Raw genomic sequence first — 57,671 nt, 5'->3', positions numbered from 1 at the left:
AAAGCCAACCCACACACCTATTATATTTCTAAAAAGATTTTCTTTAAAAATTGCTCTTAGTAAATTATCTGAACTTCCTAAAAACGAAAATAAAAAAATAATAACTTCATTACTTTGGATTTTTAAAGTAACTGATACTGAAAGAAGAAACACGGAATGTAAAAATGGTTGTGGACATTTTTGGCATGAACTTCAATAAAAACATGATTATACTTCAGGAGTTTTACTATTGAATACTTACAAAAGTATTTCTAACAAAAAATTAGAAAGTCAAAATATCTCATGATAAACGGAGTCTTCTTTTAAATAAAATAAATATTCCGGAAAACTATATTTACTTCATTATCTAAGCTAAACAAAAAAGTTCTATTTTTTATTTAATAACCAATCTTCATTTTTAGTTTTAATGATTTGATTTCTCTAAAAACAAGGCTTAAAAATAATATAAAATACTTATTATCAATACATTATACTTACCAAATCAATTTAACAAGAAAAAATATATCTACTGTCGAATCGTATCTTTTTTTTATTAAATTTGGGATAAGTGTTCATCAGTCTTAAAAAAACAAACTTTTCGTTAACAATTGTTTACTTTTACAACCTGTTAAAGCAGCTAACCCAAAAGCTTATTTACAGAAGACATGTTCAGACAAACACTCTTATCAGACACAGAAAATTATTAACCTACAAATCTAAAGTTATGTCTAAGAGTTCGTTTTTTAGAAACATACGTTTCCCGAATGTTTTCATTCTATTGCTTATTGTATTTGCTTCTTGTGCGTTGCTAATTTGTATTAATTTTTTTACTATAAAGATATTATCTGCTAACAGAGCATATGTTAACGGAGAATCACATTACTCGAAAGGACAAAAAGACGCCTCCAGACATCTCATTACCTATCTCTATACCAAAGATCCCAATCAATGGAAACAATATCTGGAAGAATTAAAAGTTCCTCAGGGTGATGGTATTGCCAGAAAAACACTTTTAAAAGCAGGTGATAATAAGATCGCACGTGAAGGTTTTTTAATTGGTCGAAATCATAGAGATGATTTAGATGATCTTGTTTGGCTATTTGTAAATTTTCAGCAAGTTTCTTTCTTGGCAAAAGCGATTAATGAATGGGGACAAGGCGACGAACTCATTTTTAAATTATTCATTGTTGGACAACAAGTTAATGCCGAAATTAGTCACGGAATTCTAACTCCGGCAAGTCAGCAAATTTTTTTAAAGCAAATTATTTCTATCAGCGATAAACTCACCGTAAATGAGCGTAATTTCTCGAATACGCTGGGAGAAGGAACCCGTAAAATCAAGAATCTTTTAATTATTACAAATATTGTATTCATTTTAATAATTGTACTGAGTGTATGTTCTTATTATTCGATAATGGTAAAACGATTACTTGTTTCTAAAAAAGAAATTGAGATAAAAAATGAGAATCTGGTTATTGTTAATCGCGAATTAGATCGATTTGTTTATAGTGCATCACATGATTTGAGATCACCAATAACATCCTTAAAGGGCTTAATAGAAATTACTCAATTAGAAGATAATATTGACCAAATTAAAACTTATCTAGATCTGATGCACAAAAGCCTGACTAAACAAGATCAATTTATAATTGATATCATTGATTATTCAAAAAACAAACGAAAACAAGTCGTGATGGAACCTGTAAGTCTGGAGGAATTATTTGATGAAGCAATCTCACAATTAATGCATATTGAAAATGCCAGCCGCATTACTTTTACAAAAGAATTATTAGTAGATGAAATTCAAAGTGATGGGTTACGCCTAAAAATCATTATCTCTAACTTACTCTCAAATGCAATAAAATATGCAGATATCAATAAACAAGAAATGTTTATTAGCGTAAAAACGTACTTCGTTGACGGTTGTAATAAAATAGAGGTACTGGATAACGGAATTGGAATCAAAGAGGAATTTAAGGACAATATTTTTGAAATGTACTTTGGCACAAACAAAAACAAAGGTTCAGGATTAGGACTCTACATTGTAAAAGAAGCTGTAGAAAATATAAAAGGAAATATTTCAGTATTCTCTGAAAGCACCATTGGAAGCAGATTCATTGTAACAATACCTAACTAATATGCAAACTAAACCTGTATTTCTGATAATTGAGGACAATTTAATTGATCAGCTTGTAATTACTCAATTATTAAAAAAGGTACTGGAAATTGATCAAATTATTATCGTTAATAATGGCAAGGAAGGAATTGATTGGCTTGAAACTCAAAAAAAGACTCTATCACTAATTATTTTATTAGACATACAGATGCCATTAATGAATGGTTTTGAATTTCTGGATGAGTTTCATAAATTAAATAAAGAGATTAAAAAAGAAACTCAGATTTATGTTTTATCATCAACTTTAGATTATGATGAGCTTGAGCACATTCATAAGAATGATTATGTGACTGGATTTTTAAACAAACCTTTTCCGATTGAAGAATTTAAAAGAAAATTCAAATTTGCTTAACTACTTGATTATTATTGCAGGATTCGATTTACCTGCGAAAAAGTCCTTTGATAGTAAGGTTCTTTTGTAGAAGAAATCATTACTCCTCCATGAGTTGAAGAATGTACAAATTTAATTTCCCCGTCTGCTACTTCTACTACCATACCTACATGATTGATTTGGCGTCTTCCATTAGTTTTAAAGAAAATCAAATCTCCTTTTTGAGCTTCTTCTGTACCTACTTTCGTTCCAATTCTGGATTGTTCAATAGAACTTCTTGGCAATTTAATATCAAAATTACTAAAGGTACAAATCATTAATCCCGAACAATCAAAACCTGCTTTTGTAGTACCGCCTGACCTGTATCGAGTCCCAATATTCTCAGTTGCATTAACAATCAGTTGATTCACTAAATCTGAATGATTGCTTATTCGGAATACTGTAGTGGTATCTTTTTTAATTTCAGAATTATCAACAACCTGAGACGGTTCTGATAAACCCTCATTAATTTGTGGCGCTATTATACCTGCAGCCGCAGCTTTTTCTTTTGTAGTGCTGATTTTTAACACATAACCAACTGGCAATTTACCTTTGATAATTGGATTTTGTCTTTCAAGTTCTGCAACCGTTATTCCGTATCTCTTTGCAATTGCATATTTAGTTTCTTTTGGCTGTACCTCAACAGCTACTTCTACATTGTTTGAAGAGACAATTTCGGGCTTTACTTCATCGGTTTTTTCCTTATTTTCTAAAGTGCCAATCGCTGTTTCAGCAATCTGAGTTTGAGATGCCACAGAAGTATTGTTGCTTTCCTGATTTGCTTTTTCTTGTGTAGTTCTAATTTTCAGAAGATAACCAACTGGTAATTTTCCTTTAATAGATGGATTTTGTTTTTCCAGTTCTGCAACTGTTATTCCGTATTTTTTAGCAATAAGATATTTTGTTTCTTTAGGTTTTACCTCGACTATAACCTCAACATCTGTTGAAGGAATTAATTCCGGTTTTACTGTGTTCTGATTTTTTGTTACATTCTCGACTGATACAATTGCATTAGACGGAATGTTAAGTTTTTGTCCTATTTTCAAACCTTCACTTTCGAGCGACGGATTTACTTTTTTTAAATCTTCAACAGAGATATTATATTTTTTTGAGATTGCCCACAGGGTTTCTTTTTCGAGAACTTCGTGAAGAGCTGAACCTGAAGTTGCTGTAGTTGTACTTGCAATGGTTTCAGTTTTTTTAGCAGTGACTTTTTTATCTGTATTCGGAATTAAAAGAACCGAATTTAGTTTTAAAACTTTAGGAGCATTAGGATTGGCCTCCTTGATATCTTTGGCTTTTACACCATATTTTTTAGCAATTACAGTAAGGTTCTCTCCTTTTGATATTTTGTGTTTGATAAATTTTTCTTGAGAAGAAACTCCAACACTAAAAAGAAACAATACTATAATTAATCTAAAAACCATATCTTTTAATTTTAATTAATACTTTTTTAGGTTTAAATAATATAAATCTAAACCGAAACAATATAACTTGAGAAAAAGCAAATATATTATGTAAAAAGCGAATTTAACTTTTTAATGTAAAAGATACACGTTTTTTAACAACTAATTTACCTGTAATTAACGTCGTCGTTATAAAAATTATGTCAACCCTTTGAAAACGGGTGTTTTATAAAATATTCTCTTTTTTAACCAAAACTAACTTTAAACAGCTGGATTAAACTCCTAAAAAAAAACGCCCTGTTTTCACAGAGCGTTCTTATTATAATTGAATCTTAAAGATTAAGCTTTTCCGGCAGCAATTAAATTTAATGCTGAACCTGCAACGAACCAGCCAATTTGACCCGCGTTGTAAGTATGGTTTGCCAAAATAATATCTTTTGTACCATCAGCATGAACAAATTCTAATGTTAATGGTTTTCCTGGAGCGAACTCGGTTAAATCAGTAAAATTAATAGTATCGTTCTCCTGGATTTTATCGTAATCTGCTTCGTTTGCGAATGTTAATCCTAAAAGTCCTTGTTTTTTAAGGTTTGTTTCATGAATACGGGCAAAAGATTTTACCAATACAGCTTTAACACCCAAGAAACGTGGCTCCATTGCCGCATGTTCACGTGATGAACCTTCGCCATAATTATGATCTCCCACAACGATAGAAGGAACTCCGGCGGCTTTATAAGCACGTGCAACAGCGGGAACCGCATCGTAAGCACCTGTTAATTGATTTTTAACTGAGTTTGTTTTTTGGTTGAATGCATTTACGGCACCAATCAACATATTATTTGAAATATTATCTAAATGTCCGCGGAAACGCAACCATGGCCCTGCCATAGAAATATGATCTGTTGTACATTTTCCGAATGCTTTAATTAACAATTTAGCACCTGTAATATTTTTACCATCCCAAGCATCAAACGGAGCTAATAATTGTAAACGCTCTGATGCAGGATTTACAGCAACCTGAACTGCTGAACCATCTGCGGCCGGAGCCTGAAAACCAGGATCTTCAGCATCAAATCCTTTTGGAGGCAATTCGTCTCCTGTTGGAGCTTCTAACATTACTTCTTCTCCATCTTCATTGATTAACGTATCTGTTAATGGATTAAAACTTAAATCTCCGGCTATAGCCATTGCGGTTACTAATTCCGGTGAACCTACAAAAGCTAAAGTGTTTGGATTACCATCTGCACGTTTAGAGAAGTTACGGTTAAAAGAGTGCACAATTGTATTTCTTTCTTCTTTCTCAGCTCCATCTCTGTCCCACATACCAATACATGGTCCGCAGGCATTTGCAAAAACAGTAGCTCCAATTTTTTCGAAAGTATCAATAAATCCGTCTCTTTCAATTGTATAACGAACAACTTCTGAACCCGGTGTAATTGTAAATTGAGATTTAGTTTTTAAGTTTTTAGCGCTTACTTGTCTGGCTAAAGAGGCAGCACGTGCAATATCTTCATAAGATGAATTTGTACATGAACCAATTAAACCTACCTGAATTTGTAAAGGCCAGTTATTTTTGATTGCTGCTTCTTTCATTTTAGAAATTGGAGTAGCTAAATCCGGTGTAAATGGCCCGTTTAAGTGTGGCTCTAATTCTGTTAAGTTGATTTCGATAACCTGATCAAAATATTGTTCCGGGTTAGCATAAACTTCAGGATCTCCGGTTAAGTAAGAAGCTACTTTATCTGCAGCATCTGCAACATCGGCTCTGTTTGTAGAACGTAAATAACGACTCATAGAATCATCATAACCAAAAGTTGAAGTTGTAGCCCCAATCTCTGCACCCATATTACAAATAGTACCTTTTCCAGTACAAGACATAGAAGTTGCACCTTCTCCAAAATATTCAACAATAGCACCGGTTCCACCTTTTACAGTAAGAATACCGGCAACTTTAAGGATAACATCTTTAGGAGCAGTCCAACCTGATAATTTACCAGTTAGTTTTACTCCAATTAATTTAGGGAATTTAAGTTCCCAAGCCATGCCGGACATAACATCTACAGCATCTGCTCCACCAACACCGATAGCGACCATTCCTAAACCACCTGCATTTACAGTGTGAGAATCAGTACCAATCATCATTCCGCCAGGGAACGCATAATTTTCAAGTACTACCTGATGGATAATTCCGGCTCCCGGTTTCCAGAAACCTATTCCGTATTTATTAGAAACTGATGATAAAAAGTCAAAAACCTCATTACTTTGTGTTTTGGCTCTTGCCAAATCCGTTACGGCATCTACTTTTGCCTGAATCAAGTGATCACAGTGAACTGTTGTAGGTACAGCAACTTTAGCCTTACCAGCGTGCATAAATTGCAATAATGCCATTTGAGCAGTTGCATCCTGACATGCTACACGATCCGGTGCAAAATCAACATAATCAACTCCTCTTCCAAACGCCTTAGACGGATCTCCATCCCAAAGGTGATTGTATAAAATTTTCTCTGTTAGTGTAAGTGGACGACCAACAATCTCGCGTGCTTTATCAACACGATCCGGCATGTTCTCATACACTTTTTTAATCATTTCAATATCAAAAGCCATAAGTATAATTGTTTTTGTTTTTTTTATTTTGAACATGACAAGTTACGAAAAATAGAGTAGCCAGAAAAGAAAAAGCCTGAGTTTATCGACTCAGGCTTTTTATATATAATGATTATAACTAATCGTAAATTACATTACCAACAGTTTATGAGAAGGTGCAAATCTAGTTAGAGTAATACCATCTACTGCAGCTGTATATTCAGCAAGTGTAGGGGTTCTACCCAAAATTGTAGACAAAACTACTACCGGTGTAGAAGAAAGTAATGACTCTCCTTTTTTACCTTCAGTATCTTCTACTACTCTTCCCTGGAAAAGACGTGTTGAAGTTGCCATTACAGTATCTCCTTTTGCTGCTTTTTCCTGATTACCCATACAAAGGTTACATCCCGGACGCTCTAAATACAACATATTTTCATATTCAGTACGTGCTGCTCCTTTAGGTGCATTATCATTGAATTCGAAACCTGAGTATTTTTGCAGAACTTCCCAATCCCCTTCGGCTTTAAGTTCATCTACGATATTATAGGTAGGCGGCGCTACTACAAGTGGCGCTTTGAACACAACCTCACCGTGTTGATCTTCAATATTTTTAAGCATTTGAGCTAAAATCTTCATATCTCCTTTATGAACCATACAAGAACCAATAAATCCAAGATCTACTTTTTTCTCTCCTCCGTAGAAAGAAAGAGGTCTGATGGTATCGTGTGTATATCTCTTAGAAACATCAACGTTATTTACATCCGGATCAGCAATCATAGGCTCGATAATTTGGTCAAGATCTACAACAACTTCAGCATAATACTTTGCATTTGCATCTGGAGTAAGGGCTGGTTTTTCAGCTGATTTAATTTCTGTGATTCTCTTATCTGCTTTATTGATCAATCCCTGAAGAACTTGTTTTTCATTGTCCATTCCTTTATCGATCATGATCTGGATTCTGCTTTTTGCAATCTCAAGAGATTCAATTAAAGTATCATCTTCAGAAATACAGATAGAAGCTTTTGCTTTCATCTCTGCAGTCCAGTCTGTAAATGTAAAAGCCTGATCAGCAGTAAGAGTTCCAAGATGAACCTCAATAATTCTGCCTTGGAAAACATTTTCACCACCAAATTTCTTAAGCATTTGAGCTTGTGTTGAGTGAACTACATCACGGAAATCCATGTAGCCTTTCATCTCCCCTTTGAACGTTACTTTTACAGATTCAGGAATTGGCATTGAAGCCTCTCCTGTAGCAAGTGCAAGGGCAACTGTTCCTGAGTCAGCACCAAAAGCAACACCTTTTGACATTCTTGTATGAGAGTCACCACCAATAATGATCGCCCACTCGTCAATAGTAATGTCATTAAGCACTTTATGGATTACATCGGTCATTGCGTGGTAAACTCCTTTAGGGTCACGTGCAGTAATTAAACCGAAATCGTTCATGAATTTCATCAACTTTGGAATATTTGCCTGAGCTTTTTTATCCCATACTGATGCTGTGTGACATCCTGATTGGTATGCACCATCAACAATTGGCGAAATTACCGTAGCTGCCATAGATTCTAATTCCTGAGCAGTCATAAGACCAGTCGTATCCTGAGAACCTACAATATTTACTTCTACACGAACATCTGAACCTGCGTGTAAAACTTTACCCGGAGATATACCAACAGCGTTTCTGTTAAAGATTTTTTCTACTGCTGTAAGTCCTTGTCCTTCAACAGAAATTTCTTTTGACGGAGCAAATACAAGAGGAGCTTCGATATCTAAAATTTTAGCTGCTAATGTCTGAAGCTTTTTACCAAATACAATTGCATATGATCCTCCAGCTTTTATAAATTCCATTTTTTGAGGCGTAAATGCCTTAGAAATGTCAATTAATTCTTCGTCGCCATTATAAAGTTTCTTAGTTTTTGTATTAATAGTTAATACAGTACCTGTAGCAACAGAATATGCTTCTTCAAGAATTGGTTCGTTATTTTCATTACGAATGATATTTCCTTCTGCGTCAAGTTTTTTAACCCAGTTTTTAAGGTCTAAACCAATACCACCTGTAACATCAACAGTTGTCAGGAAGATTGGAGAAATTCCGTTTGTTCCCGCAACGATTGGAGCAATATTAATAAACGGAACATATGGACTTGCTTGTTTCCCTGTCCAAAGTGCTACGTTATTTACTCCTGACATTCTGGATGAACCTACACCCATTGTACCTTTTTCAGCAATCAACATAACGCTTGCGTCAGGATGTTTTGCCTGCAATGCTTTGATTTCCTCTTGTGCCTGAGGAGTAATCATACATTTACCATGAAGTTCACGGTCAGAACGTGAGTGCGCCTGGTTACCCGGAGAAAGCAAATCTGTAGAAATGTCTCCTTCACCAGCGATATAAGTAACTACTTTAATTTCTTCAACTACTTCTGGCAGTTTTGTAAAAAACTCTGCCTGAGCGTAACTTTTAATAATTTCTATAGCAATTGGATTACCATTTTTAAATGCTTCTTTTAGACGATCTGTGTCTGCCTCATAAAGGTAAACTTGCGACTTAAGAACCTCTGCAGCTTCTTTTGCAATAGAAGTATGATCTCCAAGTGCCAAATCTAAAAGCACTCGAATCGAAGATCCACCTTTCATGTGCGATAATAACTCAAACGCAAATGCAGGAGTTATTTCTTTTACTTCGTATTCACCGAGAATAATTTCCTTTAAAAATTGAGATTTCACACCAGCGGCACTAGTGGTTCCCGGTACAACATTATAAATAAAAAAGTGAAGAGAATCTTCTCTGTACTCGTTATTCACATCTTTAATTTGTTCAATGATTTCGCTTAATAATTCAGCTCCATCAATTGGTTTCGGGTTAAGCCCTTGACCTTTTCGTTCTTCAATCTCTTGGATGTAATCCTGATAAATATTCATAATAAAAGTCTTTTCTAGGTATTTTATTTTTTTTGTACGCAAATTTAGGTATTAAAGCCGACAATTAAAAAAAATATAATAGAAGTCGCCTTTTCAAAAATTATTATTGCTAAAAAACGATTTTCACTGCTTGTTTTTGTCAAAATATCAATTTTGAATAAAAAAAATAAATAATTGATATTTTAAAATCTATTCTTTAACAAAGTCGGAATTTGCTGTTACAAATGAAGTCAGATTTTACCCCTGTTTTAACGAAGAATGTTTCTAAATAAGCAATTATAACGATATAGTTACGCTTTAAAACCTCTTTTTCTTCTTAATTTTTGAGAAACCAATTCTTCAATATCCATTTTCTTCCAGTTCAAAAAAAATGAAATAAAAAAACTTGTAATTCAAATTCTTTTATAACTTTGCAACTCAAAGTACTTTTAAAAAAATACAACTATGAAACACAAATCAGACATTTTAGAATATTATACTCAAAAACCTGGAGTAGCAATTAGTTTAATCGTAACACTGTTTAGCAGTCTGTTTTTAATTGGCGCTCTTCTTTGTAAAGAATCTGAATTTAATGACTATCAAGGAATCGCTTTCTTTAGTCTCATATTCGAATTTATATACGGAGTCGTTCTTTCTTTTATACTTTTTAGAAACAAAGAAAATTATATTCACCTCATCCCTTTCTTGATTCTGAACTGGTTTATTGGCTGTTTTTCTTTAAATATTTTTATTCCTGTTTTTCATGACCTTCCAATATGGGTCTACTTTGCAACTCTGGCTTTTTGTCTCTCTAATTTTTTCATCTACAGCAATTCAGACGAAAGCAAAAATACTTCTATTGCCTTTTTCATCAACGGTATATCATTTTTACTCATCTTATATTTTGCAATATATCTTATACCAATTATGCCATTCTCTTTCTTCGGAATTTTAGCCTTAGGATTAGGTTTTTATGGCTTAGTTCCGGCAATTGTTGTTATCATTCATACCTGTACAATTCTTCGATATCTTTCCAGGTATAAAAATTATGCTGTCTCTTTTAGCGGAGGTATTTTAGTTGTATTAATTAGCCTAACGGTCTTTACTATAGGATTAAATATTGAAAGCAGAAAAATAACCCAATTTGCCAGAATAAATTCATTTGATCAAAACAATGAACTACCTTATTATATCTCGATTTCACAGAATTTAAAACCCAATTTCTTCAATGAAATTCTGCTAAAAAAAGACATTGTATATATTCCGCTTCACGATATATTTGATTTTAGAGGTTTTGATTCCTTTGGCAGTAAACAATATAATGAGCGCAAAATTCATAACCCATTTATATCTATTGCTTATTTGTTTTGCAAAGACCTTAATTTGTACAATGATGATAAAATAAACATTCTAAAATCAAACTTTGACAAACGATTAGAAACTGAAGAGCAATTGTGGAGTGGCAAAGATTTATTTACCAAAAGCATTAAAGAAGATGTGAAAATTTATCCGGAAGCACGTTTGGCTTACACTGAAATTACAATGAATATTGCTTGCGAAAAAGATTCCTGGAGGGATCGTGAAGCTATTTATTCTTTTCAATTACCGGAAGGTTCCGTTGCAACATCGTTATCCTTATGGGTAAACGGAATTGAACGAAAAGGAGTTTTGACTACAAAAGAAAAAGCTAAAGCTGCGTACAATCAAATTGTTGGTGTAGAAAGTCGCGATCCGTCTCTAATGCAATGGAAAGAAGGAAATAAAGTCGTTGTTAGGGTTTTTCCAATTAATTACAACACGCCACGTACTTTCAAATGCGGTTTTACAACTCCGCTAAAAGTAGAAGACAATCAAATGAAATACCAAAGTCTTTCTATAAAAGGTCCGAACATTTCTAATGCTGAAACGACATCAAGAATTCAAACTGTAGGAAATACAAAAATTGAAACTAGTAAAGATTTTGAATTAAATAAGGGATATTACATCAATCAATCGAAAGGATTAGATGATTGGGAAGCATATATGCCATTAACGAAAGTGTCCAATTTATTTGCATGGAAAAATAAAATTTATGAAGTTAAGGATATTCAGAAAATGACTATTCCGTTTAAGCCTTCAGAAATTATATTAGACTTAAATAGCAGCTGGACTACGAAACAAATAGAATCTTTTGTAGAATTAAACAAGAAGAATTTGTTTGTTATTATAAACGGGAAAAAGAAAGAGATTAACAAAGACAACTTTAAAGCTATCGAATTAGAATTTGAAGATCTCCATTATTCCTTACTACCTCTTTATGAAATAACTCAAAACAGTTTAATTATTACAAAATCCGGAACATTCTCTGCCAATTTTGAAGAACTTGAAGATTCTAATTATTTAAAGAAAATAAGAACGGGAACAAAGGACAGAAATTTAAAAGTAATTAATATCTCTTCTGACATCAATCCGTTTTGGCAAACCATAAAAGAGCAAAAATATGTTGATTACTATCAGACTAGTTTAAAAAATAGTCTGGAACTCATTAATAAAAATCAGTTTGTTGTATTTAAAACAGAGACAAATACGGTAAATATTGAACCTGCAAATATGGCTATTACAGAAAGTCCGCAAACGGATACAGTAAAAAGTAAAGGGCCAAATCATATTTACAGAATGTATGCTTTTGGAAAAGTATTAGACGAACAGGTTAAAATTCAGAATGATTCTTTGGTACAAAACCAATACGTAGATCTCGCAAAAGACGCTAATATTGTAACACCAATATCCTCGCTGATTGTTCTTGAAACTGACGCAGATTATAAAAATAACGGAATAGAGAAAAACGTTGATACTTTAGGAAATGCTTCTATCAATAATGACGGAGCTGTTCCTGAGCCACATGAATGGCTGCTAATTATCCTGGGATCTACGATACTTTTCTTTTATTACAGAAAACATAAAAAGCAAACTATTTAATGAAGCTTATATTTCAATATAAAAATGCAATTGCTATCCTGATTTTGATTTGCTTATTGGTCTTAAACTCCAATATAGTTCTGTCTGGTCTTGATAGCAATCTTTTCGGGATTGTCTTTTCGATCCTTTTGTTTCTTATTGGCGGCAGAAAAACTTCATTTAATATGAACTATCCTCTTTTAGGATTCATATTTCTATTAGAATTTATAAGCTATCGTTTGCATACCAAATCTTTGCATTTTCTAGCTTTAGCGTTATTCGTCTGTTTCTTATATTATAGTATTACTAGAAAATTTTCATTCATTGCCTTTATCTGCATCTTTTTATTTTCTTCGATTTTTAATACATTTTTCGATTATTTGACTGTAGAAATTAAACAAACACTTTGTAATGGTGTCTATTTAACTTTAAAAAACTTTCTTCCAATTACTAAAATTGAAGGTGTGAATTTTTATATCAATAATGCAAAAATTACCATCGACACTGCTTGTATGGGATTATCTATGTTTAAAACCGGATTACTTGTTGGTGCTTTTTTATTAACTATAGAAGAACGTAAACAACAAAAGCTTTTTAGTATTAAACAAATATTCCTGTTTTGCTGTATTATTATTGCGTTAAACATTATTTCGAATTATTTCAGGATCATAACACTGATTCTATTAGATTGTACTCAGGAGAATACGCTTCATTATACGATTGGATTACTCTGCTTTGCATTTTATCAAGTTATGCCCATGCTCTTTTTGATTCGTTTTTTTAAACCAAAAAATGAAGAGAAAGTAAATACAACTTCTCCTAATTTTGTTTTGTTGCCAATTATAGCTGGGAGTTTAATTGTATTCGCTACGAGTTTAGAAATTAAACGAGAAATAAAACATGATTTACTCGAAAACCTAAATCCTACTTACAATATAAAAAAAGGAGTCTGGATTAATAATGAAGTTTTTAAAATCGCTACTCCTGAAAAGCTTACTTACATTAAAACTCCATCTCATAATCCTTTAATTTGCTGGACAGGGACTGGCTATAAAATTATAGAATCAAAAATCATTTCTTCGGACAATGAAAAAATATGGCAGGTAAAAATGGAGAAAAATAATACCCAATATTATTCATATTGGTGGTACGAATGCGAGGGTAAAAAATACACGTCTCTTGTAGAAGTACTTTTAATCAAACTTTTTCAAAACAAATCTGTTCGATTAATAAATGAAACCAGCAGCACAAAATTGATATAAAAAAAGCCTGATACTATTTGTATCAGGCTTTTTTGATTTATTTTATTTACATCAGCTTTTGTATAATAATCTCTTCTGTGATTCCTTCAGCATCTGCTTTATAATTTTTAATAATTCTGTGTCGTAATATTCCGGTTGCAACTGCTTTTACATCTTCAATATCCGGTGAAAATTTACCATTAAAAGCGGCATGCGCTTTTGCAGCCAAAATTAAATTTTGTGATGCTCTTGGTCCTGCTCCCCAATCTAAATAATTCTTTACAAAATCATTCGATAATGTATTATCCGGACGCGTTTTACTTACTAAAGTTACTGCATATTCAATCACATTATCAGCCACGGGAATCCTACGAATCAAATGCTGAAAATCGATAATTTCCTGTGCGGTAAACAACGGATTAATTATAGTTTTAACATCAGATGTAGTACGTTTAACTACCTGAACTTCTTCTTCAAAAGTTGGATATTCCAGTTTTATAGCAAACATAAAACGGTCTAATTGCGCTTCTGGCAACGGGTAAGTTCCTTCTTGCTCAATTGGGTTTTGGGTCGCCAATACAAAATAAGGCAAATCTAATTTATAATTTTGCCCGGCAATAGTAACTGAACGTTCCTGCATCGCTTCAAGTAAAGCTGCCTGCGTTTTTGGCGGTGTTCTGTTTATCTCATCTGCTAAAACAATATTCGAAAAAATTGGACCTTTGATGAATTTAAAATGTCTGTTTTCATCGAGAATTTCACTTCCTAAAATATCAGATGGCATTAAATCCGGTGTAAACTGAATTCTTTTAAAATCTAAACCTAAAGCTTGTGCCAAAGTGTTTATCATTAAGGTTTTTGCCAATCCCGGAACACCAATTAATAAAGCGTGTCCTCCGGAAAATATACAAAGTAAAATTTGATCTACAACTTCGTCCTGGCCTACAATGATTTTTGCTATTTCGGTTTTTAATTCATTTCTTTTTTGAACTAATTTATGAATTTCTGCTACGTCAGACATTTAGATATGTTTTTTAAATTGAAAAGAGTTAGTTCTATGAATTCATAAAACTAACTCTTTTTATTTATTTAATAAAAATTATTTTTTTAACCAATTGTATACAAAATTACAATCTCTATATTCTCCAATAATTTTAATATAAGTATCTTTTATTTTTGTATCAAACCATTTCGAAATTGTTGTAATTTGCTTTTCTTTTAATGCTAATTCTTTAATTTTAGTATAATCTTTAGCATAATCAGCAGTATGTGCATCAATTCTATTGGTAACAGTGATTAATTTATACGTTTTTTTTCCTTTATCATCTGTATTTAAAAGCGGTTGAGAAATTTCATTATCTTTTAAATTAGAAACCTGGCTGTATAAAGTTGGATCCATTTTGGTCAACTCAAAACGTGTATCCTGAGTATTTGGATTTACTAAAGTTCCTCCGTTTGCTCTGGTTTCTTTTTCATCAGATTCTGTTCTTGCAGCTTCAGCAAAGGTAATTTCTTTGTTTTCTATTTTATTTCTGATATTTGTAATTCTGTCTTTTGCATCTTTCAAGGCTGTCTCAGAAACAGTTGGTGCAATCAAAATATGACGCAACTCTACTTCCTGACCTTTTATTTTATCTACCATAATAATATGGTATCCAAATGTCGTTTTAAAAGGTTCTGAAACCTCACCTTCACCCAAACTAAAAGCAACATCTTTAAATTCTTTTACGAAAGGCGTTTTTCTTGTCATTTTATAAAAACCTCCATTTGGCGAAGATCCCGGATCCTGAGAATATAAAACTGCTTTTGTAGCAAAACTAGACCCTTCAAGAACATCTTTTCTAATAGCATTTAATCTGTCAATTACCTTTTGTTCATCTTCCTTTGAAACTTTAGGTTCTACCACAATTTGTGCTACTTCCATTTCTGCTCCAAAAGTTGGTAATTCGTCTTTTGGTATTTTCTTAAAGAAATTACGAACTTCTTCTGGTGTAATCTCTACGGCATCAACAATTTTCTTTGTCATTTCTGACGCCAATTTTTGTTCTTTTAATATATCTGCAAAATACGTTTTAAACTCCTCTACTGAATTCTTTTTATAATATGCAACAACCTTATTGATATCTCCAACTTGTTGAACCATATAATTCAATCTTTCATCCATCATACTTCTTACTTCGGCATCACTAACCACAATACTATCCTGAATTGCCTGATGCGCATAAAGTTTATCTTCTAAAAGTTTACCAAGCATTTGGCATCTTGTAATATCTTTTACAGAACCTCCCTGTGCAGAAATCTCTAAATATCCTTTATCAATGTCTGAATCTAAAACAATATAATCTCCAACGGTGGCAATAATACCATCAATTTTTTGCTTTTGACCAGAAGGAATCGCAACTGGCTTTTGAATCACAGTATCTTTAATAATTTCCTGAGCTGAGATAATTGAGGTGAAAAAAAATAAAAAACACATTGTCAACACTAACTTGAAATCAATTGTTTTTAACTGTAATTTTTTTAATAACATTATTTTAAATTTAATTTGAATGTAAAGATCTTGCTTTAGAGTTTCGTTTAAACTACAATCATTTTAAAAATGCATTTTCAATTCGTTAATATGAAAATACTAAATAATTAAGATCTAGTTCTTTTTAACTTATAACGAACAAAAATAACAATTCAATTACATAATACAACTATCGTCTATACTATTAACAAAAAATTATATGGAACGTAATTGTTTTTGCTATAAGCGCCTTCTTTCACAAGGACAAACATGTACAAAAAAACATATAATATCCTTTTACAAATAGTACAAAAACAGATTTTATATGACTTCTAATATTTGGTATCAGATTACTCTGTATTAGCCAAATAAAAAAAAGTTATTAATACTACAACGTTTTCGTGGTATAAATATTTTCTTATAAAAACGAACGGAATTAAAAATCACATACTTTAGATTAATAATTGATAATTATAGGTCTAAAAATTACGAATTCCTTTTTTTAAAGACTGATAAATATGAATTTAAAAACTTTATTATCTAACCTTAACCAAATTTACATTATGAAAAAACCTATTGTAAAGATTTGTCTTCTGGGAATTACTACATTATTCTTGTATTCTTGCTCACAAAATGAAACAATCGAAACTGACTCAAAAGCTGAAAGCCAGCAATTTGAAATTATTAATGTGACACATCATGACGGAAAACCTTTTAGTACAGGAACTTCGAGTTCTTCAACAGGTAAATATGTTGATAATCCGGGCGGCGGAGTCATGATGCAGGCTTTTTACTGGGATGTTCCTGCCGGTGGAAATTGGTGGAATACCGTAAGCAGCAAATTAACGGCATGGTCAAATGCAGGAATTGGATCAATTTGGCTTCCGCCAGCTTCTAAAGCTCAAAACGGGGCTTTTTCTATGGGATATGATCCTACAGATTATTTTGATTTTGGAGATTACAACCAAAATGGTACCGTTGAAACCCGATTTGGCTCTAAAACCGAATTGGTAAGTTTGATTACAAATGCGCATACAGAAAACATGAAAGTATATGCTGATATTGTGCTTAACCATAACAGTGGCGGACAATCTGAAGCCAATCCGTTTACAGGAACCAATACCTGGACGAATTTTACGGGAGTAGCTTCAGGAAAATTTAAGCGTACTTACAATGATTTTTATAAAAATAGTTATGGTAATAATGATGAAGGAGCTTTTGGCGGGTTTCCGGATTTATGTCATGCTGCTCCTAATGTACAAGATTGGCTATGGCTAAGAGCTGACGGAGTTGGTAAGTATTATAAAAACACGATGAAATTTGATGGCTGGAGATTTGACTATGTAAAAGGTTTTGGTCCGTGGGTTGTTAACGCATGGAATGCTAATGTTGGCGGATTCTCTGTTGGAGAATATTGGGATGCAAATGTAAACACGCTGGAATGGTGGGCTAATAATGCCAATAGTTCTGTTTTTGATTTTGCGTGCTATTATAAAATGAATGATGCTTTTGACGGAAATAATCTTGCGCTTTTAAATGACGACATGATGTGGAAAAGAAATCCATACAAAGCTGTGACTTTTGTCAGCAATCATGATACAGATGAAATTTCGAACAAATTACTGGCGTACTCTTATATTTTAACTCACGAAGGATATCCAACAATATTCTATAGAGATTACGAGGAATGGCTGGACAAAAACAAATTAAATAATCTGATCTGGATTCATAATAATAAAGCTACGGGTACAACTTCAATTTTATATTCTGATAATGATGAATATGTTGCCCGAAGAAATGGATATAACGGAAATCCGGGATTAGTGGTTTATATCAATAATTCTAGCTCCTGGCAAGAAAGATGGATTCAGACGAATTGGGCAAATGCTCAAATCAAAGATTTTACAGGAGCATCGTCTTGGGTTCCAACAACACAAGGTGATAAATGGGTTAAAATTCAATGTCCGCCAAAAGGATATTCTGTTTGGTCGCTTAACCAATAATTAAAAAACAATAATTTTCAGGGCTGTTCTCCTAAAACAGCCCTGTTTTTTGTTTAGAATTTATCTTCAATAAAAACAAAAGACTTCCTAATTTAAGAAGTGAATATTTTTATTAAGCCGTAATTAATAGTACTTTTGCAACCTATTTATACGAAATATGAGCTTTTTAAAAGAAATACAACGCAGAAGAACATTTGGAATTATATCGCATCCCGATGCCGGTAAAACAACTTTAACAGAGAAGTTATTGTTATTTGGGGGCGCAATTCAGGAAGCAGGAGCTGTAAAAAATAATAAAATTAAAAAAGGAGCAACGAGTGATTTCATGGAGATCGAACGCCAAAGAGGTATTTCGGTTTCGACATCTGTACTTGCTTTTAATTATAAAGAAAAAAAAATCAACATTCTTGATACTCCGGGACACAAGGATTTTGCCGAAGATACTTTTAGAACTTTAACAGCTGTTGATAGCGTTATTGTCGTAATTGACGTTGCAAAAGGGGTCGAGGAACAAACAGAAAAATTAGTAGCTGTTTGTAGAATGCGTAACATTCCGATGATTGTTTTCATCAATAAATTAGACCGTGAAGGAAAAGATGCTTTTGACTTAATGGATGAAGTAGAACAAAAATTGGGTCTAACGGTTACTCCTTTAAGTTTCCCGATTGGAATGGGTTATGATTTTCAGGGAATTTACAATTTATGGGAGCAAAACATTAATATTTTTAGTGGAGACAGTCGTAAAAATATTGAAGAAACAATTGCTTTCTCAGACGTTCAAAGTCCAGAATTAGAAAAAATAATTGGTCCAAAACCAGCAGACAGATTACGTGAAGAATTAGAATTAATTGATGAAGTATATCCAAAATTTGATCGTCAGGATTATTTAGACGGAAAATTACAACCTGTATTTTTTGGTTCAGCTTTAAATAATTTTGGAGTTCGCGAATTATTAGATTGTTTTGTTACAATCGCTCCGTCTCCAAGAGCAAAAGATTCTGAAACTCGTTTAGTAGATCCTACCGAAGAAAAAATGACTGGATTTGTGTTTAAAATCCACGCAAATATGGATCCTAAACATAGAGACCGTTTAGCTTTTATCAAGATTGTTTCTGGAACTTTCGAAAGAAACAAACCTTACTACCACGTACGCCAAAAGAAAAATCTAAAATTTTCTAGTCCGAATGCTTTTTTCGCTGAGAAAAAAGAAATCGTTGATATTTCGTATCCTGGTGATATCGTAGGTTTGCACGATACCGGAAACTTTAAAATTGGTGATACTTTAACCGAAGGTGAAATCATGAGTTTCAAAGGAATCCCGAGTTTCTCTCCGGAGCACTTTAGATACATCAATAATGCTGATCCTATGAAAGCCAAACAATTGGATAAAGGTATTGATCAGTTGATGGATGAAGGTGTTGCTCAGTTATTTACTTTAGAAATGAATAACCGTAAAGTGATTGGAACTGTTGGAGCACTTCAATACGAGGTTATTCAGTATCGTTTAGAGCATGAATATGGTGCAAAATGTACTTATGAAAACTTCCCTGTTCATAAAGCGTGTTGGGTAAAACCTGATGATGCCAAAAATGATGAATTTAAAGAATTCAAACGTATTAAACAGAAATTCTTAGCTCATGATAAATACGGTCAATTAGTATTTTTAGCTGATTCTGATTTTACGATTCAAATGACTCAAAATAAATATCCAAGTGTGAAGTTATTCTTTACTTCAGAATTTGATTAATATTATATTTTCTTTAAAAGAAACACATATAAAAAGGCTGTCTAAAGTAATTTCGACAGCCTTTTTCATTTTCATAAATTTAAAAATACTATTTATAGTTAATTCCTAATCCTCCGGCAATCATAATTTTGGTAAGTTCTCCTCCTGCAATAATTATATCTCTTTGTAATACTTTATTAGTAACTGCTTCGATAGCAAAAGGTATTTCTTTTGAAAGATAATAATCGTCTCCGGTAATAGTAATGATAAGAGTTTTATCGCTTTTGAAAACTTTTACAGGAATAGAAAATTCTCCAGTTTTAGAATTTATTCTAAATGTTTTTTCTGAACCATTAATTGAAAGAGTCAGATTTGGATACATTTTCCGATCAAATGGTTTATGTGTTATGTCTTCTAGCAATTTTCCCTTCACTGTTATCAATAATTCCTGTCTAACAATATTGTTCTGCGCAACTTTCCCCACTAAATAATTACTAGGTTTTGGACAACTTACTTCAGTTTTAATAGGTGTTTTTTCTTGTCCGGAAACATTTGAAGCTAATAAAATTGATGCGGCTACTGCTGCGTATTTCAGGTTATTAATCTTAGACGTTTCATTATGTTCAAACTCCTGTTCTAATTGTGTAACCCTCAAACGTGCACAAATATTGGTATCTTTTGTTTCTGCAATAAATTTAGCTACTTCAGAATTCGTTTTTTTGCTTAAATCGATTACATTTTTAGCACATGAATTACAAAATGAACCTGTTGCATTGGGAATCATTTTATTAAAATTTTCAGAACAAGGACTTGCTATTTCTAAGGTGAATTTCTTTTTCATATTGTACTTTTTTAAGTTAAGCTCTTTTTGCAGATGCTTATTACTTATATAGAGTACATTTTTAATAAAAAGGTTGGGAAGAGAATAAAATTATTTTCTTTTTTTAATTTTAATCATTTAAAAATCAGAAAAATTACGACATAAAAAAAGCGCTATATCTAAATTAGCGCTTTTTTTTAATTTGAATTAACCAACCTTGTAAGTTATTTTATTCCAAAAATCTCTCCTTTATATTAGGAGAAACCAATTTAGAATAATAAACCATAATCAAGAAATATAGTCGATGAAAGTAAACTAAATCAGTTTAAATACATTATTTAAAGATTTAATTCTTTTTAAAAATAAAAAAGTCCCATTTAAAAAATGGGACTTTAATAATTTATGCTTGTCCGGTAGGACCAAAATTAAGCGGTATTGGTGCTTGTTCTGTCTCTTTGATTTCGCCATGAGCGGCTTCAAAACGATGAATATTTTCTCCAATTGCTTTTAATAATCTTTTAGCATGTTGTGGCGTCAAGACAATTCTTGACTTTACTTTGGCTTTAGGAATACCAGGCATAATACTCACAAAATCTAAAACAAATTCTGATGATGAGTGATTGATAATCGCAAGGTTAGAATAAATTCCTTCTGCGATAGTTTCATCTAACTCAATATTAATTTGTTCTTGTTGGTTCGAATTACTCATAGTTTCCTAATTTAATAGATATACTCTTCTTTATTAGCCATCATTTCATTGTAATCGTCTTTAGATCCTACGATAGTGTTATCGTATTCTCTCATACCAGTTCCTGCAGGAATTCTGTGTCCAACAATTACATTTTCTTTCAATCCTTCTAAATCATCTACTTTACCAGCTACAGCAGCTTCGTTAAGTACTTTTGTTGTTTCCTGGAAAGAAGCAGCAGAGATGAATGATTTAGTTTGTAGCGAAGCTCTTGTAATACCTTGTAAAACTGGCGTCGCAGTTGCAGTAATTACGTCTCTAGCTACAACTAGATTTTTATCATTTCGTTTCAACAATGAGTTTTCATCACGTAAATCACGAGGCGAAATAATCTGACCTGGTTTCAATACAGCAGAATCTCCAGCGTCTTCAACTACTTTCATACCGTATAATTTATCATTTTGAACGATAAAGTCTTTAGTGTGAATTAATTGATCTTCTAAGAATAATGTATCTCCTGGATCCTGAACTCTTACTTTACGCATCATTTGACGAATAACTACCTCAAAGTGCTTGTCATTAATTTTTACCCCTTGTAAACGGTATACCTCTTGAATTTCATTTACCAAGTACTGTTGAACAGCAGCTGGTCCTTGAATTCTTAAGATGTCATCTGGTGTAATTGCACCGTCAGACAATGGTACTCCTGCTCTTACGAAGTCATTTTCTTGTACTAAGATTTGGCTGGAAAGTTTAACTAAATACTTTTTAATCTCACCAAATTTAGATTCGATAACAATTTCACGGTTACCTCTTTTGATTTTTCCAAAAGAAACAACACCGTCAATTTCAGAAACAACCGCTGGGTTTGAAGGGTTACGAGCCTCAAGCAACTCAGTAATTCTTGGTAAACCTCCCGTGATATCGCCTGCTTTAGAAGAACGACGTGGAATTTTTACTAATACTTTACCTGCTTTAATTTTCTCACCGTTCTCAACCATAAGGTGGGCTCCTACTGGTAAGTTATACGAACGAATCAATTCACCTTCTTTACCATAAACTAATAAAGTTGGAATTAATTTTTTATTTCTAGCTTCAGAAATTACTTTTTCCTGGAATCCTGTTTGCTCATCGATTTCAACCATGAACGATTGTCCTTGCTCTAAATCCTCGTAAGCGATCTTACCAGTAAATTCAGAAACAATTACACCATTATATGGATCCCACTTACAGATCACAGATCCTTTAGTAACTACTTCACCATCCTTAACAAAAATACTAGATCCGTAAGGAATATTGTGTGTATTTAAGACGATTCCAGTTTTCTCATCAACTAATTTTAATTCAGTTGAACGTGATACTACGATATCTACCGCATTACCTTCACTATCTTCACCTTTTACAGTTTTTAAATCTTCAATCTCAAGTCTACCGTTGAATCTTGTAACAATACTAGATTCTTCAGAAATACCTCCGGCAACCCCTCCAACGTGGAACGTACGAAGTGTTAACTGTGTACCTGGCTCACCAATAGACTGAGCTGCAATAACTCCTACAGCTTCACCTCTTTGTGTCATCTTACCAGTAGCTAAGTTTCTACCGTAACATTTAGCACAAATACCTTTTAAAGCCTCACAAGTTAATGGAGATCTAACTTCTACTCTTTCAATTGGAGAAGCTTCGATAACTCTCATGATTGCTTCAGTAATTTGATGACCTGATTGAACTAATACTTCATTAGTAAGAGGATTAATAACATCTTGCAATGCAACACGTCCTAAAATTCTTTCTCCTAAAGATTCAACAATTTCCTCATTTTTCTTCAAAGCAGAAACTTCAACACCTCTTAATGTTCCACAATCTTCGATGTTAACAATAACATCTTGTGATACGTCATGAAGCCTTCTTGTTAAGTATCCGGCATCGGCAGTTTTAAGAGCCGTATCCGCAAGTCCTTTACGAGCACCGTGAGTAGAGATAAAGTACTCAAGGATCGAAAGACCTTCTTTAAAGTTAGAAAGAATCGGGTTTTCAATAATCTCACCACCACCAGCAGTAGATTTTTTAGGCTTAGCCATCAAACCACGCATACCAGTTAACTGACGAATCTGTTCCTTAGAACCCCTCGCCCCAGAGTCAAGCATCATATATACAGAGTTGAAACCTTGTTGGTCTTCTCTAATGTTTTTCATTGCTAATTCTGTTAACTGCGCATTTGCTGAAGTCCATACGTCAATAACTTGGTTGTAACGTTCGTTATTGGTAATAAGACCCATGTTATAATTCACAGAAATACCTTCAACTTGTTCTCTGGCATCTGCAATTAATTTAGTTTTTTGTTCTGGAATTCTAATATCACCAAGAGAGAATGATAAACCTCCTCTAAATGCGAATTTATAACCCATATCTTTCATATTGTCCAAGAAAGCAGCAGTAGTAGGTACATTAGTCACACTTAAAATGTGTCCAATAATATCTCTAAGGTTTTTCTTAGTCAATACATCATTGATATATCCAGCTGCTTCAGGTACTACTTCGTTAAATAATACACGTCCTGCAGTTGTTTGTATGATTTTATACACTAACTCTCCAGCTTCATTAAAATCTTTTGCTCTGATTCTTACACGAGCATTCAATTCTAATCTACCTTCGTTTAATGCAATGTTTACTTCTTCAGCAGAATAGAAAGTTAAGTCTTGACCTAAAATTATGTGTTCTGGTGTAGAGATACGTTCTTTGGTCATATAATATAGACCCAAGACCATATCCTGAGAAGGTACAGTAATTGGAGCACCATTTGCAGGATTCAAGATATTGTGAGAAGCCAACATTAATAATTGTGCCTCTAAAATAGCCTCTGGTCCTAATGGCAAGTGAACTGCCATCTGATCCCCATCAAAATCGGCGTTGAAAGCCGTACATACTAATGGGTGCAATTGGATCGCTTTTCCTTCAATTAATTTTGGTTGGAAAGCTTGAATACCAAGTCTGTGTAACGTAGGAGCACGGTTAAGTAATACTGGGTGACCTTTAATTACATTTTCAAGGATATCCCAAACTACAGGCTCTTTTTTGTCTATGATTTTCTTAGCAGATTTTACTGTTTTAACAATACCTCTTTCAATCAATTTACGGATAACGAAAGGTTTGTATAACTCAGATGCCATATCTTTTGGCAATCCACATTCGAATAATTTTAATTCAGGACCAACAACAATTACCGAACGAGCAGAATAATCCACACGTTTTCCAAGTAAGTTTTGACGGAAACGTCCTTGCTTACCTTTTAAGGAATCAGATAATGATTTTAATGGTCTGTTTGATTCTGTTTTAACAGCAGAAGCTTTACGCGTGTTGTCAAATAATGAATCTACAGATTCCTGTAACATACGTTTCTCGTTTCTTAAGATAACTTCTGGAGCTTTAATCTCCATTAATCTTTTCAAACGGTTGTTACGAATAATTACACGACGGTATAAGTCATTTAAATCTGAAGTTGCAAAACGACCTCCATCAAGTGGCACAAGCGGACGTAATTCTGGTGGAATAACAGGAACCACTTTCATAATCATCCACTCAGGACGGTTTTCGCGGTTTAAGTTAGACTCACGGAAAGACTCAACAACTTGTAATCTTTTTAAAGCTTCAGTTTTACGTTGTTTAGATGTTTCGTTATTAGCACTGTGTCTCAATTGGTAAGACAACTCATCTAAGTCGATACGTGCTAATAAATCCATAATACACTCTGCTCCCATTTTGGCAACAAATTTATTAGGATCCATATCATCTAAATATTGATTTTCTTGCGGAAGAGTATCTAAAATATTCAAATATTCTTCTTCAGTTAAGAAATCTAATCTTTGTAATGATTCTCCATCTGCATTTTTAGCAATACCTGCTTGAATTACTACATATCTTTCGTAGTAAATGATCATATCTAATTTCTTAGATGGAAGACCAAGGATATAACCAATTTTGTTTGGAAGAGAACGGAAGTACCAGATGTGAGCAATTGGCACAACAAGGTTGATGTGTCCTACTCTGTCACGACGTACTTTTTTCTCAGTAACTTCAACACCACAACGGTCACAGATGATACCTTTGTAACGAATTCTTTTATATTTACCACAAGCACACTCAAAATCCTTAACAGGTCCGAAGATTCTTTCACAGAAAAGTCCGTCACGTTCTGGTTTGTGCGTTCTGTAGTTGATAGTTTCTGGTTTCAAAACCTCTCCTCTTGATTCTTTCAAGATAGATTCAGGTGAAGCCAATCCAATTGAGATTTTATTAAATCTTTTAACTGGATTTTTATCTTTATTATTATTTCTATTATTCATCATAGTTTTTACTATTGATTTATCTGCAATTAAAAATTGATTTTAACTTATAACCTTCTCTTTAAAAAAGAGTAAAACCATCAAGTCACTACCACGGATTACTTCTCTAAACTTCAAACGTCAATTTTGAAGTGCTAATTACAAAACCATAAGGCTTTAAATAAAAAATCGGAACGGGTTACGGGTATAAATCCTAAAAACTTTATTTTAATAAACAGCTTCAGTCTCAGCTTTCAGTGTGAACTGAATACTGAGACTGTAACTGAAAACTTTATTTATTCTTCTAAACGAATATCAAGTCCAAGACCTTTTAATTCATGCATTAATACATTGAATGATTCTGGTAATCCTGGTTCTGGCATAGACTCTCCCTTAACGATAGCTTCGTAAGTTTTAGCTCTACCAATAACGTCATCCGACTTAACAGTTAAGATTTCACGTAGTGTACTTGATGCTCCATAAGCTTCAAGTGCCCAAACCTCCATCTCTCCGAAACGCTGACCTCCAAATTGAGCTTTACCTCCAAGTGGTTGTTGAGTAATCAACGAGTATGGGCCGATAGAACGTGCGTGCATCTTATCATCAACCATGTGTCCTAATTTAAGCATGTAAATTACACCCACAGTTGCAGCTTGATGGAAACGCTCTCCAGTACCACCATCATAAAGGTGTGTATGTCCGAAACGTGGTACTCCAGCTTCATCAGTCAAAGCATTGATTTGATCTAAAGAAGCACCGTCAAAAATTGGAGTAGCAAATTTTCTACCTAAATTTTGACCAGCCCATCCAAGAACAGTCTCATAAATCTGACCAATGTTCATACGTGAAGGTACCCCAAGTGGATTCAATACGATATCAACCGGTGTTCCGTCTTCAAGGAAAGGCATATCTTCATGACGAACGATTCTTGCAACAATACCTTTGTTACCGTGACGTCCTGCCATTTTATCCCCTACTTTCAGTTTACGTTTTTTAGCGATATAAATTTTCGCTAATTTCAAGATTCCAGATGGTAATTCATCTCCAACTGTAATAGTGAATTTTTCTCTTCTTAAAGATCCTTGTAAGTCATTCAGCTTAATTTTATAGTTATGAATTAAATCATTAACCATTTTATTTGTAGCGTCATCAGCAACCCATTGACCTTTGCTTAAGTGAGCAAAATCTTCTACTGCGTAAAGCATTTTTTGAGTATATTTTTTACCTTTTGGTAAAACTTCTTCACCCAAATCATTCATTACACCCTGAGATGTTTTTCCGTTAACGATCAAGAATAATTTCTCAACCAATCTGTCTTTTAATTCAACAAATTTAGTTTCGAATTCCATTTCTAAAGCGCCTAAAGCATCTTTATCCTGAGTACGTTTACGTTTATCTTTTACGGCTCTTGCAAATAATTTTTTGTCAAGAACTACACCATGTAAAGATGGAGAAGCTTTTAATGAAGCATCTTTTACATCTCCTGCTTTATCCCCGAAGATTGCACGAAGCAATTTCTCTTCCGGAGTCGGATCTGATTCTCCTTTTGGTGTAATTTTTCCGATAAGAATGTCGCCAGGTTTAACCTCTGCTCCAATTCTAATCATACCGTTTTCATCTAAATCTTTAGTAGCTTCTTCAGAAACGTTAGGAATATCGTTTGTTAACTCTTCATTTCCTAACTTAGTATCTCTAACCTCTAATGAATAATCATCAACGTGGATAGAAGTAAAAATATCATCACGAACTACTTTTTCAGAAATTACAATCGCATCCTCAAAGTTATACCCTTTCCATGGCATGAACGCAACTTTTAAGTTTCTACCTAAAGCTAATTCACCATTTTGAGTAGCATATCCTTCTGATAATACTTGGCCAAGAATAACTCTGTCACCTTTTCTTACGATTGGTTTCAAGTTGATACTTGTTCCTTGATTGGTTTTTCTAAATTTAATTAAGTTGTATGTTTTTTCATCAGCATCAAAACTAACCATTCTTTCATCTTCGGTACGGTCGTATTTGATAGTAATGATATTTGCATCAACATATTCTACAGTTCCATCTCCTTCAGCATTAATCAATACTCTAGAATCTGAAGCTACTTGACGCTCTAAACCTGTACCAACGATTGGTGCTTCAGGACGGATCAAAGGAACCGCCTGACGCATCATGTTAGATCCCATCAAGGCTCTATTCGCATCATCATGCTCCAAGAAAGGAATCAATGAAGCCGAAATCGAAGCAATCTGGTTAGGAGCAACGTCTGTATAATGTACTGCAGATGGCTCAACAACAGGGAAGTCACCTTCCTCACGAGCAATAACATTGCTTGCTGTAATTTTACCTGAAGCATCCATTTCAATGTTTGCCTGAGCAATCATTTTTCCTTCTTCTTCTTCTGCACTTAAATAGATAGGAGTACTTTCTAAATCAACTACACCATCTGTAACTTTACGGTAAGGAGTTTCAATGAAACCCATTCCGTTAACTTTTGCATAAACACCAAGAGATGAAATCAAACCAATGTTTGGTCCCTCTGGAGTTTCAATCGGACATAAACGACCATAGTGTGTATAGTGAACGTCACGAACCTCAAATCCAGCTCTCTCTCTCGAAAGTCCACCAGGTCCAAGGGCAGAAAGTCTTCTTTTGTGTGTAATCTCAGCCAATGGATTCGTTTGATCCATAAATTGAGATAACTGATTAGTACCAAAGAAAGAGTTGATAACTGATGATAATGTTTTAGCATTAATCAAATCAATTGGTGTAAACACCTCGTTATCTCTAACGTTCATTCTCTCACGGATAGTTCTAGCCATACGCGCTAAACCAACACCGAATTGTTGAGACAATTGTTCTCCAACTGTTCTAACACGACGGTTTGATAAGTGATCAATATCATCAATCTCTGCTTTAGAGTTGATCAATTCAATCAAATATTTTACAATGGTAATGATATCTTCTTTGGTAAGCACTTGCTTTTCCATTGGGATATCTAAACCAAGTTTTTTGTTCATTCTATAACGACCAACTTCACCTAAGTTATAACGTTGATCAGAGAAGAACAATTTATCTATAATACCACGAGCAGTTTCTTCATCAGGCGGTTCTGCATTACGCAATTGTCTGTAGATATGCTCAACAGCTTCTTTTTCAGAGTTTGTTGGATCTTTTTGTAATGTATTGTGGATAATAGCATAATCTGCTTGATTATTATCCTCTTTATGTAACAAAATAGATTTAACGTTAGAATCGATGATCTCTTCAACATTATCTTTATCGATAATTGTATCACGATCAAGGATGATTTCGTTACGTTCGATAGAAACTACTTCACCAGTATCTTCATCAACGAAATCCTCGTGCCAAGTGTTCAATACACGCGCAGCAAGTCTTCTTCCAATATATTTTTTAATACCTGTTTTAGAAACTTTAATTTCTTCAGCAAGGTCGAAAATTTCAAGGATATCCTTATCTCTTTCGAATCCAATTGCACGGAATAAAGTTGTAACCGGTAGTTTTTTCTTTCTATCGATATAAGCATACATTACGCTGTTGATATCTGTAGAAAATTCTATCCAAGAACCTTTAAAAGGAATTACTCTGGCAGAATAAAGTTTTGTTCCATTTGCGTGGAATGATTGACCAAAGAAAACCCCAGGAGAACGGTGTAGTTGAGATACTACTACACGCTCAGCACCATTGATAACAAAAGTACCGCTTGGAGTCATATAAGGTATTGTTCCAAGATAAACGTCTTGTACAATAGTTTCAAAATCTTCGTGTTCTGGATCTGTACAGTATAGTTTTAACCTGGCTTTTAAAGGCACACTATAAGTAAGACCTCTCTCTATACATTCTTGAATTGTATAACGTGGCGGATCAACAAAATAATCTAGGAACTCCAATACAAAGTTATTTCTTGTATCTGTAATTGGGAAGTTTTCCATGAAGGTGTTGTATAACCCTTCGTTGCCTCTTTCATCAGATTTAGTTTCTAATTGAAAAAAATCTTTAAAAGATTTAACCTGAACATCTAAGAAATCTGGATAGTCAGGAATATTTTTTGTAGAGGCAAAATTCAATCTTTCAGTCTGATTTGTTATCATCAATGGACAAAATTTTGATTAAAAAAAAGTAATTTTTTGTGTAAACACACACTGTTTAATCTATACTTTCTTATTATAATCAATACATCTTTAAAAATAAACCAGTAAAACAGTTCAATTTTTTTTCTTCGTATTGATCAAAAACTTTTTCGTATTTTAAACTATTTGATAATAAAACTTGATATATTTTATTATACGAAAAATGGTTTAGGCCATTGAGCGTTCACTCAAGACCTAAACCTAGTTCTTAAAACTGAGTTGAATTATTTAAGCTCAACTACAGCTCCAGCTTCTTCTAATGATTTTTTAAGACCTTCAGCCTCTTCTTTAGAAACACCTTCTTTAACGTTACTTGGAGCACCGTCAACTACATCTTTAGCTTCTTTCAAACCTAAACCTGTAAGTTCTTTTACTAATTTTACAACTGCTAATTTAGAAGCACCAGCTTCTTTTAATACAACTGTAAATTCAGTTTGTGCTTCTTCAGCAGCACCTTCTCCACCACCAGCAGCAACTACTACAGCTGCAGCAGCAGGCTCGATACCATACTCGTCTTTTAATATTGTTGCTAATTCGTTAACTTCTTTAACTGTTAAGTTAACTAATTGTTCTGCGAATTGTTTCAAATCTGCCATTTTTTCTATCGTTTAAAATGATTTGTAAAATATAATTTATTTATTGTGCGCTAATTAAGCTACAAGGAAATAAAATTCCTCATACGAATTATTATGCTTCAGCTTCTTCTTCGCTACCAGCGAATTTATTTTGTAAAGCTGAAATAATTCTTTGTGCTGGTGATTGCAATAATCCAATAAGTTCTCCAAGAAGTTCTTCTTTAGATTTAATAGTTGCTAACGCATCTAATTGATCATCTCCAATATAAATTTCAGAATTAATATAAGCTCCTTTTAATAAAGGTTTAGCTGATTTTTTTCTGAAATCTTTAATTATTTTTCCAGGTGCATTTGCCACATCTGAAATAAATATAGCACTATTACCAGTCAATACTGAAGGTAAATCACCATAGTCATTAGCAGAAGCTTCCATTGCTTTTGCAAGCAAAGTATTTTTTACAACCTCTAATTTAATACCTGCTTTGTAACAAGCTCTTCTCAAGTTTGAAGTTGTTTCTGCGTTTAATCCAGAAATATCAGATACATAAATAATATTTGTACCAGCTAACTGTGCAGTTAAATCTTCAATCGCGATTGATTTTTCTTCTCTAGTCATACTAAAAATTATTAACTACCAATTATACTGCTTTAGGGTCCAATGCAATTGCAGGACTCATAGTGCTTGTAAGGTGAATACCTTTAATGTAGGTACCTTTAGCAGCAGTTGGTTTAAGTTTGATTAATGTTTGAATAATTTCGTGTGCATTGTCATAAATTTGCTCAGCTCCAAAAGAAACTTTACCAATTCCTGCATGTACGATACCAGTTTTATCAACTTTGAAGTCAATTTTACCAGCTTTAACCTCTGCAACAGCTTTAGCAACATCCATAGTTACAGTACCTGTTTTAGGGTTTGGCATTAAACCTCTAGGTCCTAAAATACGACCTAATGGACCTAATTTACCCATAACAGCTGGCATAGTGATGATAACATCAACATCTGTCCAACCATCTTTAATTTTTTGTAAATAGTCGTCAAGACCTACATAATCAGCTCCAGCTTCTTTAGCTTCTGCTTCTTTATCCGGAGTAACTAATGCTAATACTTTAACGTCTTTACCTGTTCCGTGAGGTAATGTAACTACACCTCTAACCATTTGATTCGCTTTTCTTGGATCTACACCCAAACGAACTGCGATATCAACAGACTCATCAAATTTTGCAGAAGCTATAACTTTAATTAATGCAGCTGCATCTTTTAAAGAGTATAGTTTGTTCTTTTCAATTTTTGAAGCAGCCTCTTTTTGCTTTTTTGTTAATTTTGCCATTTCTTTCTCTTAATTAAAAAGGAGCATCTCCTGATACAGTTATACCCATAGATCTAGCAGTTCCAGCGATCATGCTCATTGCAGATTCGATTGTGAATGCATTTAAATCTACCATTTTATCTTCAGCAATTGCTTTGATAACGTCCCAAGTAACGCTAGCTACTTTTTTACGATTTGGTTCACCTGATCCAGACTTTAGCTTTGCAGCTTCCAATAATTGGACAGCAGCTGGAGGAGTTTTTACAACAAAATCAAATGATTTGTCTTTATACACAGTAATTTGTACTGGGCATATTTTGCCAGGTTTATCTTGTGTTCTAGCATTGAACTGCTTACAGAACTCCATGATATTAACCCCAGCAGCTCCTAAAGCAGGTCCAACCGGTGGCGACGGATTCGCAGCACCTCCCTTAACTTGTAGTTTAACTACCTTACTAATTTCTTTAGCCATTTTTTAAAAAATTTAACACCCTAATCATTGGAAGCGATTACAGTGGTTATTATAGATGTAACAAAAATTATACTTTTTCAACTTGCATAAAACTCAATTCTAATGGAGTTTTTCTTCCGAAAATTTTCACCATTACTTCAAGTTTACGCTTTTCTTCATTGATTTTTTCAACCGTTCCGTTGAAGCCATTAAAGGGACCATCGATCACTTTTACTGTTTCTCCTAAGTTGAAAGGAATAGCACGAGTATCTGTATTTACAGCTAACTCATCAACTTTACCTAACATTCTATTTACTTCAGAAAGTCTCAAAGGAACAGGTTCTCCACCTTTGATCTCACCTAAAAATCCAATTACACTAGTAATAGATTTAATAATATGAGGTATCTCACCAACTAAATTGGCTTCGATCATAACATATCCAGGGAAATAAACTTTATCCTTAGACATTTTCTTTCCTTCTTTTACAGTAACTACTTTTTCTGTAGGCACTAAAACTTGGGAAACATAATCACCCATACCTAATCTGGCAATCTCAGTTTCGATGTAAGCTTTGACTTTATTTTCTTGTCCGCTTACTGCTCTAACTACGTACCATTTTTTCACATTATTATCTGCCATCACAAAAAAATTATCCTTTTAACCAGTTAAAAAATCCAGCTAAAGCTTTTGCAAAAAATTCGTCTACTCCCCATGTTGCCAAAGCGAATAAAACCGAAAATACAGCCACAACAATTGTCAATTTTTGAACCTCAGCCCAAGCAGGCCAAGTAACATTTGACTTTAACTCTTCGAAAGCCTCTGATAAATAATTCGTAACTTTTGTCATTTGATATATTTTTTATTGCACGGGCGGAGGGATTCGAACCCCCATCAACGGTTTTGGAGACCGCTATTCTACCCTTGAACTACGCCCGTAATTAAAGCCAGTGATATCAGTTAAGAAAATCAACTGGCTTTTATAATTTTTATAGGATTATCCTACGATTTCAGTTACCTGACCTGCACCTACAGTTCTACCACCTTCACGGATAGCAAAACGTAAACCTACGCTCATTGCGATTGGGCTTAATAAAGCAACATTGATAGTCAAGTTATCTCCTGGCATTACCATCTCTACTCCTTCTGGTAAAGTAATAACTCCTGTTACGTCAGTTGTACGTACGTAGAACTGTGGACGGTAGTTATTATGGAATGGAGTATGACGTCCACCTTCTTCTTTTTTCAAGATATAAACCTCAGCTTTGAAAGTAGCGTGTGGTTTTACTGATCCTGGCTTAATGATAACCATTCCTCTTTTGATAGATTCTTTATCAATACCTCTTAACAATAAACCTACGTTATCTCCAGCTTCACCTCTATCAAGGATTTTACGGAACATCTCAACTCCTGTAATAGTAGAAGTTAATTTATCAGCTCCCATACCAATGATTTCAACTGGATCTCCTGTATTAGCAATACCTGTTTCGATACGACCTGTAGCAACAGTTCCACGACCAGTAATTGTAAATACATCTTCAACCGGCATCAAGAATGGTTTAGCTACGTCACGCACTGGCTCTTCGATCCAAGCATCAACAGCTTCCATTAATTCAATGATTTTTGGTACCCAAGCAGGATCATTATTCAATCCTCCTAAAGCAGAACCTTGAACTACAGGACCATTATCTCCATCATATTCGTAGAAAGATAACAAGTCTCTGATTTCCATCTCAACAAGCTCTAACAATTCAGCATCATCAACCATATCCACTTTGTTCATGAAAACAACGATTCTTGGAATACCTACCTGACGACCTAAAAGGATGTGCTCACGAGTTTGTGGCATTGGACCATCTGTAGCAGCAACTACTAAGATAGCTCCGTCCATTTGAGCAGCACCAGTAACCATGTTCTTTACGTAATCCGCGTGACCTGGACAGTCAACGTGAGCGTAGTGACGGTTAGCTGTTTCATACTCTACGTGTGATGTATTAATAGTAATACCTCTTTCTTTCTCCTCTGGAGCGTTATCGATTTGATCAAACGATTTTGCTTGACAGTAACCAGCATCAGACAATACTTTTGTAATTGCTGCAGTTAATGTAGTTTTTCCGTGATCCACGTGTCCAATTGTACCTATGTTTAAGTGCGGTTTGGAACGATTAAAATTCTCCTTTGCCATTTTACTTAATTTTTAATCTTAGTTATATATTAATTTCAATTTCCTACTTACTTGAGCCAATGTCGGGAATTGAACCCGAGACCTCTTCCTTACCAAGGAAGCACTCTACCCCTGAGCTACACCGGCAGAATCCTTGATTTAAGAGTCTAATTCAGCATTTTGTTTTATTCATCCAAAATCCGAAAAACATAATCTAAAAATTCATTTTGTGGGGAGAGCAGGATTCGAACCTGCGAAGTTCACACAGCAGATTTACAGTCTGCCCTCGTTGGCCGCTTGAGTATCTCCCCATTTTTTATCAATAATTGCATGAACAAATTTCAAATCGTATTTGAAATATTTTGAGCCGGCGGAGGGACTCGAACCCACGACCTGCTGATTACAAATCAGCTGCTCTAGCCAACTGAGCTACGCTGGCAATATCAATAAAAAAGTCCGCTATTTCTAACGGACTGCAAATGTAGCTATTTTATCTTTGAATCAAAACATTTTTTAAAAAAAATTTTGAATTATATGTGTGCTCTTATTTTTTCTTTCCTTTTTACCAATACACGCTCTAAAGATTCTGCCGAAAGTTCGACCGCCTCTTCAAATGTCTTGCATTGTTTTTTAACCAAAAAATCATCTCCAGGAACATTAATCTTAATCTCTACCGCTTTATTCTCCTTATCACTGGTTCGTTCGACCTTTAAAAAAATGTCAGCCGAAACAACTCGATCGTAATATTTTTCTAATTTATCCATTCTCTCCTGAATAAAATCCACCAACTTTCTGTCAACAGTAAAGTTAACCGCATGAACATCTACCTTCATAATACAAATTTTAGGGTTAATAAACATTTTAGAATCACTATTTATTCCTAGGATGCGCATCGCCATATACCTTTTTAAGTTCTGCTAAACTATTATGAGTATAAACCTGGGTAGATGCCAAACTCGAATGTCCTAATAATTCTTTTACCGAATTTAAATCTGCTCCGTTATTTAGTAAGTGAGTCGCAAAAGTATGCCGAAGCACATGCGGACTCTTTTTTACCTTTTCAGAGACTTTACTAAAGTATGAATTTATTAATCGATACACAAAAGATTCGCTCAATTTTAACCCTTTTTTCGAAATAAAAAAATATTCACCGTCAACTATATTTTCAACAGAGGTTCTTTCTTTCAAGTACAAATTAAACTGCTCAACAATTATTGGCAAAACAGGAATTATACGTTCTTTATTCCGTTTCCCTAAAACCTTAATAACATTAGACGATAAATCGACATTATATTTCATCAAATTTATCAACTCCGCCCTACGCATCCCTGTCGTATAAAAAAGGTCCACAATAAGCTTATCTCTCACTTCTTCAAAACCAGAAGGATTACTAACTTCTTGCATTAAATCTTTCAATTCTTTTTCAGAAAATGGGATTTGAACAATTTTAGGGGTTTTTAGCGCCTTATGCTTCAACATTGGACTAACTTCTATTTGCTTTGTTTTTAAAAGAAATCGATAGAAAGCTTTTAATGAAGACATTTTTCGGTTTATCGATACATTAGAAATATCCTGATCGACAAGGGAGACAATCCAACTTCTGATTTGACTGTAATTCACATGATCTATATCATCTTGTTCAAAAGAGGATTTATTAAACGTTTCAAAAAACAAAATATCATTCAAATAAGCATTAACCGTATGTGCGGAATATTTTTTCTCTAATTGAAGATAATCACGAAATGCTTCTTTATTTGATTTCATAAGATTACAATCTTTTTCATTTACACAAATTTATATCCCGTTTACAAAGAATATATTTATCTCAAAATTAAGCATAAAAAAACCGTTAGTATCAAATTTTGATAACTAACGGTAATTATTTTTGAAAAGCTAATACTAACTCTCTAAACCATCTCTCATGTTTTGGATGTAAGCAGCTTTTTGAATTTGTGCTCTTTTGATAACAGAAGGCTTAATAAAAGCAGTACGTGCTCTTAGTTGACGAACAGTTCCTGTTTTATCAAATTTTCTTTTATAGCGCTTTAATGCTCTATCGATATTTTCTCCGTCTTTAATTGGTATAATTAACATAATATTGACACCTCCTCTCGTTAAGGGTGCAAAAGTATATATTTATTATGAATTATGAGTTATTATTTATGATTATTTTTTGAGGATTGAGAAAAGAATATAGAATTTAGAAAAAAGAATAAAGAATACAGACATTAAACTGCTTTTAGTTTCACAAAAACCCTACAGAAAATACAATTATTACTAATGTAAAAAGAACGTAGTAATTCACTGAAACTTCTATATTGCGACTGAGTGCGTGAGGGATTGCAATGGAAATCCTTTTATATTCTTTCTTTAAGAATATAAAAGATTGGAATGAAAAGCCCGACCTCAAGAAACAAAAAGCCACTCAACGTTTAGTGAATGGCTTTTTGTTTCTTGAGGGCACGCCCAAATTATCATTTTACTCTTTTAGCAAATTTCTTGAAATTACTAATTTTTGGATCTCAGTAGTTCCTTCTCCAATAGTACATAATTTAGAATCTCTATAGAATTTCTCTACCGGAAAATCTTTTGTATATCCATAACCACCATGAATTTGCACAGCTTCGTTCGCAATTTTCACACAAGCTTCTGAAGCGTACATTTTTGCCATCGCACCAAGTGTTGTAACGGGTTTGTGCTGTTGCTTTAAGAAAGCAGCTTTGTGAAGTAAAAGTTCTGAAGCTTCGATCTCAGTTGCCATATCAGCTAATTTAAACGAAATTCCCTGAAAGCTACTTATAGGTTGCCCAAACTGATGTCTTTCTTTAGAATATTTAAGTGCTGCTTCATAAGCGCCTTTTGAAATTCCTAATGATAAAGCTCCAATTGAAATACGACCGCCATCAAGTATTTTCATAGCCTGTACAAATCCCTGTCCTACTTCTCCTAGTCTATTTGCATCCGGAACACGACAACCATCAAAAACCAACTCTGCAGTTTCGCTTGCACGCATTCCTAATTTGTTCTCTTTTTTACCTGACGTAAATCCTTTCATGCCTTTTTCGAATACAAAAGCGGTCATTCCTTTAGAATCTCCTTTTTCTCCGGTTCGCACAATCACTACGGCAATATCTCCAGAGATAGCATGCGTGATAAAATTCTTAGCTCCGTTTACAATCCATTCATCACCATCTTTTACTGCTGTTGTATTCATTCCTCCAGCATCAGATCCTGTATTATGCTCTGTTAATCCCCAAGCTCCAATATGCTCAGCCGTAGCAAGTTTAGGCAGCCATTTTTTCTTTTGCTCTTCATTTCCAAAAGTCAGAATATGATTCGTACATAAAGAATTATGAGCTGCAACTGAAAGACCAATTGAAGGATCTACTTTCGAAATTTCCTCGACAACTGTAATATATTCATGATACCCTAACCCCGATCCACCGTATTTTTCAGGAACTAAAACTCCCATATATCCCATTTCACCTAATTTTTTAAATAGGTCAACCGGAAAAATTTGAGCTTCATCCCATTCCATAATATTTGGTCTGATATTTTTTTCGGCAAAATCTTTTATAGATTGGGCAATCATTGACTGCGTTTCGTTATAATCAAAATTCATTGTTTGCTTATTTTTTAGAACTCCAAATATAAACTAATTATTTTTGCTTTATCAACAGGAAAACCTTTAATTTTTGATAAATCCTCAATATTATTAATATTTCCATTCATACTTCTGTATGTTACGATTTGTTTTGCCAATGTATATCTGAAATAAGAAAATTGAGATAATTCTTTTAGAGAGGCTTCATTTATGGCAATCTTTTTAAAATTGGAGGGTATTATAACTTTAAAATGAGTGTTTAATTCATATATAACTTCTGGTGAAAGTCCCCAAACATCATTCATTTGTTCCATAGAAACAAAACACCCCAAGATCTCTTTTTGTTTGAGTATTCTTAATGACAAAGCTTCACCAATACCATATATCTTAACCAAATCTTCCTGACTTGCCTGATTAATATCCGAAACAATAATTTTTTCTTTCTTGAAGAATGGCTTTTGAATAAATTCTTTTTTGCTGATTTTAAAATTTGATTTGCCCTGAGTCCAATCTGGAAATTTAAAAAGTGGGGAAATAATTTTTAACAACGAATCTGATATTTTTGTTACGTCTTGAAACTCCCTTGCAGAAGTTACATATTTATTCTCTTTTCTAAAAGCTAACAAACGATCAATCTCGAGAACAGACATTCCTAATTTATATCCTTTATAATCTGAAATGAAGTTAGGATTAAAGGTATATATTTTAGGTTTCTCTTTTAATTTTGTCAGCTTCATAGCATCAATTTCTGACTGTAAAGCCATCCATTGTTCTTTTTCATTAAAAGATTTTTCAGGCAAACTAAAATCAATAAAAAAATATACTGCCTGCAATACTATAATAATGGTAAAAAGTAAAAAAATTCCTGTACGTTGATGATTTGTAAACTTCAAACCTTTTATCATTCCTTTCAAATTCATCTGTCTACAGTTTTTCATTTTTAATTAAGCGTCTAAATTACAGGAAAAATATTTTAAATTAACAAGAATATTACTAAATTTATTTTAAATTTGAAAATTACATATTTCACTAGTAAAGCTTAATTAATTTAATGAATCTGAGTTTCTAAAGAATAATTACCACTGGTTTTATCATAAATTTTAATATTTTATAACTTAAAAAGAGATAATTGTTTTTATTTTTTACAAAAAACGATACATTTGGAGCTTAATAACAATAAACCAATATAATAGTATGTCAATTTGGAAAACTAAACCACTTTCGGTATTGCTTGACGAAGCATCCGAATCTGAAAAAGGCTTAAAAAGAACTCTGTCTTCACGTTCGCTTGTCGCGCTTGGAGTTGGAGCCATTATTGGAGCCGGATTATTCTCTTTAACAGGAATTGCTGCCGCAGAACATGCTGGTCCTGCAGTTACTCTTTCTTTTATTTTAGCAGCAGTTGGTTGTGCATTTGCAGGACTTTGTTATGCAGAATTTGCTTCTATGATTCCGGTTGCAGGTAGCGCATATACTTATTCTTATGCTACAATGGGAGAATTTATGGCCTGGATTATTGGTTGGGATTTAGTTTTAGAATATGCTTTAGGAGCAGCAACCGTTGGTGTGAGCTGGTCCCGATACTTACTAGAGTTACTAAATAAATATGGAATTCATCTCCCCCATCAATTTATATGTTCGCCCTGGGAGACTTTAAAATTAAGCGACGGAACAATAATTGAAGGTGGTATTGTAAATTTACCAGCTATTTTTATCGTTTCGATGTTGTCTTTATTATTAATCAGAGGAACAAAAGAATCTGCATCATTAAATAACTTTTTAGTTGTTGTAAAGGTTGCTGTAGTAATCATTTTCATCGTTTTGGGATGGAGTTTTATTGATACTGCTAACTATACTCCATACATTCCTCAAAACACTGGTGTTTTTGGTGAATTTGGATGGTCAGGTATTGCTGCAGGAGCAGGAACTGTATTCTTTGCTTTTATTGGATTTGACGCTGTCTCTACAGCTGCTCAGGAAGCTAAAAACCCACAAAAAGGAATGCCAATTGGTATTTTAGGCTCACTTGTAATCTGTACTTTATTATATGTATTCTTCGCTCACGTAATGACAGGTCTTGTTAACTACAGAGAATTTGCAGGAGATGCTAAACCGGCTGCAACTGCATTTGCAAAAACTGGTTATGACTTTTTACAAACTGGTTTAATTGTAGCTATTCTGGCTGGTTATACTTCTGTAATGCTAGTAATGCTTATGGGACAAAGCCGTGTATTTTACACGATGAGTAAAGATGGTTTATTACCTCCATTTTTTAGTTCTATTCACTCTAAATTTCGCACACCATGGAAAACAAACCTTTTCTTCCTTGTATTCGTAAGCTTATTTGCAGGATTAGTTCCAGTAAGTGATTTAGGACATATGGTAAGTATTGGAACACTATTAGCTTTTGTACTAGTTTGTATTGGTGTGATGGTAATGCGTAAAAAAATGCCGGATGCTCCAAGATCATTCAGAACTCCTTTAGTACCATTTGTGCCAATTGCAGGTATTTTGATCTGTTTAGCTTTAATGTATTCATTACCAAACGAGAGCTGGATTAGACTTATAGTTTGGATGGCTTTAGGAATAGCAATCTATTTTGTTTACGGCAAGAAAAACAGTAAATTAAATAATCCGGGGAAATAATTTTCCTGAGAGATATAAATAAAAAAGGATCATAGAGCTAAAACTTTATGATCCTTTTTTATGTTTTATACTATTTTATAAATCGAAAACTGAAGTACGTTTTGCACGGATTAAATCTTTTAGTCGAATCCAGAATGCCAATGTTAGATAAACCCCAAATCCCAAACCGGCAGTAACAAACGAGATATAAATAAAAAACAACCTTACACTTGTTACCCGCATTCCTAATTTATCTGCGAGACGTGATGAAACATGAAATCCATATTTCTCAAAGAAAAACTTAAGTTTTAAAATTGCTGACATTAGATTTAGATTTTATCCTTCGACTTCGCTCCGGATGACATTAGTATTTGTTAAGAAATGCAAAAATACAAAATTATCTCGTTGACACATTTTCTAATTATCTTAATTATTCTTTAGTAGTTCCATTCCTAAAGCACATTTTAAACAGGCTTTTTTATTACAGTATTCATTTTTGAGCTCCAACAGCGTTTGGGTTTCAAAAGCATTTTTGGAAGAAATTCCAAAGGTTTCAAACTTATTTATAATAGCATTTTTTTCAGGTGGAACTTCATTCATAAAAGCAATTAAATCTTCCGAAATCGATTGGCCCATCACATTAGAATAAGCAAACTGAATAGGAATTATGGTATTTATAATAATCAAATCTAAAAAGGATTTCGATAGAGATTTTGGTTTTCTTACGCTCTCATTATCAAACTGATAATGATTTTGCCAATATTTACTGGCGCCAACGCTTAATAAATCATAAACACTTTTAACGGATTTAAGCACTATTATTCTTGAAAATAAGTTTTGATGTTTTTGATATAAATTTGCCAATTGGGAAAGCCTAATCGTGGGAAAATTATCCGGACGATGCTTAAAAAATTGCACTGGATCTACATGATGTTTTTCTAGTTGGTATTTATTTAAAAGATAATAATACCTAATTTTCAAATCTGTAAAATACACATCTTCTTTTTCATCATCAAGTAAGCCAGAAGTGCCTAAAAGCAGCGCTTCGAGATTTTCAATTTCAAAGCTTTCTTTTCTAACAACCGGAAATGGTATAGATTTAGCAATTTGCAAAAAAGTATTACTATTGGTATTTAAGCCAAAATTTTTTGCAAGTAATAAAAATAAAACTGCTTCCCAATCTTGATTTGTTTCTTCTAACAGATCATAAATAAACTTTGATTTTCGTTCCAGTCTGTCAAAAAATAGCCTTTCCTGCCAATTTTTAAATGTGAAATCATCGATTTCCCGAATACTTTTTTCGCAAAATATCCAGGATTTAGGAGTAACTAAAGAATTATAATTTGATAAAATTTCTGAAGAAACATAATCTCTGAATACCAAAACTGGAATTCTTCTGTTATTTTTATCAAATATTTCTGTGTCATGTTCCCAAACAACGTGTAAAATTAAATTTTCATAGGCTACATCATTTTCATGACCATGAACATACCAATCAGATGATTTTAAATGAATTTCAACATTTCCAGCCCATTTTTGATTTCCAATTTTTATTTGGGCATTAAAAAAATCAGGACCTGCAAGTTCTAAATAATCTCCTGTTTTAATGATTGTAATTTGCTCTTGCTGAGAGGTTCGTAAATTTAATGTGTCAAATTTTTTGAATCTCCAGAGATAATGAAGAAAATCTTCTTTCATTTTTTGGTTTTTACTATGATTTATAAAAACCTAAATTTAATTAAAAAATAATACTAATCTTACAAATATTTAATTTTATTATCTCAGCATAAATAATTTAGCACATGCGCGTGCATCAGATAATGCTTCGTGATGGTTTAATTGAATTTTCATTTCCCTACAACAATCACTTAATTTAGTTGGTTTAAAACCTTTCGCCTTATATATCTTTACGGTACATTCCCACTTTTCTGCTATATTTAATTGTTCATAATCCAAGCCGTAAAGCGCCATAGATTTGGTCAAAACATTTCGATCAAAACTTTCGTTATGTGCCACAACTACTCTGTTTTTTAATCTTTTTTCTATTTCAGGATAAATCTGTACAAAAGTCTTTGCATTTATAGTATCTCTTGGATAAATTCCATGTACACGTATCGTAAATGGATTGTATTCGTTGTTTGGTGGTTTAATTAAAGTGACATATTCATCTACTATTATTCCATTTTCTACTGTAACAATTCCAACAGCACAAGGGTGATAACTGGTTGCCGTTTCAAAATCTATTGCGGTAAAATTCATTTCTAAATATATTAAGCTAAAAAAATCCATAAACCTAATCACTAAAAATTAGATTTATGGATTTTATAAAATTATTAAAAGCGGTCTTATTTTATTGATCCAATAATATCATATTTGGTAATAATATGATGATTACCATTTCCAAGATCCACTAATACAGCATCGTTTTCTTTGGTAAATAATTTAGAAACTTCTTCAATTGGAGTTCCCATTTTTACAATTGGAAAAGGTTTGCCCATTACTTCTTTAATTGGTTTTTCGGCTACATTTTTATCTGCAACGTAACTTCTAAACAAATCTGTTTCATCTACAGAACCTACAAATCCATTGATGTCTACAACCGGAATTTGTGAAATTTTATATTTACGCATACGCTCAATTGCGTGCGAAACTAATTCCTCAGTACGAACAACAATTAATTCTTTATCGATATGATCTTTAATAACATCTTCTGCCTTTGTAATGTTTTCTTCTAAGAAACCACGCTCACGCATCCAGTCATCATTAAACATTTTACCAACATAACGACTTCCTGAGTCATGAAATAACACCACAACAACATCTTCTGGCTTAAAATGTTCTTTAAGCTGTAATAATCCTTTTATACAAGCTCCGGCAGAATTACCAACAAAAATCGCTTCTTCAAGAGCAATTTTTCTGGTGTAAACTGCTGCATCTTTATCAGTAACTTTAGTAAATCCGTCGATTAAAGAAAAGTCTACGTTTTTTGGTAAAATATCTTCTCCAATTCCTTCTGTGATATATGAGTAGATTTCGTTTTCATCAAAAATACCCGTTTCGTGGTATTTTTTAAAAACGGATCCGTAAGTATCAATTCCCCAAATTTTAATATTTGGATTTTTTTCTTTTAAGTATTTTCCAACTCCGGAAATAGTTCCACCAGTTCCTACTCCAACTACAAAATGAGTAATTTTTCCATCAGTTTGTTTCCAGATTTCTGGTCCTGTTTGCTCGTAATGTGCCAAAGAATTAGACATATTATCATACTGATTTACATACCAGGAATTAGGTGTTTCAGTAGCTAATCTTTTTGAAACAGAGTAATAAGAACGTGGATCTGTTGGTTCAACGTCAGTAGGACATACTACTACTTTAGCGCCTACAGCACGCAAAATATCCATTTTTTCTTTAGACTGTTTGTCAGATATTACACAAATCAATTTGTAACCTTTAATAATAGCTACAAGTGCTAATCCCATTCCGGTATTTCCAGAAGTACCTTCAATAATAGTTCCTCCTGGTTGTAAACGGCCATCTGCCTCTGCATCTTCAATCATCTTTACAGCCATTCTGTCTTTTACAGAATTTCCCGGATTAAAAGTTTCGACTTTTGCCAATACTAACGCGTCAATTTCAGCAACAATTTTGTTGAGTTTTACCAATGGTGTATTACCAATTGTTTCTAAAATGTTATTTGAAAAGTCCATTTCTATTTAATTTAATGTTTGGTTTTTAATATAATAATGGCCTGGTTTTATTGGAAGAAATTCCAAACTAAACCAAATCGGATAACGAAATCACGATAAGGATTATTAGGCGCTGCATAATAGTCACTTTTAGAAAAAAGTGCATTGATATGTTCTGCTTTTAAATAAAATCGCGTTTGACGAATTCTGGCATTTACAAAAAGATCAAATAATGGATAACCACCAATTTCTTTATTTTTTTGAACAAAAAACTCTCCCACTACCGGATTGTAATCATTTCCGTAATATTTTGTAAAATAATTAAATACGACTCCGGTTTGCATAAATAATGCTTTCTTAAAGAAATAACCTGAGTAATAAAATGTATTTCTTGTTACAAAATCCGGTACATTTAAAATCAAATCTGACTGATCTACTTTTTGATACAATAATGTATTATCTAATGCAAAACGACCAAATTTAAATTCTCTACTTGCTTTTATTTCTAAATAATTAATAGCATTTCCATACTGAGCAGGATTTATAATTTGTGTATTAGCAGCAATTTGTGCCGGCGATGAAACATCAGCAAAATACAAATGATCTTTTAGTACCGTATATTGAACTTCTCCATTTAACCAAGGCGTATAAACACTCGCACTTAGAGAATTGATCTTTTCGTTTTTAAAATTATTAGACCAGTTATATTCTACATAACTACTTTGATATAAGTTGTAGTTATTATTAGGTAATTTGTTAATGTTACGATATCTAAAGTCAAATTGAATCTTCTCGTTCCAATCATATTTTAATTTAGCATCTAAGTTAGATAGCGACTGATTTGTAATTGATCTTGAATATAAAAAACGTCCATTCCATTTGTTTTTTTGATATTCGTATTGTCCGCCTACATTATTGATCTGAAGAAATAAATTATCAGGAATAACGGTGTTTCCACTATCTTTTACAATGATTCTTCCATACTCATAATTAGACCTGTAATCGTCTACAAAAAAATTAAATTTTCCTAAAAGAGAATTTTCATAGGCAACTCCTACCTTATTATATAGTCTTTCATAATGGGTCTGATCATTTATACCATTTGTAACATATGATTCTCCAAAGCGCTGTACCGGCGTTGTACCAACTGTTGAAAGAACGGTTGCCTGATTGTATTCGAAAAATTTATTCTCGTAATTAAATACATGTGTTACATATAAATTATTGCTTCCATCTGTTGGATTTATTCTAAAAGCGTGATCAAAAAACAAACGTTTTCCTTTTAAAAATGACTTTGCATCTGTAAGGTAAACTTGTAATCTCTGGCGATTTTTATAATCTTTATTATCACTTTCAAAGTCTGATGGCGTTGTTATACCTCCATTTTCTTCATTAGAAATATCCTGATACGTATAATGCCCATTTATGGCATATCTTCTATCTGTGGTAGCATAACTTGTTGTAAACCTAAAATTTCCTGCACTAACCAATTGATTGATATAATCTCCCTCTGAACGTAATCCTTTATAAGCAATAGAAAAATTAAGGTTTTTAGACGTATTTAGTGTAATAAATGAATCTACGTTTTGACCTTTGTTTATTGTTGTATTAAAAAATAATTCTGTTAACGGAGTCGCTACTGAATAATAGTTGATTTGATCTGCCTCTAAATAATTAAAATGTTTACCACTAAAACCAATTTCGGGATACGGAGAAAAATTTGTTAAACTGTATTGCAGCGTATTAAAGGTTTGCCCAATATTCGAAAAAGACAAAAGTCCAAAATCATCTTTTCGAAGGTGATTTTGTTTGTAAGCACTTTTTAATGTTAACGATGTATCCACATAAGTGGTATCATGTTCCAGAGTAATAATCTGATATTGATCTATTGTTGCAATTTTATCTTTTTTCTTTTTTACAGTATCTGTTATACTTGAATATTTAGTATTCATATCTAAACTATTTTTAGAAGTAGTTTTTTCCTGAGAAAACAATAAAGTTGGTACAACTAATAGATATAGAAAAACGAATATTCTCATTTGATGGCTTTATATGTAATTATTTCGATAAAATTTGTCAAGCAAAGGTAAAAGATAAAAACGTATAAAAAAACAAATCATTGTTATTGAGAGGTTTTTCAAAACAATTTTATTCAAGCAAAAACCCCCAACCAGAAAAGTGGTTGAGGGCTTTCAAAAAAAATCAAAATATTTATCTTTATCCTACCAGTCTGGATTTTGTCCTAAACCTGGATTAGTGTTCAATTCGATTTGTGGTATTGGCCATAAGAACTTAAAGCTAGTATAAGGTATGGCAGCAATAGGAGTAGTTACAACAAAACTATTTCCTAGTACATATGCAGCAGCAGCAGGTGCACCATTAGCAAATTTTGCAGGAACTCCATTAGTAGCAACTAATGCTATTGGATCACCTTGTAATCTATGAATATCTGTCCATCTACGTCCTTCTTGTAAAAACTCAATTCTTCTTTCTTTAAGAATAGCCTCAACCAAAGTAGCATCTGAAGTAAAAGAAGCAGCAGTGTAAGCTTGAGTAGCCGGAATAGCCAAAGATCTGTTTCTCACAGAGTTTAACAAAGTCAAAGCAGCTGTTGGATTAGACAAACGAGCCTGAGCTTCAGCCATATTCAATACTACTTCAGCATATCTGATAACCGGTGCAGCATCAGTTCTGTTCGTAACGTCTGTATATTTATTAGAATATTTAATCCCTGTATTAGTAGCAGTAAAGATAAACTTTCCATTTTCTCTTCGTTTATCATCCGCCAACCATTTTGAATCTCTCCAAAGAATTGGACTAACACAAACTAAAGCCCTGTCTTTCAATATACTAGCCAACGCAGCATTTGAACCAGGATTAGATATAGCAGAGTGTTGAATAGAAAAAATAGACTCTGAGTTACTAGGCGCAGTACCTGTAGTATTTTGAAACGGAGCATAGGGATCAGCAGTAATTGCAAAAGCTGCAGTTAATTTATTCCCTTCAACTATTACATTTGCCCAGTCTCTCTTTTGAAGATAAAGTCTTGTCTTGAAAGCAATTGCAGCCCACTTAGAAGCTCTACCTATAACTCTTGATGAAAAAGTAGCTGAGTTACCAGTTGTGATTAAAGTTTCTGCATCATTTAAATCTGCCAAAACTTTTGCATAAACTTCAGCAACTGTATTTCTTGGTTTTGCTGCTTCTGTTGCAATTTCTTCACTTGTATTAACCCCAACTTCTCTGTAAGGAATACCAGGATGAGTAGCACCAGGGGTGAAAAAATATGGTTTTGCAAAATAAGTAAGTAATTCTAAATGGGTGATCGCTCTTAAAAACTTACATTGTCCAATGTAATCATTTCCTACAGCCTGAGTAATAATCCCCTTAGCAACAGCATCTGTTGTTCCTTCGATCATGATATTACATCTGTTGATTAATCTGTAACCATCAACCCAATAGTAAACATTATTAGCAGTTGTTGGATCATAAGTTCCTCTGTATGTTAACTCGTAAAAAGTTTGCATATTTACAACATCTTCTCCTCTTGCTTCACCTTGTTCTACAAACGCAGCTCCCCAAACATAACCTCTACCACCATTAGGGCTTGTTGGTGCAGCATTATATTGTCCAATAGCTGCAGCATTATAAACACCATTCATATAGGTAGAAATCAAAGTAGGTGTTGTAAAAGCATCCGGACTTAGAATATTGTTTACTGGTTTTAAATCCAATATTTTTTCTTCTGTACATGAGCTCATCCCGAGTACAACTACAGAAAGTAGAATTGTTTTTATTATATTTTTCATATGTTTTTATTATAAACTTACATTTAATCCAACTGATATCACTTTAGCACGTGGTGTACCATTAACATCTACTCCAGATGTTTCCATTTCAGGGTTTATACCTTTGTAGTTTGAAATCAACCAGATATTTTGTCCCTGAACAAAAAGTCTAAAAGTATCAACACCAATTTTATCCATTAACATTTTTGGCAATGTGTAACCGATACTAATATTATCAAGAGAGATAAAATCACCTTTCTCAACAAAACGAGTAGTTGCACTTCCTGAAAGGTTCGTAAATGTATTTGAACTTGCATATAATCTTGGTGTCCATCCGTCTCCAGGATTATCAACACTTTGCCATCTTCCTAAAATCTCTGTTCCGTTGTTGTTAAAGTTTTGGTTCATTAACTCTCTTCTTGTAGAGTTAAAAATTTTGTTTCCTCCACTAAATCTAAACATGAAACCAAAATCAAGATTTTTGTATTTCATTGTAGATGTAAATGATCCGTAGTATGTAGGTAATGTATTTCCTAAAATAGTTTTATCAGCAGTTCCTAAAGATGCTGCTGTAGCTACGTTAGCAGGATTAGCAGGGTCATAAACAGCATAAGTTGTTGTATTAAGATTTCCTTGTACTAAACTACCATCAGCTTTGTAATAAACCGGGTTACCATTTGTTTTGTTAACACCCCAATATCTATATCCATATAAAGAGTTAATTGATTCTCCTTCTTTGATAATAATGTTAGGTGCAATATTTGTATCTGTAGATGAACCACCTACGATTGGTTGACCACCATATAAAGCAGTAACTTTATTTTTAGTAAGTGTTACGTTAGAAGAAACATCCCAAGAAAAGTTTGCATTGTTAATTGCTTTAAAACTAGCAGCAAACTCATAACCCTGATTGTACATTTTACCAACGTTTTGATTGATTGTATTATTTGGAATACCGATAGAAGGAGGAGTTGGCGCTGCCAAAACTAAATTATCAATATCATTTTTATAATAATCAAATGCTAAAGTCAAACGGTTGTTGAACAAACCTAAATCTACACCATAATCAATTTTAGTAGAAGTTTCCCATTGTAATAAAGGATTACCAAATTGATAGTAACCAATACCATTAGAACTAGCATATGGAGAACCAACTGTAAGATCTTTAGAAGGGTAAGATGCACTATTTAAAACATCAACGTTACCAACTTCAGAATAAGAACCTCTGAATTTTAAATCAGATACTGTACCGCTAATTCCTTCCATGAATCCTTCTTTAGAAACTGTCCAACCTGCAGAAACTCCAGGAAAGTTATGGTATCTAACATCTGATTCAAACTGAGAAATTCCGTCACGTCTAAGAGATCCCTGAATAAAATATTTCTCTTTATAGTTGTATGTTGCACGACCTAAATATGATATAATTCCTTTTTCTAAAATACCACCACCAGTATCTTTAGTATTAAAACTATTACTTACTAAATTCTTATCAAAGAAATCACTGATGATATCACTTCCCTGACCCCATAATGTTTTATCTTGTGATTTTTGATACTCAGCAACACCTGTTAAACCAAGATTATGATCTTCAGCAAAAGTATGTTTGTAATTCAAAATATTTTGCCAGTTCCATCTTAAAAGATTTCTATTCTCTTGGTAAACATATCCATTAAATGAACGTCCGTCTCCATGAATAGGATTCCAGTATTGGTAACCATCAGTTGAAGCGTTATCTGCACTTACTTGTAATTTATAACTTAAGTCAGAAGTAATCTTTGCATTTGCAAATACACTAGCGATAATTCTAGTTGTTGTAGATTTATATTTATTATGATCAAGAACATATACAATATTTGTAATAGCATCTCCTACAGCAGCTAAGTTATCCCATTGGCCAACAGCCGCATTACCTGGTGCAAGATTATATCCTGTTGGGTCAAGAGCATCATAAATTGGCGTGTTTGGTAACTGTCTGATGGTATTAAAAATATTACCAGATAAACCACTAGCACTACTATTCAATCCATTATACTCTGTTCTGTTTACATTTAAATTTGTACCAAAGCTTAACCATCTGTTGACATCCTGATCGATATTAGCTCTAACAGAATATTTTTTCATATTATTAGCCAAATTGATACCATCTAAATCTGTAATACCTAAAGATAAATAGTATTTTGTTTTATCAGAACCTCCACTAAAATTAAGATTATGAGTAGTTTGAGGAGCATTTCTTAAAACAGCACTTTGCCAGTCTGTATTATAAGTATTACCAACTGCCCAAGGTGTTTGTCCTGCATTTGTTCTCTTTTCGTTAGAGATAACCAAGAAATCAGGAGTTTGTAACAAATCGTATTTTTTAGCTGCACTAGCAACACCAAAAACACTTGAGTAAGAAACTTTTAAAGTACCTTTTTTTCCACTTTTAGTAGTAATCAAAATAACTCCGTTTGCAGCTCTAGAACCATAAATAGCCGTTGCAGCACCATCTTTCAAAACATCAAAAGACTCAATATCTTCTGGATTGATATCTGCCAAACCATTTGTAGCTGACACACCACCAATATCACCTGAATAAATAGGAATACCATCTACAACAATTAAAGGCTCTGTACTTCCTGAAATAGATCCAATACCTCTAATTCTGATTTTTGGAGCAGCTCCAAGAAGACCTGTATTAGTTAATACCTGAACTCCTGTTGCTCTACCGGCTAAAACACCCTCGAAACTTGGAGTTACCAAGTTAGCAATGTCTTTTCCGGCAATTTTAGAAATGGAACCGGTTACTTCCTTTCTTTTTTGTACACCGTACCCAACAACAACAACCTCATTCATTAATTGAGCCTCAGACTCTAATTCGACATTTACTGTGTTTGATGTACCAACAGTAACTTGTTTGTTATTCATACCTACATATGAAAATACTAACACATCTCCTGTTTTTGCTTTTACAGAATAACTTCCGTCAAAATCTGTTTGAGTATTTGCCTTTGATCCTTTAACAGCAACATTTACTCCTGGAATGACACCTGTTTTATCAGATACCTTTCCAGTTACAGTTCTCTCCTGAGCGAAAGAAAACTGCATAGACAACGCTACTAATAGCGTACAAATCCATTGTAATTTTAATTTCATTTTAATTTATTTTGAATTAGTATGGGGCAAACATCTTAATTATTTCTTAAAATAACAAATCATTTTAACTTAATTTTAATTCAAAATATTAAACATCCTTTAATATCCATCTTAAAACATAGAATTTTCATCATTTTTAGTAGCAATATTCCTTATAATTTAGAATAATTAAAAATCTATGTTAATTACATACTTAACATTTTTTTAACAACTTCGACAACAAATCCATCAACCTCATAAAAAACTACAATCTCTTTTATCAACATCATTAAAATAGATAGCTTTTTTAAACTTTTGACAATTACAAGTTTTTTGTTTAAAAAAATATAGAAATTTGTTTTAGAAATTTTGTAATATTTGTGAATTAAAAGAAATAAAGAGAAAATGCTTGCAAAAAATTTTTCCGGATTTGTTATGGAAACCGGAACCGATGAGGCTGGACGTGGTTGTCTCGCCGGACCAGTAACAGCAGCAGCTGTAATTTTACCTGCAGATTTTGAAAATCAGATTTTAAATGACAGTAAACAATTGTCTGAAAAAACCAGAGTATTATTAAAACCAATTATAGAACAACACGCTGTTTGCTTTGCAGTTACACATTTATTACCAGACGAAATAGACGAAATAAACATACTTAACGCATCAATGAAAGGAATGCAGGAATGCATTTTAAAATTAAATCAGGTTCCTGAATTTATTATTGTAGACGGAAATCGTTCCCTGAATGCAAAATTAGGCTTGAAAAATAGCTTTGGAAAGCAATTCTCTTTAACTGAAATAGAATTATTAAAATCTATTCCCAATCAAAGCATTATAAAAGGAGATGCAAAATTTTTAAGTATTGCTGCAGCTTCTGTTTTGGCAAAAACATATCGAGATGAATATATGGATCAAATTCATGAAGAATTCCCGATGTACAATTGGAAACAGAATAAAGGATATCCTACCAAAGAACATCGGGAAGCTATTAGAAAATATGGAACTACAAAATACCACCGAATGAGTTTCAGACTCTTGCCTGAACAACTTTCTCTAGAATTCTAGGGTTTTAGTAATCTTTTCATTTTCTTTTAAAATCGAGATTAATTCATATTTCCATTTCAAAATATCTTCAGCAGAAGCCCTGTCAGCTTTATCAAAATAAAAATGTCTCTGGATTTCTAATCCTGAATAAATAAAAATTCCCGTATCAGATGTTAAGGTTAAAGCTTTATCCATTCCCATTGCTTCATATTCTGCATTTGATTTTCCGTGCGAATTGATAATAATGGTTTTCTTACCGGTTAATAAGCCTTTTTGAACACCTTGATCGTATCGATAAGCAAATCCGTAACTAAAAACACGATCAATATAACCCTTCATAATTGCCGGCATACCTGTCCACCAAATTGGGTAAATAAAAATAATGCGATCAGCCCATGTAATAAAATCCTGTTCTGTTTTAACATCATCTGCAACTTCTCCTATTCTTTGTCCGTTCATATCTTCAAGAGATAAAACGGGATTAAAATTGATTGCGTTCAAATCACGAATAACAATTTCCTGACCTGATTCCTGAAGATTTTCGATTACAGTCTGTTTAAAGAAATGATTTAAACTACCAGAATTTGGATGCGCATAAATAACTAAATTTTTCATGTTTTTATTTTTTAAGATTGAACATGACAAATTTAGAAAGCAAGGTTTGGGTACAATTGTAAGAAAACGAAAACCTAAATTAGTCTGCTTTTGAACTGCAGATATCATTTTGGAATTTTAGAAATTTTGTTGGCGAAATATTCATATAATATTTAAAGTCATGTATCAACTGACTTTGATCATAATAACCACACTGATCGACTACAGTAATCCAATCAGTAATTATAGAACCAACAGCATTTTTTTGAATTACCTCAACCGCTTTTAAAAACCTTTCATAACGATTGACTTCCTTAACAGTATAACCAAAAAACTTCTTTTGGTTAAGTTGAATATTTCTTTCGCTTTGATTTATTTTTGAAGCAATTGCTTTAATGGGATTTAAATTATCTTCTTTAAAGTCTGACAAAAGTGATATTATAGTATTTTGTTCCCGTAAATAAGGTTTACAAAACTCTAAAATGTAATTTACCCGATCTTTTGTGTTAGCTATCTCTTTTAACTCTTCCCATAAAGTTGTAAAACAATTTTTCTGAATTAAGGCATCGGGATGAATAGGTAAAGCATCAAAAAGTACATTACCAAAGAATCGATAAAAAGCATCCTCCTTAAAATTAGCAACTAATATCTCAGAGCCCGGATCTAAAGTATAATCGAAAGCTTGTTTTATTGGTCCTAAAACCAAACACTTTTCTACTTCAAGAATGTTATTTTGTTCAGATTTTAAAAAAGCCCTTGAGCCAAAATTAAAAACCAGAATGGTTTGAAAGCTTGGTAATAACGTTTTCGTTATTGGAAGGTCGGTTTTATTCTCTGCAAAGTAAAAGTGAGAAAAAACATTTTCAAATGCTAAAGGAACAGCAATTCTATAATTGTTATTTTCTTCAGCATCTTTCATCCTTATATATTTAAAAAGCTAATTAAATAAATTCAGCTTCGAATAATTGAGTCAAATATTTTACAATTTTGGCTTTTACTTCGTCTTCATCCACTTTTTCTACACCAAGTTCTACTTGTAATGAAGTAACTCCTTTCCCGCGAATTCCACACGGAATAATATTATCAAAGTAACCTAAATCTACATTTACATTTAAAGCAAATCCATGCATCGTTACCCAGCGTGAAGCACGTACACCAAGTGCACATATTTTTCGTGCAAACGGAGTTCCAACATCCAGCCACACTCCGGTTTCCCCTTCGCTTCTACCACATTTTAAACCATATTCCTCCAGAGTCAGAATAATAGATCCTTCCAGAAAACGTAGATATTTATGAATATCCGTAAAAAAATTTTCTAAATCCAAAATAGGATAACCTACAATTTGTCCTGGTCCGTGATAGGTGATGTCACCACCACGATTGATTTTATAAAAAGTTGCGCCTTTAGCTTCCAGCTGTTTTTCGTTTAGCAGCAAGTTTTCAAGATCACCACTTTTACCTAAAGTATAAACATGAGGATGTTCTACAAACAACAAATAATTTGGTGTTTCTAAATCGAGCTCTTCTCTTCTATTTTTGATTTTTAAGTCGACTATATCCTTAAAAAGATCTTCCTGATATTCCCAGGTCGATTTATAGTCTTTACTTCCTAAATCCTGAAGTTGAATTTTTTTATTCATTTTTATTATTTTTCAAACTCTACATCAAAGTTAAGTTTGTCAGGATTCTCCATATAATCCGTGAAAGGGTATTGAATTGTAATTGATTTTCGATCGTCGCTAAACAAAGCATTTGGGTTAGAAACTTTTTTGATACGTTTAGGAAAATGATACTTTATAATATAGGTAGAAGAAGCAAAAATCATTTTCGACATATCCGGTGCAGAATCTTTTGCTTTTTCAGCTAGTTTTTGTTTATCAATTACAGCTTTTCTAGTAAATTTCTTACCGTCATACGTATAACTTAATTTACTGCTATTATCTCCTAAACCGTTCCCAAAAGGTGATGCACTTCCTGCTCCTTCCAGTTTTTGAAGCGCACTTAAAGACTGCAATACATCTTGTAATTCATTTACATTTTTAAAATCTCTGGAAAGCGTCATTAAAAACTCTTTCTTTTCTGAATTCATTTTAGTATTTACTACAAAACTCTCCAGCTTTTTAAGGTCATTTTGAGCTTCTGGGGATAATTTTGCAATACTGTCTTTTTTCTCTTCAAATAATTGTTTAAAAGTAAAAGTAGAATCTACATTCTTTTTGGCTTCGGCTCCCATTTGATCGCCAATCTGATCTCCCGCCATTGCCATTAAAGACGAACCATCGATATCAACAGAAAATTTTCCGTTTCCGTTATCGCTTACATACATATTTTCGGTTAAAGTACAGCTTGTTAATGTTGCTATTAAAAAACAAAAACTAAGGAATTTGTATAATTTCATATGGGTAATTTTTATCAAAGATACAAAGACTATTCTATTTGATGAATCGTTTATTAGATGAATTGTCTAATCGTATTATTGTTTGTATTTAGGATTGCTTTGTCATTCTTGTCATTCTAAAACCTCTAATCAAATGTCTTTTAAAACCTAAAACTTCTCCTCTAGCCCCGATAGCAGCGGTATCCTTTTTTGCTTTTTTGGCAAAAAAGATACAAGCGGATAGCGGGACAAAAGGGTATTGAAAACCTAAAATTTGTGCTTCAAAAAATCTAAAAACTGCATTCTGAAATCTACATTCTTTTCTTTATCTTTGCACACTTAAAAAAGAGCACAAAATGGCATTATCAGAACAAGAAATCATTAGAAGAGAAAAACTTCAAAACTTACGCAACTTAGGAATCAATCCTTATCCAGCTAATCTTTTTCCTGTAAATCATACTTCGAAGCAAATTAAGGAGTCTTTTGAAGAAGGTAAGAAGGTAATTGTTGCCGGACGTTTGATGAGTGTGAGGGATCAGGGAAAAGCTTGTTTTGCTGAATTGCAGGATAGCGAAGGACGTTTGCAATTGTACGTTAATCGCGATGTTTTGTGCGAAGGTGATGATAAAACTTTATACAATACGGTTTTTAAAAAACTAACTGATTTAGGTGATTTTATTGGTATCGAAGGTGAATTGTTTACTACAAAAGTGGGTGCACAATGTATTCGTGTAGACGGATTTACTTTCCTGAGTAAAACTTTACGTCCGTTGCCTTTACCAAAAGTAGACGAAGACGGAAACGTACACGATGCTTTTAATGATCCTGAATTACGTTACAGAATGCGTTATGTAGATTTAACCGTGAATCCGCAAGTTAAAGAAAACTTCATTAAACGTACAAAGTTATATACTGCAATGCGTGGTTATTTTAACGATTCAGGATATCTTGAAGTTGAAACTCCGGTTTTACAGTCAATTCCTGGTGGAGCTGCGGCGAGACCTTTTATCACGCACCATAATTCGCTTGATATTCCGCTTTATATGCGTATTGCGAACGAATTGTATTTAAAAAGATTAATTGTTGGTGGTTTTGAAGGTGTTTATGAATTCTCGAAAAACTTTAGAAATGAAGGAATGGACAGAACGCATAATCCTGAATTTACCGCTATGGAAATATATGTAGCCTACAAAGACTACAACTGGATGATGGGATTTGCTGAAGGTTTACTAGAGCATTGCGCTATTGCCGTAAACGGAACCAGCGAAGCTACTTTTGGTGAACACCAAATTAACTTTAAAGCGCCTTATGCCCGTGTTACGATGACAGATTCTATCAAACATTTTACTGGTTTTGATATCTCAGGTAAAACGGAAGAAGAATTGTTTGACGCGGCAAGAGGAATGGGAATTGACGTTGATAAAACAATGGGTAAAGGAAAACTGATTGATGAGATTTTTGGAGCGAAATGCGAAGGAAATTATATTCAGCCAACTTTTATCACTGATTATCCTAAAGAAATGTCACCTTTATGTAAAGAACACCGCGATAATCCTGAACTTACAGAGCGTTTTGAATTGATGGTTTGTGGTAAAGAAATTGCAAATGCATATTCTGAATTAAATGACCCAATTGATCAGCGTGAGCGTTTTGAAGACCAAATGCGTTTGGCTGCAAAAGGTGATGATGAAGCTAACGGAATTATCGACGAGGATTTCTTAAGAGCACTTGAATACGGTATGCCGCCAACATCCGGAATGGGAATTGGAATGGACCGTTTGATTATGTACTTAACAAACAATGCTTCGATTCAGGAAGTTTTATTGTTCCCGCAAATGCGTCCGGAGAAAAAACAAGCTCAAATTGAATTGTCTGACGAAGAAAAATTTATAGTAGATTTATTGAAAGGAAATGAAAATAAAATGGATCTTCAGCAACTAAAAATTACTGCGAATTTAAGCGGTAAAAAATGGGATGCGTCTATGAAAAACTTATCTAAACATGGTTTGACTAAAGTTGCCGTTGAAGGTGAATTTAAGTTTGTGGAATTGGTGGAATAGTTTTTAAAATTCAAATTCCAAAACTGATTTATAATAATTAAACCCGACAGATTTTAAAAACCTGTCGGGTTTTTTCGTTAAATTTAGATAATTTTTAAAACAACATAAATATGGCAAATATGACTACTTTAAACATTTATCAATTTGACCAATCTGAATTAGATATTCTTAAACAAAGTGAAGAAGACATAAAATATGGACGAGTAATTTCTCAGGAAGATTTAGATAAAGAAGATTTGGAATGGCTTTGTGAAATATAATATCAAACCCGGGTAGATTTAAAAAGAATACTTCTCTAATTTCTTCCCATCAATATCCAAAACCTTTGCATTTTCTCTTGTCGCTTCCTCTTTTACAACTTCCTGAACAGATGGATTTGACGGATATTTTCCGTTTTTTAATTTTAGAAGATGAAATTTCCCTCCACTTACAACTATTAAATCATAAAATTTTTCAGTTACTGAAGTAGTTACATAAA

At 33.2% G+C, this 57,671-nt stretch carries 44 protein-coding genes and 4 tRNA genes (2 of these 48 cut by a window edge); 11 read left to right on the top strand and 37 right to left on the bottom strand.

Features of this window, described 5'->3' with window-relative positions:
• The 3 genes from ASF10_RS04080 to ASF10_RS04070 all read left to right on the top strand — a co-directional run.
• Positions 1–199: the final stretch of a DUF5958 family protein gene (locus tag ASF10_RS04080; protein WP_056245789.1), read on the top strand. 203 nt of this gene lie to the left of the window's left edge; only the last 199 of its 402 coding nucleotides appear in the window; the start codon falls outside the window, past its left edge; its stop codon occupies positions 197–199.
• Between the two features lie 504 nt (positions 200–703).
• The gene (locus ASF10_RS04075; RefSeq protein WP_056245788.1) at positions 704–2,116 is read left to right on the top strand and encodes a sensor histidine kinase; all 1,413 of its coding nucleotides are present in this window, start codon (positions 704–706) and stop codon (positions 2,114–2,116) included.
• A 1-nt stretch (position 2,117) separates the two neighbouring features.
• Positions 2,118–2,507 (top strand): response regulator, encoded by a 390-nt coding sequence (locus tag ASF10_RS04070; RefSeq protein WP_056245785.1) that lies wholly within the window; start codon positions 2,118–2,120, stop codon positions 2,505–2,507.
• An 11-nt stretch (positions 2,508–2,518) separates the two neighbouring features.
• On the opposite strand, the gene ASF10_RS04065 is transcribed toward ASF10_RS04070, so the two are convergent.
• The 3 genes from ASF10_RS04065 to ASF10_RS04055 form a co-directional block, all read right to left on the bottom strand.
• A complete protein-coding gene (locus tag ASF10_RS04065; protein WP_056245782.1) occupies positions 2,519–3,952 on the bottom strand; it encodes a C40 family peptidase in 1,434 nt (477 codons plus the stop codon).
• Positions 3,953–4,270: 318 nt separating this feature from the next.
• A complete protein-coding gene (locus tag ASF10_RS04060) occupies positions 4,271–6,535 on the bottom strand; it encodes an aconitate hydratase (protein WP_056245850.1) in 2,265 nt (754 codons plus the stop codon).
• A 129-nt stretch (positions 6,536–6,664) separates the two neighbouring features.
• On the bottom strand, positions 6,665–9,436 hold the full coding sequence (locus tag ASF10_RS04055) for a bifunctional aconitate hydratase 2/2-methylisocitrate dehydratase (RefSeq protein ID WP_056245847.1): 2,772 nt from the start codon (positions 9,434–9,436) through the stop codon (positions 6,665–6,667).
• A gap of 444 nt (positions 9,437–9,880) precedes the next feature.
• Here ASF10_RS04055 and ASF10_RS04050 point away from each other — a divergent pair, with 444 nt between their 5' ends.
• Both ASF10_RS04050 and xrtN read left to right on the top strand, forming a co-directional pair.
• Complete coding sequence (locus ASF10_RS04050; protein WP_056245779.1) at positions 9,881–12,373, top strand: XrtN system VIT domain-containing protein; 2,493 nt, start codon at positions 9,881–9,883, stop codon at positions 12,371–12,373.
• Entirely contained in the window at positions 12,373–13,614 is a 1,242-nt protein-coding gene (xrtN, locus tag ASF10_RS04045) for an exosortase N (RefSeq protein WP_056245777.1), read from the top strand. The genes ASF10_RS04050 and xrtN overlap by 1 nt, the downstream gene beginning before the upstream one ends.
• Positions 13,615–13,660: 46 nt before the next feature.
• Here the strand turns inward: xrtN and ASF10_RS04040 are convergent, their stop codons facing one another.
• Positions 13,661–14,614, bottom strand: coding sequence for an AAA family ATPase (locus ASF10_RS04040; RefSeq protein ID WP_056245774.1), 954 nt, complete (start codon positions 14,612–14,614; stop codon positions 13,661–13,663).
• Between the two features lie 78 nt (positions 14,615–14,692).
• The gene (locus tag ASF10_RS04035; protein ID WP_056245771.1) at positions 14,693–16,123 is read right to left on the bottom strand and encodes a peptidylprolyl isomerase; all 1,431 of its coding nucleotides are present in this window, start codon (positions 16,121–16,123) and stop codon (positions 14,693–14,695) included.
• A 542-nt stretch (positions 16,124–16,665) separates the two neighbouring features.
• Here ASF10_RS04035 and ASF10_RS04030 point away from each other — a divergent pair.
• Both ASF10_RS04030 and ASF10_RS04025 read left to right on the top strand, forming a co-directional pair.
• Entirely contained in the window at positions 16,666–18,105 is a 1,440-nt protein-coding gene (locus ASF10_RS04030) for an alpha-amylase (protein WP_056245842.1), read from the top strand.
• A gap of 157 nt (positions 18,106–18,262) precedes the next feature.
• On the top strand, positions 18,263–19,852 hold the full coding sequence (locus tag ASF10_RS04025; RefSeq protein ID WP_056245769.1) for a peptide chain release factor 3: 1,590 nt from the start codon (positions 18,263–18,265) through the stop codon (positions 19,850–19,852).
• An 88-nt stretch (positions 19,853–19,940) separates the two neighbouring features.
• On the opposite strand, the gene ASF10_RS04020 is transcribed toward ASF10_RS04025, so the two are convergent.
• The 20 genes from ASF10_RS04020 to ASF10_RS03925 form a co-directional block, all read right to left on the bottom strand.
• Complete coding sequence (locus ASF10_RS04020) at positions 19,941–20,672, bottom strand: hypothetical protein (protein WP_056245766.1); 732 nt, start codon at positions 20,670–20,672, stop codon at positions 19,941–19,943.
• A gap of 379 nt (positions 20,673–21,051) precedes the next feature.
• Positions 21,052–21,360, bottom strand: coding sequence for a DUF3467 domain-containing protein (locus ASF10_RS04015; protein WP_056245763.1), 309 nt, complete (start codon positions 21,358–21,360; stop codon positions 21,052–21,054).
• An 11-nt stretch (positions 21,361–21,371) separates the two neighbouring features.
• Positions 21,372–25,682: a DNA-directed RNA polymerase subunit beta' gene (gene rpoC / locus ASF10_RS04010; RefSeq protein WP_056245761.1), complete on the bottom strand. Its 4,311-nt coding sequence runs from the start codon at positions 25,680–25,682 to the stop codon at positions 21,372–21,374.
• A 272-nt stretch (positions 25,683–25,954) separates the two neighbouring features.
• Entirely contained in the window at positions 25,955–29,767 is a 3,813-nt protein-coding gene (rpoB, locus tag ASF10_RS04005) for a DNA-directed RNA polymerase subunit beta (RefSeq protein WP_056245759.1), read from the bottom strand.
• Positions 29,768–30,030: 263 nt separating this feature from the next.
• Positions 30,031–30,402, bottom strand: a complete 372-nt coding sequence (gene rplL, locus ASF10_RS04000; protein WP_007807437.1) for a 50S ribosomal protein L7/L12 — start codon at positions 30,400–30,402, stop codon at positions 30,031–30,033.
• Between the two features lie 91 nt (positions 30,403–30,493).
• Entirely contained in the window at positions 30,494–30,997 is a 504-nt protein-coding gene (gene rplJ, locus ASF10_RS03995; RefSeq protein ID WP_056245755.1) for a 50S ribosomal protein L10, read from the bottom strand.
• Between the two features lie 22 nt (positions 30,998–31,019).
• A complete protein-coding gene (gene rplA / locus ASF10_RS03990) occupies positions 31,020–31,709 on the bottom strand; it encodes a 50S ribosomal protein L1 (RefSeq protein ID WP_007807440.1) in 690 nt (229 codons plus the stop codon).
• A gap of 13 nt (positions 31,710–31,722) precedes the next feature.
• Positions 31,723–32,160 (bottom strand): 50S ribosomal protein L11, encoded by a 438-nt coding sequence (gene rplK / locus ASF10_RS03985; protein ID WP_007807442.1) that lies wholly within the window; start codon positions 32,158–32,160, stop codon positions 31,723–31,725.
• A 67-nt stretch (positions 32,161–32,227) separates the two neighbouring features.
• Positions 32,228–32,779 carry a transcription termination/antitermination protein NusG gene (gene nusG, locus ASF10_RS03980; RefSeq protein ID WP_029273444.1) on the bottom strand — a complete coding sequence of 184 codons (552 nt, stop codon included), beginning with the start codon at positions 32,777–32,779 and terminating at the stop codon, positions 32,228–32,230.
• Positions 32,780–32,789: 10 nt separating this feature from the next.
• Complete coding sequence (gene secE, locus ASF10_RS03975) at positions 32,790–32,987, bottom strand: preprotein translocase subunit SecE (protein WP_041517377.1); 198 nt, start codon at positions 32,985–32,987, stop codon at positions 32,790–32,792.
• An 18-nt stretch (positions 32,988–33,005) separates the two neighbouring features.
• A tRNA-Trp gene (locus ASF10_RS03970) sits at positions 33,006–33,076 on the bottom strand.
• Positions 33,077–33,134: 58 nt separating this feature from the next.
• Entirely contained in the window at positions 33,135–34,322 is a 1,188-nt protein-coding gene (tuf, locus tag ASF10_RS03965) for an elongation factor Tu (protein WP_031456758.1), read from the bottom strand.
• Positions 34,323–34,376: 54 nt separating this feature from the next.
• Positions 34,377–34,448: transfer RNA gene (locus ASF10_RS03960), tRNA-Thr, on the bottom strand.
• A gap of 83 nt (positions 34,449–34,531) precedes the next feature.
• Positions 34,532–34,612, bottom strand: a tRNA-Tyr gene (locus ASF10_RS03955).
• A 54-nt stretch (positions 34,613–34,666) separates the two neighbouring features.
• Positions 34,667–34,740, bottom strand: a tRNA-Thr gene (locus tag ASF10_RS03950).
• 91 nt (positions 34,741–34,831) lie between these two features.
• Positions 34,832–35,134 carry a ribosome hibernation-promoting factor, HPF/YfiA family gene (gene hpf / locus ASF10_RS03945; RefSeq protein WP_056245753.1) on the bottom strand — a complete coding sequence of 101 codons (303 nt, stop codon included), beginning with the start codon at positions 35,132–35,134 and terminating at the stop codon, positions 34,832–34,834.
• Positions 35,135–35,171: 37 nt separating this feature from the next.
• Positions 35,172–36,065: a tyrosine-type recombinase/integrase gene (locus ASF10_RS03940; RefSeq protein ID WP_056245749.1), complete on the bottom strand. Its 894-nt coding sequence runs from the start codon at positions 36,063–36,065 to the stop codon at positions 35,172–35,174.
• Between the two features lie 135 nt (positions 36,066–36,200).
• Entirely contained in the window at positions 36,201–36,395 is a 195-nt protein-coding gene (rpsU, locus tag ASF10_RS03935) for a 30S ribosomal protein S21 (protein WP_026985791.1), read from the bottom strand.
• Positions 36,396–36,780: 385 nt separating this feature from the next.
• Positions 36,781–37,923: an acyl-CoA dehydrogenase family protein gene (locus ASF10_RS03930; protein WP_056245745.1), complete on the bottom strand. Its 1,143-nt coding sequence runs from the start codon at positions 37,921–37,923 to the stop codon at positions 36,781–36,783.
• Positions 37,924–37,937: 14 nt separating this feature from the next.
• Positions 37,938–38,825, bottom strand: coding sequence for a ComEA family DNA-binding protein (locus ASF10_RS03925; RefSeq protein ID WP_056245838.1), 888 nt, complete (start codon positions 38,823–38,825; stop codon positions 37,938–37,940).
• A 274-nt stretch (positions 38,826–39,099) separates the two neighbouring features.
• Here ASF10_RS03925 and ASF10_RS03920 point away from each other — a divergent pair, with 274 nt between their 5' ends.
• Positions 39,100–40,551 (top strand): amino acid permease, encoded by a 1,452-nt coding sequence (locus tag ASF10_RS03920; protein ID WP_056245744.1) that lies wholly within the window; start codon positions 39,100–39,102, stop codon positions 40,549–40,551.
• A gap of 75 nt (positions 40,552–40,626) precedes the next feature.
• On the opposite strand, the gene ASF10_RS03915 is transcribed toward ASF10_RS03920, so the two are convergent.
• The 7 genes from ASF10_RS03915 to ASF10_RS03885 form a co-directional block, all read right to left on the bottom strand.
• The gene (locus ASF10_RS03915; RefSeq protein WP_007810860.1) at positions 40,627–40,854 is read right to left on the bottom strand and encodes a PspC family transcriptional regulator; all 228 of its coding nucleotides are present in this window, start codon (positions 40,852–40,854) and stop codon (positions 40,627–40,629) included.
• Positions 40,855–40,956: 102 nt separating this feature from the next.
• Complete coding sequence (locus ASF10_RS03910; RefSeq protein WP_056245742.1) at positions 40,957–42,228, bottom strand: DUF2851 family protein; 1,272 nt, start codon at positions 42,226–42,228, stop codon at positions 40,957–40,959.
• A gap of 78 nt (positions 42,229–42,306) precedes the next feature.
• Positions 42,307–42,789, bottom strand: coding sequence for a 3'-5' exonuclease (locus tag ASF10_RS03905; protein WP_056245837.1), 483 nt, complete (start codon positions 42,787–42,789; stop codon positions 42,307–42,309).
• 86 nt (positions 42,790–42,875) lie between these two features.
• On the bottom strand, positions 42,876–44,237 hold the full coding sequence (locus ASF10_RS03900) for a pyridoxal-phosphate dependent enzyme (RefSeq protein WP_056245741.1): 1,362 nt from the start codon (positions 44,235–44,237) through the stop codon (positions 42,876–42,878).
• A gap of 47 nt (positions 44,238–44,284) precedes the next feature.
• Positions 44,285–46,255, bottom strand: a complete 1,971-nt coding sequence (locus ASF10_RS03895) for a putative porin (protein WP_056245738.1) — start codon at positions 46,253–46,255, stop codon at positions 44,285–44,287.
• Between the two features lie 183 nt (positions 46,256–46,438).
• Positions 46,439–48,025 carry a RagB/SusD family nutrient uptake outer membrane protein gene (locus ASF10_RS03890; protein WP_056245735.1) on the bottom strand — a complete coding sequence of 529 codons (1,587 nt, stop codon included), beginning with the start codon at positions 48,023–48,025 and terminating at the stop codon, positions 46,439–46,441.
• 9 nt (positions 48,026–48,034) lie between these two features.
• The gene (locus ASF10_RS03885) at positions 48,035–51,139 is read right to left on the bottom strand and encodes a SusC/RagA family TonB-linked outer membrane protein (RefSeq protein ID WP_056245731.1); all 3,105 of its coding nucleotides are present in this window, start codon (positions 51,137–51,139) and stop codon (positions 48,035–48,037) included.
• A 384-nt stretch (positions 51,140–51,523) separates the two neighbouring features.
• Between ASF10_RS03885 and ASF10_RS03880 the strand changes: the two genes are divergently transcribed.
• Complete coding sequence (locus ASF10_RS03880; protein ID WP_056245729.1) at positions 51,524–52,183, top strand: ribonuclease HII; 660 nt, start codon at positions 51,524–51,526, stop codon at positions 52,181–52,183.
• Here the strand turns inward: ASF10_RS03880 and ASF10_RS03875 are convergent.
• The 4 genes from ASF10_RS03875 to ASF10_RS03860 all read right to left on the bottom strand — a co-directional run bounded on the left by ASF10_RS03875 (position 52,172) and on the right by ASF10_RS03860 (position 55,154).
• On the bottom strand, positions 52,172–52,777 hold the full coding sequence (locus ASF10_RS03875; protein ID WP_056245726.1) for an NAD(P)H-dependent oxidoreductase: 606 nt from the start codon (positions 52,775–52,777) through the stop codon (positions 52,172–52,174). The two genes, ASF10_RS03880 and ASF10_RS03875, sit on opposite strands and share 12 nt — an antisense overlap.
• Positions 52,778–52,856: 79 nt before the next feature.
• Positions 52,857–53,675, bottom strand: a complete 819-nt coding sequence (locus ASF10_RS03870; protein ID WP_056245723.1) for a DNA-binding protein — start codon at positions 53,673–53,675, stop codon at positions 52,857–52,859.
• A 22-nt stretch (positions 53,676–53,697) separates the two neighbouring features.
• Positions 53,698–54,396: a lipoyl(octanoyl) transferase LipB gene (lipB, locus tag ASF10_RS03865; RefSeq protein ID WP_056245720.1), complete on the bottom strand. Its 699-nt coding sequence runs from the start codon at positions 54,394–54,396 to the stop codon at positions 53,698–53,700.
• A 5-nt stretch (positions 54,397–54,401) separates the two neighbouring features.
• Entirely contained in the window at positions 54,402–55,154 is a 753-nt protein-coding gene (locus ASF10_RS03860; protein WP_056245717.1) for a hypothetical protein, read from the bottom strand.
• A gap of 335 nt (positions 55,155–55,489) precedes the next feature.
• Here ASF10_RS03860 and lysS point away from each other — a divergent pair, with 335 nt between their 5' ends.
• Together lysS and ASF10_RS24205 are read left to right on the top strand one after the other, a co-directional pair.
• Positions 55,490–57,193 (top strand): lysine--tRNA ligase, encoded by a 1,704-nt coding sequence (gene lysS / locus ASF10_RS03855; RefSeq protein WP_056245714.1) that lies wholly within the window; start codon positions 55,490–55,492, stop codon positions 57,191–57,193.
• A gap of 110 nt (positions 57,194–57,303) precedes the next feature.
• Entirely contained in the window at positions 57,304–57,453 is a 150-nt protein-coding gene (locus ASF10_RS24205; protein WP_157849048.1) for a hypothetical protein, read from the top strand.
• Positions 57,454–57,471: 18 nt separating this feature from the next.
• Here the strand turns inward: ASF10_RS24205 and ASF10_RS03850 are convergent, their stop codons facing one another.
• Positions 57,472–57,671, bottom strand: the 3' portion of a protein-coding gene (locus tag ASF10_RS03850; protein ID WP_056245712.1) for a hypothetical protein. The gene runs 403 nt beyond the window's last position; 200 of the gene's 603 nt are visible here — the last part of the coding sequence; its start codon lies off the right edge, out of view; the stop codon is at positions 57,472–57,474.

Source organism: Flavobacterium sp. Leaf82 (assembly GCF_001422725.1).
In the GTDB taxonomy this organism is placed as follows: domain Bacteria; phylum Bacteroidota; class Bacteroidia; order Flavobacteriales; family Flavobacteriaceae; genus Flavobacterium.
Note: the sequence above shows the minus strand (reverse complement) of the source record. Positions and strands in the feature narration are given on the sequence as shown.

Bases quoted from the DNA above. Each gene is read 5' to 3' on its own strand.
- ASF10_RS03860 (WP_056245717.1), bottom strand. From the start codon at position 55,154: ATGAAATTATACAAATTCCTTAGTTTTTGTTTTTTAATAGCAACATTA.
- xrtN (WP_056245777.1), top strand. From the start codon at position 12,373: ATGAAGCTTATATTTCAATATAAAAATGCAATTGCTATCCTGATTTTG.
- hpf (WP_056245753.1), bottom strand. From the start codon at position 35,134: ATGAAGGTAGATGTTCATGCGGTTAACTTTACTGTTGACAGAAAGTTG.
- ASF10_RS03890 (WP_056245735.1), bottom strand. From the start codon at position 48,025: ATGAAAAATATAATAAAAACAATTCTACTTTCTGTAGTTGTACTCGGG.
- ASF10_RS04070 (WP_056245785.1), top strand. From the start codon at position 2,118: ATGCAAACTAAACCTGTATTTCTGATAATTGAGGACAATTTAATTGAT.
- lysS (WP_056245714.1), top strand. From the start codon at position 55,490: ATGGCATTATCAGAACAAGAAATCATTAGAAGAGAAAAACTTCAAAAC.
- ASF10_RS03910 (WP_056245742.1), bottom strand. From the start codon at position 42,228: ATGAAAGAAGATTTTCTTCATTATCTCTGGAGATTCAAAAAATTTGAC.
- ASF10_RS04040 (WP_056245774.1), bottom strand. From the start codon at position 14,614: ATGTCTGACGTAGCAGAAATTCATAAATTAGTTCAAAAAAGAAATGAA.
- ASF10_RS03875 (WP_056245726.1), bottom strand. From the start codon at position 52,777: ATGAAAAATTTAGTTATTTATGCGCATCCAAATTCTGGTAGTTTAAAT.
- ASF10_RS03920 (WP_056245744.1), top strand. From the start codon at position 39,100: ATGTCAATTTGGAAAACTAAACCACTTTCGGTATTGCTTGACGAAGCA.
- ASF10_RS24205 (WP_157849048.1), top strand. From the start codon at position 57,304: ATGGCAAATATGACTACTTTAAACATTTATCAATTTGACCAATCTGAA.
- rpsU (WP_026985791.1), bottom strand. From the start codon at position 36,395: ATGTTAATTATACCAATTAAAGACGGAGAAAATATCGATAGAGCATTA.
- rpoB (WP_056245759.1), bottom strand. From the start codon at position 29,767: ATGATAACAAATCAGACTGAAAGATTGAATTTTGCCTCTACAAAAAAT.
- ASF10_RS03905 (WP_056245837.1), bottom strand. From the start codon at position 42,789: ATGAATTTTACCGCAATAGATTTTGAAACGGCAACCAGTTATCACCCT.
- ASF10_RS03915 (WP_007810860.1), bottom strand. From the start codon at position 40,854: ATGTCAGCAATTTTAAAACTTAAGTTTTTCTTTGAGAAATATGGATTT.
- ASF10_RS03940 (WP_056245749.1), bottom strand. From the start codon at position 36,065: ATGAAATCAAATAAAGAAGCATTTCGTGATTATCTTCAATTAGAGAAA.
- nusG (WP_029273444.1), bottom strand. From the start codon at position 32,779: ATGGCAGATAATAATGTGAAAAAATGGTACGTAGTTAGAGCAGTAAGC.
- rplJ (WP_056245755.1), bottom strand. From the start codon at position 30,997: ATGACTAGAGAAGAAAAATCAATCGCGATTGAAGATTTAACTGCACAG.
- ASF10_RS03880 (WP_056245729.1), top strand. From the start codon at position 51,524: ATGCTTGCAAAAAATTTTTCCGGATTTGTTATGGAAACCGGAACCGAT.
- ASF10_RS04015 (WP_056245763.1), bottom strand. From the start codon at position 21,360: ATGAGTAATTCGAACCAACAAGAACAAATTAATATTGAGTTAGATGAA.
- ASF10_RS04035 (WP_056245771.1), bottom strand. From the start codon at position 16,123: ATGTTATTAAAAAAATTACAGTTAAAAACAATTGATTTCAAGTTAGTG.
- rplK (WP_007807442.1), bottom strand. From the start codon at position 32,160: ATGGCTAAAGAAATTAGTAAGGTAGTTAAACTACAAGTTAAGGGAGGT.
- ASF10_RS04075 (WP_056245788.1), top strand. From the start codon at position 704: ATGTCTAAGAGTTCGTTTTTTAGAAACATACGTTTCCCGAATGTTTTC.
- ASF10_RS03870 (WP_056245723.1), bottom strand. From the start codon at position 53,675: ATGAAAGATGCTGAAGAAAATAACAATTATAGAATTGCTGTTCCTTTA.
- ASF10_RS03895 (WP_056245738.1), bottom strand. From the start codon at position 46,255: ATGAGAATATTCGTTTTTCTATATCTATTAGTTGTACCAACTTTATTG.
- ASF10_RS03925 (WP_056245838.1), bottom strand. From the start codon at position 38,825: ATGAATTTGAAAGGAATGATAAAAGGTTTGAAGTTTACAAATCATCAA.
- ASF10_RS04065 (WP_056245782.1), bottom strand. From the start codon at position 3,952: ATGGTTTTTAGATTAATTATAGTATTGTTTCTTTTTAGTGTTGGAGTT.
- ASF10_RS04060 (WP_056245850.1), bottom strand. From the start codon at position 6,535: ATGGCTTTTGATATTGAAATGATTAAAAAAGTGTATGAGAACATGCCG.
- ASF10_RS04055 (WP_056245847.1), bottom strand. From the start codon at position 9,436: ATGAATATTTATCAGGATTACATCCAAGAGATTGAAGAACGAAAAGGT.
- tuf (WP_031456758.1), bottom strand. From the start codon at position 34,322: ATGGCAAAGGAGAATTTTAATCGTTCCAAACCGCACTTAAACATAGGT.
- rpoC (WP_056245761.1), bottom strand. From the start codon at position 25,682: ATGATGAATAATAGAAATAATAATAAAGATAAAAATCCAGTTAAAAGA.
- ASF10_RS04020 (WP_056245766.1), bottom strand. From the start codon at position 20,672: ATGAAAAAGAAATTCACCTTAGAAATAGCAAGTCCTTGTTCTGAAAAT.
- ASF10_RS04030 (WP_056245842.1), top strand. From the start codon at position 16,666: ATGAAAAAACCTATTGTAAAGATTTGTCTTCTGGGAATTACTACATTA.
- ASF10_RS03885 (WP_056245731.1), bottom strand. From the start codon at position 51,139: ATGAAATTAAAATTACAATGGATTTGTACGCTATTAGTAGCGTTGTCT.
- rplA (WP_007807440.1), bottom strand. From the start codon at position 31,709: ATGGCAAAATTAACAAAAAAGCAAAAAGAGGCTGCTTCAAAAATTGAA.
- rplL (WP_007807437.1), bottom strand. From the start codon at position 30,402: ATGGCAGATTTGAAACAATTCGCAGAACAATTAGTTAACTTAACAGTT.
- ASF10_RS04025 (WP_056245769.1), top strand. From the start codon at position 18,263: ATGAGCTTTTTAAAAGAAATACAACGCAGAAGAACATTTGGAATTATA.
- ASF10_RS03900 (WP_056245741.1), bottom strand. From the start codon at position 44,237: ATGGACTTTTCAAATAACATTTTAGAAACAATTGGTAATACACCATTG.
- secE (WP_041517377.1), bottom strand. From the start codon at position 32,987: ATGACAAAAGTTACGAATTATTTATCAGAGGCTTTCGAAGAGTTAAAG.
- ASF10_RS04050 (WP_056245779.1), top strand. From the start codon at position 9,881: ATGAAACACAAATCAGACATTTTAGAATATTATACTCAAAAACCTGGA.
- ASF10_RS03930 (WP_056245745.1), bottom strand. From the start codon at position 37,923: ATGAATTTTGATTATAACGAAACGCAGTCAATGATTGCCCAATCTATA.
- lipB (WP_056245720.1), bottom strand. From the start codon at position 54,396: ATGAATAAAAAAATTCAACTTCAGGATTTAGGAAGTAAAGACTATAAA.